We start from the raw sequence: 43,990 nt of genomic DNA, 5'->3' as shown, positions 1-43,990 counted from the left end.
TCGTTAACGTCGTAGGGAAAGAGAGGTTTAACACCGCGCTAGTGTGTCTGACAGACCAGCCCTTTGTCCACAATAATTGCAACGCTTCCAGCTTAGCTTCCGCACTAAGAGAATGGCCATCAATTAAAAATGAATTTGAACCATGCATAGTGAAAACATGAGCCCAATAACGAACATGTTTTGTTGGGACAGAATATTTTTCAGCGAGCTCTCGAGGAGTGGAGCCATCAAGATACTTTTTAGCTACTTTGTACTTTATCTCGCGACTGTATTTGGACATAAATAATATACACCCAATAATTTGTTTTCCAACTATTGTAGTTCACTTCAGAGCATGGGAACGAGAGATAGAGAAGCTTAAACTGCGATGTTTTTAATTGTGTCAACTATCGCCTTCAAACCATTCCCTCTTGAAGGACTCAAATGCGTAATCAGCCCAAGCTGTTCAAAATAACCGTCGATATCGAAATCCTGTATCTGCTGTGAAGTTTTGCCGTCAAAAACCGCCATCACTAAAGCAATTAAACCACGCACAATACGGGCATCGGAATCGGCGCAAAAATGCCAGATACCATTTTCTTGCTGGCTAACCAACCAGACTAAGCTTTCACATCCCGAAACCGTCACTTGTTCACTTTTCAGTTCTTCCGGCATCACAGGTAGCTTCTTACCCCACTGAATGACCTGACGGTAGCGATCTTCCCAACCGCCAAACTGCTGCATGGCCTGCACAATATCATCGCTGGTAATGTCAGTGCCGAAAGGTGAAAGCGGAAAAGCAGTCATGATCAATACCCCAGTGGTTACTTGCTGTGTTTCTGGATGATTTTTTCTACGATACGCGCAACGGCTACAAAGCCGAAAGTTGCGGTAACGACGGTAGCAGCACCAAAACCGGAAGCGCAATCCATCCGTTTAGGTCCCTCTGCCGTTGATTTGGTTGCGCATACCGAACCATCGGCTTGCGGATATTTTAACTGCTCGGTTGAGAATACACAGTCGATCGCAAACTTGCGCGCCGGATTAGTCGGGAAATTATGATGTTGACGTAGGCGATCTTTAATTTTCTTCGCCAGTGGATCTTGAATGGTTTTGGTCAGATCGGCCACTTTGATTTGCGTAGGGTCAGTCTGACCACCCGCGCCGCCAATGGTAATCACTTTGATCTTGTTGCTGCGACAATAAGCAAGCAAAGAGGCTTTAGCTTTTACACTGTCAATCGCATCCAGCACGTAGTCATACTCTTTAGTCAGATACTGATGCTGGTTGTCAGGCGTGATGAAATCATCAATCAAATTAACTTTGCACTCAGGGTTAATTAACTTAACGCGCTCTGCCATCACTTCAATTTTGCTTTGGCCAACGGTTCCGGACATGGCGTGGATTTGGCGGTTAATGTTGGTGACACAAACATCATCCATATCAATTAGCGTCAATTCACCAATCCCTGTTCTTGCCAATGCTTCAACAGCCCATGAACCGACACCGCCGATACCAATCACACAGACGTGAGCTGCACGTAGAATATCAACTTCGCTATTGCCATACAGTCGACGAGTACCACCGAAACGTTGGTTATAGCTATCTGAGGCTGGAGTATCGAGTTCACGCATGACAACAATCCAAATAAAGAGGGTTCAAAAACAAAGAGTGCGATTTATACGCACTCTTATTATAAATGTCCAGATGTTCACTTAACCGCTAGCAAATTGGATTTAGTCGTTATTCCAACTTTTCTGGCGGCAGTGCCCAAGGCGCTTGCAGTGGAGAATCTGCCAGCCCGAGTTTCCAGACTCGTCCGAAATGCTTGTAATGTCCAGCTTCAGTGCCTGCTCGAGGTCCCATGCCGTGGTAGAGGTCAAGATGATTCTGTTTAACCGCGCCACCCGTGTCTAATACGATTAGCAAGCGTAGCTGGTGAGCGCCAGACCAAGTTCCGTCAGCATTCAGTAGGGGAACTTCAGCCAAAATTGGTGTGCCCATTGGCAATAAAGTGCGGTCTCCCGCCACCGAAGCCATTGGCAATAAAGGAATACCTGCCGTCCCCGTTACCGGAGCTGCTGCTCTTGGCTGAAAGAAAACATACGACGGGTTCTGCTCTAACAGCTCTTTCACTGTCGCTTCATCGTTCGAGTGTGCCCACTCATTGATGGCTTTGAGTGACATCTTTTCCCGTTCAACTAAGCCACGCTCGATAAGCACCTTACCAATACTCACGTAAGCTTTATTATTCTTCCCCGCATAAGCAAAGTATTCTAGCGTGTCGTCATCACCGAAATGTACAAAGCCACTGCCCTGTACTTCCATAATGAATGGATCAATTCGGTTTTCCGCGTAGCCCAACTCTAAGTCTTGACCATCTAATGCACCATCATAAATTTGAGCGCGTGTTGGGCATTCAACTTCGCAAACAGGCATTTTGTGAACAGGGTATTTAAAGGTTTCATCAGGTGTGTGGCGCAATTCAATCACAGGTGAAAAATACCCGGTGAATAATACGTTACCCTTTCCATCGCCACCGCCTAATTGAGCAGACTGAATACCAAACTTAGCTAACTCAGTAGTATCACCGCTCTCGATCACCCACTCATTGAGTTTCTGATATAAAGGCGCAAAAGTTTTCGCCATTGAAGGCGAGTTCACCACCACTTGCTCACTTTGTTTAGCAAATTCGGTAAAGTCACGCGGTTTATTTGAGTGGACCACATCAACCCTATTGAGGGTTTTGGCGAAAGGTTCATCCAGGTATTGTTGTGCTCTATCGGTCGGTTGAGCACAACCAAAAAGCAACGCCAAACTGGCGAAAGAAAGAAGGCGTTTTTTCACAGAATGCATCCCCTATAAAATTCGACCGAAAGGATGACAAACTAACTCATGAAGCGCAATTGCGAAATTGTTAAATTATTTTTTTTCTGACATTCGGAAAATCGCTTTATAGTGCCCATCCGTCACCTGCTTCATTTCCCTGTTGTCTGAATCTGTCATTTGGAATTTATAATTCTGCCCGGCAACTTTGAACGTTAAGTAGCGACCATCAAAGTCATAACGCGTTGTATATACACGCCCTTCCATGGCAATACCATCAGGTCCGATATCGAATTCTCTGGCCGAGTAATAAGCAACATCTTGCTCTATCCAAACACCATACACTTCTTGCTTATGCGAAAAGGTATTTTTTATTTGTTCAAACACATTACTGTAAAGAATGGCAGCAACAATGCTTCCTAAAATAACCACCACAATGAGGAACAATTCCAATCGTTTTCTACTTTTTACACGACTGCCATTTGTTGCAGGCGTTGATTGTGAATTATTAAACGTTTTATCTCGATTTAAGTTTTCGGCTTTAGGCATCGTATCTCTTACTTTGAACTCATTTAAACGAATACTGCCAATACGGCATGGTAAAAATAGTAGCGCTCAACTACTAAAAACCACTTGCTCACACATGAATAAAAAGTCATTATTCAAACATATTTAACCAACCATAAATATAAAGAGTGCCATCAGTGAAAATTCGTAGTACCGCTCTTGTTAAAGGCTTTAGACAGTCAGCTCCCTATGTTAACGCTCACCGTGGAAAAACCATGGTTGTTATGGTGGGCGGCGAAGCGATTGCCGATAAAAATTTCGCCAATATTATTAGTGATCTCGCCCTACTTCATAGTCTTGGCGTCAAAGTAGTGCTCGTTCACGGCGCACGCCCACAGATAAATCAGATTTTAGAGACAAACAATCGCACAACCCCTTACCACAAAGGCATTCGTATCACGGACGAAGAAGCTTTAGGTTTGGTGATGCAAGCGGCCGGTCAGTTGCAACATGCCATTACCGCTCGTCTATCCATGAGCTTGAACAACACCCCAATGGCTGGCACTCAGCTTAACGTAGTCAGCGGAAATTTTGTTATCTCTCAACCACTAGGTATAGATGATGGTGTGGATTATTGCCACAGCGGAAAAATCCGCCGTATTGATATTGATGGCATCAACCGCATGCTCGATCAGGGCTCGATTGTACTGCTAGGTCCAATTGCAAGTTCAGTCACCGGCGAATGTTTTAACTTGCTCTCAGAAGAAGTGGCGACACAAGTTGCGATAAGATTAAAAGCTGAAAAGCTGATCGGCTTCTGTTCTGAACAAGGCATCATGGACAGCGAAGGCAATTCTATTGCAGAACTGTACCCTGCTGAAGTGAATAACCTGATTGAGAAAATGGAAGCTGAAGATAATTCCAATGGTGAGGAACGGTCGGGAACATTGCGTTTCTTAAAAGCAGCCGTAGCCGCTTGCCGTGCGGGTGTTCCTCGTAGCCATTTAGTCAGTTACAAAGAAGATGGTGCTTTAATCCAAGAACTGTTCTCTTTTGATGGTATCGGTACGCAAATCGTAAAAGCGAGCACAGAACAACTTCGCCAGGCGCAGATTGATGATATCGGTGGCATCTTTGATCTGATTCGTCCGCTTGAAGAACAAGGGATATTAGTACGTCGTTCTCGCGAACAGTTAGAACAAGAGATACACAAATTCACCATCATTGAAAAAGATGGTTTGATCATTGGTTGTGCGGCGCTTTACCCATATCCGGAAGATGATATGGCCGAAATGGCCTGTGTCGCTATTCATACCGAATACCGCGACAGTGATCGTGGCGCGCTTTTGCTTCGCCATATGAAGCAGCAAAGTAAGATGATGAATATAAACAAGTTATTTGTATTAACCACACACAGCTTGCACTGGTTTAGAGAGCAGGGATTCATTGAATATGGCGTCGAGTCATTGCCGATGTCAAAGCGCCAGCTTTATAACTATCAACGCCGCTCAAAGATCCTAATTCTTAAGCTTAAGTAACATAAAAACAATCAATCAATAGCAGATGCAATATTTATAACTGCTATTGATTGAATATTTAGTGTATCAGTTCGTATTTTAGTAGTTCATTAATTAATCACTTTTCATACAGTACAGGGCTGTGTAAAATCTCGCCACTCGTGATATAGATCACTTTATTGCATTGAGTTGGAATTCGACCTAAGGGCTTAACTTAGGGAGAGCACGGATTGCTTCAACGATAAATAACTTATTGAAGAGCAAACTAATTTATATGAAAACCGTAATTTGTAATTCGCTACAAAGCTTCTGGGATATGGCAGATCATGACTTCCTGGAAGGTCTAGATGTACATTGCGTGTTTCCCGTCAGTGACTACCTAAAAAGCTTTATCTTAGGCTCACAAACGCGCTATAAGATTCGCAATATCACTTTTTCAAAAGCCGTTTACTAACATCTTTTGTTAATTTGCCAGGCAACCAAGGAAGGTTGCTAAGATCTCTCCCCTAGCTTTTTAAGCGCTCCACTAAACCACTGGCTCGTTCGGTCTTAAACTGAATTCCTCGTTTAAGCACACCAATATCACAATACAAAGCCAAACGCTCTTTCGCTCGAGTAATAGCGGTGTAGATCAGTTCACGTGTAATGATTGGGCTGTACTCGGGAGGCAAAATCATAACGGTGAATTCAAATTCACTGCCCTGCGATTTATGAATCGTCATCGCATACGCCGTTTCATGCTGAGGTACCCGGCTGGGTAATACCGCTTTCACGCTACCATCGGGTAGCTCGAAATACACTTTGAGTCTCTGCTCTGTATCCTCTTCATCTCGCATACAGATACCGATATCACCATTGTACAAACCAAGGGCATGATCGTTCAGTGTGACCATAACCGGACGACCGTGATACCAAAGTTCCTGCTGCGTCTTAATTAAATTACGCGCCTGCAACGCACGCTCAATTCTCTGATTAAGACCAACCACACCAAAGTCACCTTCTCGTACAGCGCATAACAAACGGCTTTGACTGAACGCTTTTAATACCGCTTTTGCCTTGGTTGCCATAGATTCCAGTTCACAGCTTTCAGCTTCTTGCTGTTCGATAGCAGGTTTACTCGCTCGTTGCAGATAAACCGAATACGCATCCACCAATGATTTGAGCATTTGATTGTAAGTGTCACTGCTTAATGGATAATGGTGAATATCTTTGAACTCTTGTTTCCACACTTCATCTACTCGCGCCGTTTTTCCGCTGTTGATCGCTTTGGCTAATTGCCCAATACCAGAACGAGCATCAAAACGGTAGCTTTTTTGCAGCATACATAAGCTGTCTGCGACATTGCTACTGAGAACACTACTGTTGGAAAGACTGCTGTTGAAAAGACCGCCATTGGCAGGCTTAGCGCTAGCAGAAGTCAGAGATTCAAAACCTGTGAGCTCGGCAAGCAGCTTAGCTTGTGCCGCGCTATAACCATTTTCAATAAATGAGCAAATATCGCCAAGCACAGCGCCCGCTTCTACAGAAGCTAACTGATCTTTATCACCAAGTAGAATCAAACGAGCGTGGCCAGGCAGAGCATCAACCAATTTCACCATCATAGACAAATCAACCATGGAAGCTTCATCCACCACCAGCACATCTAAATGCAACTGATTTTTACTGTGATGGCGAAACTCCGCACTGCCCGGAATAGCGCCAAGCAGACGATGAATGGTGCTGGATGTGGTTGGAATAGCGGACTTTAACTCCGGCTCTACAGCTAAACTTTCTACCGCTTTACCAATAGATTCGGTCAAACGTGCTGCCGCCTTACCTGTTGGTGCGACCAACTTAATATTCGGTGTATGACCTTGCTGCTGCGATTGACGAATCAAAGCGGCGAGCAATTTGGTGACCGTCGTAGTTTTACCGGTTCCCGGCCCTCCGGAAATGACCGCAAAGCGACGAGTCAAAGCCACGGCGGCGGCTACTTTCTGCCAATTCAAACAGCAGCTCTCTGGAACGAGCAAATCCAGCGGTTGCAGATCTTCCATTCGCTGAACGCGGGTAAGCACGGCATCGATCGCACTCCAGTTAAGTTGGCTATCGTCTACCACATCAAGGAAATCACACACCATTCGCTGACGACTGACCTGAGAAGTCTCATTGCTTTTCAAACCGTTAAAAAGAAAGCGGTAGTCGCGTTCAAATAGCACATCGAGCAGCTCTCTCAGCTTTTGAATATCAGTAGGCTTTTGGACATGAACAGGCTTTTGGACATCAGTAGGCTTTAAGATCATCGGTGACCCAAAGCTCTGTAATCTGTGTGCCAGTGTCACTTCATAATGCCAATAACGATGCAAATAGAGTCTCTGCCCATCAAACATCAATGGAACAACTCCCTCTTGCAAGCCAACCAGCTTTGAGTTTGGCAGAATTCGATTCCAATCCGCATTGACCCATAGCGGATTAACCGCTAAAGCCGCATCAGCGTAAAGTCCCAACTTGGCAGACAGATCAACACTACTGCCATGGCTATCCCACAACGCTAAGCAAATATTGCCCCTACCGAGCTCCGCACTGACCGCGGCCACCAGTAGCAGAAAAGCATTTTTATCTGCTGCACTTAATTCGTTGCCAGACATTAACTCGTTGTCAGACAACAGAGAGGCAATGAAACGAGCAAACTGGTAGTCAAGCTGGCGAATACTGCCCTGCTTAGCCAAACGCGCTAATACATCCAAAGCTTGCGTGCTCATAATCCTAGCTCCATTTGCCCAGCAGAGTTTGTGCGTTCATCCGGCTCTTTACCTTGTATCAATAAATCCAATTCTTCTAACATGGTTTGGCTTGGTTTCGCACTGAAAATACCGTGCTGTGCTTTACCATCAATACCGCGCAGGAATAGGTAATAAACACCACCAAAGTGTTTGTTATAGTCATAATGGGCTAAACGACTTTGCAAAAAGCGGTGCAATGCCAAAGCATAAAGTTGATATTGCAGATCGTATCTGTGCTCGGCCATTGCCAAAGCCAAGCGTTCACCATGATAAGCCTCGACTTCATCGCCAAGATGGTTCGACTTCCAGTCCAGTACATAGTATTTACCTTGATGCTCAAACACTAAGTCGATAAAACCTTTCAACATACCCTGCACTGTGTAGAAACCTAAATCTCCAGCTTTAGCTGATAAAGGATCATGACGTTGCACGACACGATTTAACGCCGGAGCAGTCAGCACTTCAATCGGCAATAAAAATTCCATCTCAACCAATCTCTGATGAGGCTGTTTTTGGTTAAGCAGTAACTTTTTACCATCTAACGGAGTCGCCAACACATCGTTCACCAGCTTTTGCATCACAGGTAACCATTCCATCTCTAACTGCTCTAATTCCAACAGATGAGTAATGATTTTCGTGTTGTGCTCACTCGTTGCTGGCTCCGTAAACTCAACCTTTTCAAACACAGTGTGCAAGAAAGTACCGGGGCGAGCACCACGCGGAAAGTTAAAAATGGTGCGATCTTTTTCTATGGGCGCAAGCTCATCATGTTCCTCGGCTGAATCGACATCAAAGCCACCAATTTCGACCGTTGCATCATGCTCTTTTTGATGGCTAACTTGTTTTACCAAGCCTGAATAACTGGTAATACGCCAATAGCGGTCAATCTCACAGCTTAACTGTTTGGCTTTAAGCTCTGGTAACGGCTCAACAACTGGCGTGAAGATTGTGTCATGGGGTTCTGGAGGAGAAGTAACCAAGACACAAGCTAGCTTACTCGCATGCGCTGCAACGGATTGAGACAGAAGGTCGATTCCGCCTTCTTGTCCGTTTTGCAACAAATGACCAATCGCACTGTGGTGCACACCCGTTGGCTCTTTAGTTGCACGACCATTGCGCAAAGGCGCAACACCGATAAAACAGCCATAAACAGAGCGGGTTAATGCCACATAAATCAAACGTAAATCTTCCGCTAAACGTTCTTTGTCCGCCTGCTGTAATGCTTGTTTATCACCGGTGATATCAAGCAGAGTCTGACCACTATTGCTGTCGTAATATTTACCTTCGCTCGCTTCTCGGTAACTGACCACAAACGGCAGAAATACTAAGTCGTATTCCAAACCTTTGGATTTATGGATAGTGACGATCTGTACCAAGTTTCTTTCGGACTCAAGGCGTTGGATGGCTTCATCGTTGCCTCCCATTCCTTGTTCAGCATCGCTAATTGTCTGAGCGAGCCAACGCAGCAAACCGTGGTCACTGTCGATATCTTGGGTCGCTTGTTGCAACAATTCGCTGATGTGCATGAAATCAGTAAGATTTCGTTCACCATCCACCTCTTCCAACCAACGTTCGGCAATATGACGCAGGCTTAAAACCGAACGTAGCATTGGCAGCACACCCCGTTCTAGCCAAAGTTGGCGATACTGTTTAAATTGGTTAACGGTGTTTTCCCACTCGTTTTCATCGTTATTAAGCGCATCAAGTTGTTTAGAGTTCAGAGCAAACAATGGCGAGGCTAAAGCGGCGCGCAGCGCTCTGTCATTTTCAGGCGTCAGCACCGCCTGTAGCAAACGTTGAATATCTTGAGCAATTGCACTGGTAAATACACTGTCTCGGTTAGACAGATACACACTGGCAATACCTTGTTTCGCCAGTGATTCTTTAATCATTCGCCCTTCATTACCCGTGCGAACCAATACGGCAATGTCACCCGCTTGAATCGCTTTGTTTTTACCACTACTAAAGTGCGCCTGACCTTGTTGCGCCGCCGTTAAAATGGTTTGGATCTGACTCGCTGTAGCCTGCGCCATAACATCCAAATAACTGCCCTTGGTTACTGGCGAACCTTCCGTTTCTTGCAGCCAATAAGTCAATGCAGGTTGCTTCTCGCCGTTCAGCAGCCACTCTTTTTTCGCTGCATATGGATTTGGACTAACCGATGTAAAAGGTATATCTGCATCGTAAATAAATGGACTATCAGCCAGCTTAAAGACTTGGTTAACCGCCGCTACCATATCAGCGCTTGACCGCCAGTTGGTTCCCAAGCTGTAATGGGCTGCAACCTGATTACGCGCTTTAATGTAGGTAAAAATGTCGGCGCCACGGAAGGCGTAAATCGCCTGCTTAGGGTCACCGATCATAAACAAGCCACATTGAGGATTGTTCAGATAAATACGGCTAAAAATACTGTATTGCAGCGGATCGGTATCTTGGAATTCGTCGATCATTGCCACCGGATAAAGATGGCGAATGCGCTCTGCTAACAAGCCCTGCTCATCAGCATCAATAGACGCAGAAAGCTGACTTAGCAGATCATCAAACGACAACCACTGTTTGCTGGCTTTAGCTTTTGCCAGCATGACTCGACAATGATGGATAGCATGTACAGTTAAGGGCGCTTCAATCGTGATGGGCTGTGCTAAGAACAGCTCAATAACGTTAAAAATCTCAAGTTGAGGCGGATTACCTTGCTTCGATTTCTCCGCCAAGTTGCTTTGAGCAAACTCAGATAGTGCTTCCGGTACCAATAGATCATGCGTGGCAGAATTCGCCCACAAAGTCAGGCTTTCAATCCTTCTTAGCAAAGCATTTTGCGAGTTCTTATGCAGATCTGAGCCGGTAATACTCGGTTCTATTTCTTCTAATGCACTTAGCCATTGTTGCTTAATCGCTTCAATTTTAGTTAAGTTTTGCTGATGTAAACTGGCAAGGTCACCGGCCATCATCGGCGTAGTCAGAGACAAAGGGATACCGGTTAAATAGCCACCAATTGTTTTTAGCAGTGCCGCTGGCGATGACCATAAACGACGGACTTCAGCAGCTAAATTGAGTGGCAGAGGGTAAAACTGACGACGCCAGTAATCTGCGACGACCTGCGCTTTCAGATGACTTTCATCGGTGACAAACTCATTGCTAAAACGACTGCCAGATTCAAAAGCGTTCTGCGTCAGCATGCGTTGGCAAAAGCCGTGAATGGTATACACCGCCGCTTCATCCATCTGGCGTTCAGCATCTAGCAGCACCTTAGCTGCATACGCGTGATCGGCATAATCATTGAGTAAAGGTTCAATCACGGGGTCATCGCTGTGACCACGAGAAAAGGCTAGGCGGGCATCATGGATACGCGCTCGGATACGGTCACGTAGTTCAGCGGTCGCCGCTTCAGTAAAGGTGACCACCAAAATTTGATCGACGGTCAAAGGCACTTGATGGCGACTTTGCTCATTTCCATGACCTAGCAACAGGCGCAAATAAAGACCCGCAATAGTAAATGTTTTACCTGTACCGGCAGAAGCCTCTATCAAACGCGCACCATGCAAAGGAAACGTCATGGTTTCGAGTGGCGTGGCTACGATATTGGATGGAACATTCATTGATTGTTAAGCCTTTTCAGTTATAAACGAATCGCTATAAACGCATCGTTGTATCGCGAAATTTATGTGATCTTGTTTGCGTATTTATATGTTGGCACATGCAAATAAGAACAATCCATTGGTTATGCGAGACCTCTCACAGAACGCACCAATATGGAACATTACACTGCACCCACTTAATGCAAACATAGTTTAGAAAATAACCACATTATGGGTTAATTAAACAGTTAAATTAAACTGATTTCTAAACAAACGCTGCCTGCATTAACACCGAATAATGGTCCCTCTGACCTGTGGCCGTACAGCGAACGCCCTGCACCAATAATGATTTTCTGGCGGCCACTTATTTCTCTACATCTGCTACTCATCTGCACTACCCATTCTGTTGGTTTCGAAAACCGCATCAGCACTATCAATTACATCAGCACTATCCATTAACTGTAATCTTGCTGTTTGTAACACTAAGCAAGAAAGTAATTTTGCCTGTTGAGCAAGTTCATCATTCCAAGCAGGCCAAATACGTGCGATGTACGCATTGTTCCCTTCACCAGAAGTGGCATATCCGTCGTTAAAACAGTCAGCCATTTTTTTCAAAGATTTTTCTTCATCTTCAACCCACTTTCCGCGGTTGAAGCCTGCTTCAATACAAGCTAGTGCTGTTTTCGGGAAATAAGCGATCGGTGATGTCATTCCTTGATAAAAAAGGCGAATCAACTCATCCAATAACTTTTTAGCCAGTTGCTGGTTTGCTACGGGTGGCAAGATTTGGTGAAGCACACCCTCTTTGCGGTCATAACCCACCAGATGAGTTTTGCTGACAAAGCCCATCGCCGCGTGACACAGATGATCTATCCATGCTGCTAGCAAATCTTGCGCGCGAATGGAACCACTGCGATAACGCACTAGCCCCGATTGGAAACGTTTGGTCACCCAACCATTCAACTGAACAGGTTTAGACTCTCCAAGCACATGGCTAGTGATGTTGACTTCACCATCGTCTAGCGGTGATTGGCAGAGAAAGTGAATTTTCTCTAATACCTCTTCGGTTTGCACTCGGTTGACTGCAAACTCCAATTCGCCAAAAGCGCCAACAGGCAATTTACCCTGAGCACGTTGCTGCTGGATGAAGTGATGTAATGTGGCGTCTCTATCGCTTGTCGCATCGACGCTCAGCAACACATCAAGTAAATTATCACGCAGTTGATAGCTATGCAGACCGTCCAGAGCGAACGGTTCATCATCTTCCATCACCGCTAAAGGTGGTTCGAAAACCACTTTTAAACGACGATTGAAAAAGTACTGAACAGGCAGACGCCAAAAACGCTGTAGCTCAACCAAATCCAGCTCTAGCGAATAAGTCGCATCCAGTAAGTAATCATCCAATGGCAGATTAAACTCGCCAGCCGGAGTACCTTGACGCTGCGCCGCAGGTAACCACTCTTTGGCGTAACTTCCCGCTTCACTTAAGAAAGTTTGTGGACTAAATGGCACCATAGTGTGAACAGTGGATATCTTATCCACCAGCTTTTTGCCGGAATCATCACTTGGCAGCGCTTCATCCCCCGCTAAACAATAGTTTTGCTGACAGTATTCTAATAACTCGCTCACCAATACTGACGGCACACGCTCGGTATTGTCTTGGATTGAACGTCCGACATAACTAATATAAAGGCTTTGCTGTGCAGAGAGCAGCGCTTCCAAGAATAAGTATCTATCATCATCACGGCGTGAACGATCACCTCTTCGAGTTCGACCATTCATTAAATCAAAACCTTCGGAAGGCACGGAACGAGGGTAAACACCTTCGTTCATTCCCAATAAACAGACCGCTTTGAATGGAATCGAACGCATTGGCATCAGAGTACAGAAGTTCACTTGCCCGGCTAAAAAGCGCTGACTCACTCGAGTACCAGAAAGTTTATTGTTGAGGTATTCACTGATGATCGCAGACGCGATATCTTGGATGTAACCGGCATCAACAAGCTGCTCTTTTAATGAAACTAGCGTATCGCGAATCGATTTCAGCGCCATTTCACCGTCCAGATCGACAGCGAAGAAGTCATCAAGCAAATTGTGCAACACTTCCCGCCAGTCATCTATCGACTGAGTTTGCGTCAGCAAGGTTCGGTAACGACTCACATTTTCAATAAAGTGCGCCAGCTTGCCAGCGAGTTCTGCACTCATTCCCTGCACTTCGTTATAAGGCGCATACACATTGTCGCCGTGTTCAAACAAAGTGGTTGATGTTGGCATCGCGTAGCCAAGCAACATACGAGAAAGTCCAAACTGCCAGGTATTTTGCTCTGTATTTGGAAGCTCAAATTCTTGAGCGGTAGTGCTATCCAATCCCCAACGAATACCGGATTCTTCAACCCAGCGTTTTGCCAATTCAAATTCGCTTTCATCTAACGCAAAACGACTCATCATGGCTGGCGTTTCTAACAGTTCTAACAGCTCAGACGCCAAACAACGAGAATGCGGCAAATTCACCAACTGGATGAAAGCATTTAAGATTGGGCTCTCTTGATTGGCGGTTCGATCTGAAATCGAATACGGAATAAAACGTTCACCGGGCGCATTACCAAACACCGCCTGAATATAGGGGCTATAGGCATTGATATCCGCCACCATCACAATCACATCGCGCGGCTTCAATGCCGGATCACGGTCAAACATGGCTAACAGTTCATCATGCAGAATCTCCACTTCACGCATTGGGCTGTGGCAAGCATGAATGGTTAGCGAGCGATCTTGAGTGTTGATGGTGGGTTTGTGAGTACTGCTATCAAGCCGATGATCATCTTGATGCTCCTCAAGATGCAAAATATCCGCTTGCAACTGCTGCAGTAAGCTTTCTCTTGCAATATCGATAAACAGCTCATGCTCTTCGTTATCATCTTGTGCCAGCAAATAGAGGTTATCACGCCCCAATTTGCCCATTGATGCTAATAAGCTGTTACCTATCGCATTGCTAATATGTAGCTCATCTTCGGCAATATTGCGGTCAATGTCGCCTTTAAGTGGCGATATTTCCCCTATCACTGACAATGTTTGCCCGCTTAAAGCCAGTTGTTTACGGCGCTGGTTTTCGATTCGAGCCAAATATTTACGATCTCGAATATCTCCCCAGTAATGTTGGCAAGGATTGGTAAACATTAGGTGTACGTCAATGTGCTCGCCTAATGCTTTTAATGCCTCCATATAACGCGGAGGCAGAGAGGAAATACCAAAGATAAACAGCCGTTTCGGCAGTTTCTCAAGCGGCACATGTCCACTGGCTAGCGTTTCAATAAAACGTAAATATAAGTTGGCTCGGTGATAGTGCGATTGCTGCTGATGAGTCACCGTATAGTCGTAAAGCTGCTTCCACAAAATAGCTTGCCACGGGTGCTCGTCACCGATTTCTTCTACCGTTTCTCCATTCTCCCAAGCTTCAATCCAATCGGGTCGATACACCAGATAGCCATCAAAAATATCTGCGATTTTTTCCGCTAATTGGTAGAGCTTAGAGTGGTCAATATCGTCTTTAAGGTAACTTTTTAATGCAGAGAACGCTTCAGACTCCATCTGGGTCGGTAGCACTTCCATTAACTTCCACGTCATTGCCTCTTTGTTAAAGGCGCTACGCTCTGGCACGTCAGGCAGAACATGAGTGAACATTTGCCAGATAAAGGTCGCTGGTAACGGAAAATTGATGTTGGCTGCGATTCCCAGTTCTTTTGCCAACGCCATTTTCAACCACTGTGACATACCCGGGCTCTGCACCAAGATTTGCTCTTTTTCAAACGGATTTTCCAGCGGCGCGGCTTTGATTAAATGCACCAGCAAGATTTTTAAGGTATCGACTTTATTGGAATGGTAAACAGTAAACACAATTCACTCATGCAGTTTTCAGCTATGTTGCTGTTGAGATTAGCATAAGTGGTATCAAGGCTCGAACAAAGAAAATGAGAACCTATAGACAGATTGACTGAAGTATCAGCTTTATAGTCTTAACCTAGACATTTAGCGAATAAACCTGTATAAACACACAGTAATTTAAAAGCAATTTAGAGGATGGACCATGGCTGTCATCGTTAAGTACGTGGTGGAACGCAACGGAGAAGAGAAAATGACTTTTACCTCGAAAGCCGAAGCTGACGCTTATGACAAAATGCTGGATATCGCGGACGAGCTATTCGAGCTGATCGGTAAGAGTGAACTGATTGAAGATGAAGCGAAAACGGAAGAACTGGCAATGTTCTTAGCTCAGAACAAAGATGATGTTCTGGTCGCTTTAGGTGCAAAACGTAAACCTGCGCCACCAGCAAAGAAACCAAAAGCAGTAAAGACTGAAGAAGCCGTCGACGACGCTGCGTAAAAGTCGATATTCGATTTATACCTGTCATCCTGGAAAATACGCAGTATTTATCCGGGATCTCTCTCTTGCGCATGATGCGAGGTTTATATTTTTGCCTTCGCAGGAATGGCAATATTGGGTTTGTCATCACTCTGAACCGCTGCTTAGCCAGCGGTTTTTTATATTGTTGAATATCTATTCCATCCAGAGAGATGTATCGTTAAACAGACAAAAGGTATCGTTCTACGGACTTATTGCTTTTTTGCTCTTTTATCAGCGAAAAAGTCTCTTTATGATGACCATCAGATAATTAATGCAGCGACTTAGCTCAACCAGTTGCCTGCTATACCCAATTCAAATTAATACGGAGAGCAAACATGGCGCATTTTGCACTTGGTTTCGGTACGGCGACTAAAAACCGTGATGGAAAAATTATCGAAGCATACTTCCCTGCACCAGTTCTAAATCCAAGCGACGCTTTAGTTGCTGACCTAGCAGCTATTGCAGGTTACACAGATGGCAATCAAGCTGTCGAAATTTCTGTTGAGCAAAGCGCACAGCTAGCAACCGCGTTTGCTGATAACGGTCAAGTTGTTAACGCTTCATTCGCAGAAAAAGCCGCAAGCTCTGCTCAACCGCTGGTGCTTGTTGTTCTAGCCGCAGATGAGAAACCTCAATCTGTTGCAGAAGGCTTCCTGAAACTACAACTTATTTCAAACCGCCTAGTGAAGCCACACGGCACAGTGCTTGATGGTATTTTCGGTCTACTGCACAACATCGCTTGGACAAATGAAGGTCCAATCGATCTGCCTGAACTGACAGAGCGCCAAATTGAAGCGCGCCTAGCAGGTCGCCCTCTGACAGTCGATTGCGTAGACAAATTCCCTAAAATGGTGGATTACGTGGTTCCAGCAGGTATCCGTATCGCTGATACTTCTCGCGTACGTCTTGGCGCACATGTAGGCGAAGGCACAACTGTAATGCATGAAGGTTTCATCAACTTCAACGCTGGTACAACAGGCGTGAGCATGGTTGAAGGTCGCATTTCGGCAGGTGTTCTGGTCGGTAACGGTTCAGACATCGGTGGTGGTGCGTCTATCATGGGCACACTGTCTGGTGGCGGTACTGTCGTTGTTTCAATCGGTGAAAACTCACTACTAGGTGCAAACTCAGGTCTTGGTTTCCCTCTAGGCGACCGTTGTACGGTTGAATCTGGCTTATACGTAACAGCAGGTACCAAAGTACGTATGCTGGATAAAGATGGCAACGAAGTAGAAATTGTAAAAGCGCGTGATTTAGCAGGCGTATCAGATCTGCTATTCCGTCGTAACTCGCAAACCGGTCAGGTTGAATGTCTGGCAAACAAGTCAGCGGTTGAACTGAACAGCGAGCTGCACAGCAATAACTAATCAAAATCTCCGTCATCCCAGAAAATGCGTAGCATTTATCTGGGATCTGGCTTTTTCGCATGATGCTAGGATTTAGATTCCTGCCTTCGCAGGAATGACGATATTGGGTTTGTCATCAGTCTGAGGCGCTTAACGCGCCTTTTTCTATGTCCGTTTCCATGTCCGTAATTTAAACTGAAAACGGATACTGAATTGGGGCATGGAATTCGTAACCCGTGATTTCGAAATCATCCATCGTGACCCATGTTTCCAAATCTTGCAGTGACTTAATCTCTGGGTTGATATGGAATTGAGGTGCCGCCAGTGGTTCACGTTTCAGTTGCACGTCGCGCATTAACGCCAGTTGATCTTCATAGATGTGCGCATTGACAATTTTATGGAACGCCTGCCCCGGCTTCTTACCGGTAATCTGTGCCATAACCGCAAGAAAAACATAGACTTGAACCATATTAAAATTCAAACCAAGTGGGACATCGCATGAACGCTGGGTACTGTTCAGATATAGAGTGTCCCCCAGCAAAGAGAAGTGATGGCTGTACATACAAGGGCGTAAACAGCCCATATGGAACTCACCTGGGTTGTAGAAATTGATAATTTCACCGCGATCATCCACACCACGTGTTAAGTCATCTACGATTTTCTTAAGCTGGTCGATATGACCGCCATCCGGTTTTGCCCACGCACGACCTTGAACGCCGTAGACTCGCCCCATATCATCCTCACCTTTACGGTAAGGATTGTTGAGCCACGCTTCATTTAGGTTTGCATTGGCATCCCAGGTTTTGGTGCCTAACTTGCGAAAATCTTCCGCGTTATCATAGCCACGAATGTAACCCAGCAGCTCAGCAACCGCTGCCTTCCAGAAGCTCTTGCGAGTAGTGACGAGTGGGAATTGATTGTTGGCAACGTCATAAGTTAAGTCAGCATTAATAACGGTAAGACAACGTTTACCAGTGCGCTCATTTTCAATCCAAACACCTTCATCAACGATTCTCTGACAGAGATCCAAATACTGTTTCACAAAATACCCTTACTTAGTTGCAACTTACTTATTTTTAACTGATTTACTTTTAACTACGTCATCTTTGTACAGGCCACGTTTGTACGCCCACACCATCATTAACACACCTAAAACTATCATTGGCAGTGATAACAGTTGTCCCATTGACGCAATACCGCCAAGAAGGAGGCCAAGTTGTACGTCTGGCTCGCGAACATATTCAACAAGGAAACGGAATGTACCATACCCTGCAAGGAATAGCCCTGAAACCGAACCCAGTGGACGAGGCTTTTTGATAAACCAGTTAAGAATAAAAAATAGAACCACACCTTCAAGAGCCATCTCATAAAGCTGCGATGGATGACGAGGAAGCGGACCGCCATTTGGGAAAACAAACGCCCAAGGCACATCCGTTACACGCCCCCAAAGTTCGCTGTTCATAAAGTTCCCCAAACGCCCCATTCCTAAACCAAAAGGCACGAGAGGAGCAACAAAATCCGCGACACCAAAGAAGGTACGTCCATTCTTTCTCGCATACCAAATCATGGCAGAGATAACACCTAGCAAGCCACCATGGAATGACATACCGCCAGTCCAGACTTTAAATAGGTACAAAGGATCGGCTAAGAACATCTCGAAATTGTAGAACACCACGTAACCAACACGTCCACCAATCACCACTCCTAAAAAGCCAGCAAATAATAAATCCGATACTTGTTCACGATTCCACGCACCGTCTGATTTATCTGCACGACGGTTGGCAAGCCACAGAGCAAATAAGAAACCGACCAGATACATCATTCCGTACCAACGCACAGAAATCGGGCCTATAGCAACCAGAACGGGGTCAATATTCGGAAATTGGAGATAACCCTGAGACATAAATTACGTTCTCTTCTACTTAATCAAAAAGGAATTACTGGACCAACATGGTTACAGCAACAAACATAAGAAATACAGCAAAAATTCGTTTCAAAGATGCGGTAGGAAGCTGCGTCGACAACTTGGCACCAATACGTGTTGTCAACATTGAAGTCGCCGCAATGGCCACTAATGCAGGAAGATAAACATAGCCCCAACTGTATTGAGGTAAATCCACCATCTGATAGCCACTGACCACGAAACCAAGCATCCCCGAAACTGCGATACCAAAGCCACAGACGGCAGAAGATCCTACGGCTTTTCGCATTTCGACTCCATGGCAATTCAAAAATGGAACCGAAAGCGAGCCACCACCGACCCCAACAAGACTAGAGATAACACCAATACCACCGCCACATAATGCGGTAATCATTGCACTTGGCATCGGACGAAGTGAAGCCACCTTGATGGAACGAAACATCTGCCAGCTTAGCATCATGACAATAATGCTGAACACTTTGGGTAGATATTGATACGGAATCCAATCAGCCACTGTCGCGCCGAAATAGCCACCAATCACAACGCCAGGCATCAGCCATTTAACGGCGAACATGTCCACATTACCGAGTTTGAGATGGCTTAATGCAGAAGAAGATGAGGTGAGGATGATGGTCGCGAGTGACGTTGCTAACGCCATATGCATTAAAATTTCTGTTGATATACCGATCCGAGGCAACAAAAGAACCAACGCTGGCACAACAACCAGACCACCACCGATACCGAGTAAACCCGCGAGCACGCCAACAACAGACCCTAACAACAAAAATAGAGCCAGTAATTCAAAATTCACATCTCATTCCTATTTTTTGCCAGCGCGAACAAAACCTGCAAGCCCTTGTTGTTCGAAATACCCTATCATCATATTGTAAATATCTTTACCGTAAGGTTGCATCAATGCTTTGTCAGTAAGTGCTGTTAATTTTGACTTTTTTGCGTGTCGTACGAGGTATTTCACTTTAGCGACGTTAGATGTGTTCATACTTAGTGCCGTGTATCCCAAACCGATAAGCAGCAGAGAACCGATTGGGTCACCTGCTAACTCACCGCAGACACACACTGGAATATTGTGTGTGGCACAAATTTGTTGAATTTGCTTCAACGCCATGACGACAGCCGGATGCATAGATTCATAGACATCAGCCACACGGGAATTGTTCCTGTCTACCGCCAACAAATATTGCGTTAAGTCATTAGTACCTACAGAAACAAAATCGATTTTATCCGCGATTAAAGGCAATAAATACAGCATGGATGGCACTTCGACCATGATACCAATTTGTGGCATGACAATAGCTGGGTCTAGTTTTATCGCCTCTTTGTACGCTTGATGAATCAACTTGATTGCATCATCCAACTCATTGGTACCTGAAATCATAGGTAGCAGAATACTGAGATTATTGTGCGTTTTGCTGGCGCGCATCATGGCTCGAAGTTGGATAAGAAAAATATCAGGGTGATCAAGGGTAAAGCGAATACCTCGCCACCCTAAAAATGGGTTGTCCTCTTCTATCGGCAAATATGGCAGTGGTTTATCACCGCCAATATCCAACGTGCGCATCACAACGCGTTTATCTGGATAAGCATTGAGCACGCTGCTGTATTGCTGAATTTGCTCTTCTTCCGATGGGAAACGATGTTGCAGCAAAAATGAGAATTCAGTTCGATACAGCCCAACGCCATCAACCCCTTGATTAATTGCAATATTGGTGTCTGCACTGAGACCCGAGTTCAACATCAATTCGATATGACAACCATCTTGAGTGATCGCCGGTTGGGCTATCGCCTCATTCACCATATTCGACAGTTCACTCTCTTCATTCGCCAACGCTCGATACTCAGAGAGAATAGACTTCGCCGGTGAAATAAAGACTTTACCACTGTAACCATCAACGATACCGGTTTTACCATTGATATCCTTGAGATTTATCGAAACGCCCATCACCGCAGGAATGCCTAAAGCTCGGGACAAAATAGCCGCATGGGAATTTGCCGCCCCTTCAACAGAAACAACGGCTAATAACTTGTCTTTCGGTAAAGCAGCAAGAATGGTGGCGGTCAGCTCTCGGACCACCAAAATAATCGGTTCTTCTAACTGATGCTGTTCTTGCTCGGTATTGTGCAAAAAGAATAATAAACGCTGACCTAGCTCGCGGATGTCTTGTGCACGTTCACGCAGATAAACATCGGACATACGTGCGAAGCGGTTGGAATAACTTTCGACGACTTGGCGTAATGCCCAATCCGCTCTGTCACCTTTTTGGATCTGCGCTTTCAAATCTTTGCGCAACATAGGGTCATTCAAAAGGTGGGTAAACAGATCGAAGATCGCCAAAGCTTCTTTATTGATATCGCTGTCGAGTTTTTTGCGCATTTTGCGAAAATCACTCAATGCGCTTTCAATCGCAAGCGCTAACCACTCTTGTTCACGATCGATATCTAACGTCGATGCAGGGTAAACTTCCGAAAGTTGTGGTTGAGTGTCGTCCCACCAGAACTCACCGATCGCAACCCCGGATGAAGCACCGATACCTGTGATGGAATGTTGCTTCTTCTTGTTAAGTAACCATTGTCCTTGGGTTTGCGCATGCGCCACAATAACTGCTAGCTGTGCCGCCAATGTTACCAGGAAAGAAACTTCCATTTCACTGAATGAACGCGGAGTCTTCTGCTGAACAACCAGAACCCCAAGAACTTGTTTACGGTAAATAATCGGAGTACCAAGGAAAGAGTGGTAAACCTCCTCCCCCAGTTGTTTGAAGTATTTGAAATTTGGATGTTTAGATGCTTCGGCTAAGTTAATCGGCTCTGCTGAACGTTTGACTAACCCCACCAGACCTTCTTCAAAACCGATATGAATTTTATCACCTTTGAATTTCAAGCCTTGGGTTGCCATCAGTTCTAAACGCTGCATTTCCTCGTTAGCAAGATAGACAGTACAGCACTCTGTTGCCATAGCGCTGCACGTTTGCTTAACAAAAATATCTAACGCCTGATTGACGTTCTCTACCTTTGAAACCTGTTCAACTATCTCCCTTAGCTGAGAAAGCATGTCTATCCTCTTTTATTTTTGCGTTTACCTTTAACTTTCCGCTCTTTAAACGGCATCGCTAATGAAGCAAATTCCTTCATTGCCCGACGATATACATCACGCTTAAAAGACACCACTTGTCTCACTGGATACCAGTAACTCACCCAGCGCCAACCATCAAATTCAGGGGAACTGCCACGTTGCATGTTAATCTTCGATTCATCACTTTCCAAACGTAGCAAGAACCATTTCTGTTTTTGTCCAATACAGACAGGTTGAGAATCCCAACGAACCAAACGCTTTGGCAATTTATATCTTAGCCAATGGCGACTTGTCGCAATGATTTTCACATCTTTCTTTGTTAGCCCAACCTCTTCGTAAAGCTCTCTAAACAAAGCTTGTTCAGGAGTCTCACCTTCATCGATTCCCCCCTGAGGGAATTGCCATGAATGTTGTCCGTATCGTTTCGCCCAGAATACCTGACCATGGTTGTTACAAATCACAATACCTACATTGAGTCGGTAACCATCGCCATCTATCACTGGCAAACCTCTAGTAAAATCTGTAATTGTTCTGATTTTTCCACATATCCCCAATATGAGCAAACTAACTAGTGTGATTCACACGATATTTATTATCGACAACTCACTGATAGAACATTTTTTAAGCGAAATATAAGTTATCAACAAAAGATTGCGAGCTAGACCACATTTATTCACGATTTCTGTGAATAACCATGTGAAGAAGACAGTGAACTGTGTAAAAAAAAGCATAAGCCCAATAAATACCTTAAATGGGAATAATATTCAAAACATCAATTTTATGTTATTAAACATAGAGTTAAATTAAACCCACCTGTTAGGGAACCAATCCAGCTAACATTGTGTTTTTAGATCACTTGGAGAGGTTAAAGATCAACCAATCTAACTGTTATCCACACGAGTAAAAAAAAATCGCTGAAAATACCATCACCTCAGTGGTAAATGACTGTACAAAGCCCTGTTTATTCATACATGAATGTACTATTTGCTCTGTTTTAATGTATTTTTTGTGGATAACTCAAAAAAAGATCATTATTCACCCACTATGTTCATTGTTCCATCAAGATCCTTTATCACTCTATTTTTGCTACAATCAGCGTCTTCGTTCTCATGATTAAGTTATTCGAACATTAGCAATGAAAGCAGAACCACAAAGCGAACAAGAGCTATTAGAAAGAGCCTGGCAAATAGCCGGAGTGAGCTATCAACAGTTAGCAGATGAAGCCAACATGATCGTTCCTCCTGATCTTAAAAAAGATAAAGGTTGGGTTGGTCAATTGTTGGAATGGCATCTGGGTGCTAGCGCAGGAAGTAAGCCTCAACAAGATTTTGAGGATCTTGGCATTGAACTGAAAAGCATTCCTATTGGTTATAGTGGTAAGCCATTAGAAACTACCTTTGTTTGTGTCGCGCCTCTTACCGGAGTGCATGGGCTAACTTGGGAAACAAGTCATGTACGAAATAAATTGTCTCGCGTGCTTTGGATCCCGGTCGAAGGTGAGCGTGAAATTCCGTTAGCAGAACGGCGAGTTGGCTCGCCTTTGATTTGGAGCCCTTCTGAGCAAGAAGAAGCGCAACTGAAAGCCGATTGGGAAGAACTGATGGAGTTCATTGTTTTGGGGAATATTTCGCAAATCACAGCCAAACACGGTGAAGTGCTGCAATTACGTCCAAAAGCGGCTAACGGCAGAATATTAACCGAAGCTTACGGTGCCAATGGAAAACCCATTCGCACCCTTCCACGTGGCTTCTACCTAAGAACCCAGTTCACCGCCAATATTCTACACAACCACTACGCTTAATTGAGTATCTGGTAAATATACTCAAACTACTTGGAGTTGCAGGTAGGCGACAAGTGAGTGAATCCCCATGAACATAGATAAACTATGTGATTGGGGTGAACGAACGTAGACCCCATACAAAAACATAATGCGCTGCAGCTTCAAGTAGGAAGAGTATAAAATTCATTTCCGTTTACACGCATAGTTCGCTTATAGTAAAAATTATCCTATAAAAGCTGTTTTAAATTCAGTGCCATACAAGGAAGGGCTATGCAATATACCAAACTGCCACACTCAACCTTAGAAGTGAGTAAACTCTGTTTAGGTACAATGACTTTCGGCGAACAAAATACTCAAGCAGAAGCGTTTAGTCAGCTAGATTATGCGCTCGAACGTGGGATTAACTTCATTGATACCGCTGAAATGTACCCAGTGCCAGCCAAGCAGGAAACACAAGGAAAAACCGAAGAGTTCATCGGTAATTGGCTTGAAAAATCAGGTAAGCGTGAAAAAATCGTTCTGGCGAGCAAAGTGTCGGGGCCAAATAGAAATACACCGATTCGCGAACATATGGCGCTCGATCACCGTAACATTCATCAAGCAATTAACGACAGTCTTTCTCGCCTAAAAACCGATTATATCGACTTATACCAGTTGCACTGGCCTCAACGCCCAACCAATATGTTTGGTCAACTGAACTATCCTTATCCAGATAGCCAGGAAGAGGTCACGCTCATTGAGAGCCTAGAAGCATTGAATGACTTAGTGCGTATGGGGAAAGTGCGTTATATCGGTGTATCTAATGAAACACCGTGGGGATTGATGACCTATCTGCGCTTGGCAGAAAAGCACGACTTACCTCGCATGGTCACTATCCAGAACCCATACAGCCTCCTAAACCGCTCGTTTGAAGTGGGTCTTTCCGAAATCAGTCACTTTGAAGGTGTTAAGCTGCTAGCCTACTCTCCATTGGCATTCGGTGCATTGAGCGGAAAATATCTCAATGGAGCACGCCCAGATGGCGCTCGTTGCAGCCTATTTGAACGCTTCCAACGCTACTTCACACCTCAAGGTGTCAAAGCAACCGAAGCTTACGTGAACTTGGCTCGTGAGTTTGCTTTAGATCCGGCACAAATGGCACTAGCCTTTGTTAACCAACGTCCATTTGTCGCTTCGACCATTCTCGGAGCGACCAATTTACAACAATTAAAAGCCAATATTGATAGCTTGGATGTGGAATTAAGCGAAGAACTGCTGCTTAAAATTCAACAGATTGGAACTACCTATTCCAATCCGTGTCCTTAACCATTCATTGGGGGCTAGAACAGTAACTAGCCCCTTTGCCTCTTGTTTAGTCGGTGCTATTTGTTTAGTAAGTGCTATTTGTTTAATAAGTGCTATCCGTGATCAAATTATGTTTATTAAGCAAACGATACATGGTTGCGCGTGACACACCCAGTTCTTTCGCCGCAACCGAAACTTGCCCTGAGTAGGATTCCAACACAAGCAACAGTGCATCGCGCTCTGAACGTTCACGAATACTCTTCAAGCTGCGTTTTCCGTCACTGCGCTTAGGAAGCTCTAGATGCGCTTCATCAAGCACAACAGTTTCAGACATCAATACTACGCGCTTAATTTGGTTCATCAGCTCACGAACGTTGCCTGGCCAATGGTAACGAGTTAACGCACGTGTTGCATCTTCAGAGAAGCTTCTGGCTTGAGCGTTGTACTCCTTAGAATACTGTTGCAAGAAATGACGGGCTAAAATCGCAATGTCGCCAGCTCGCTCTTTGAGACTCGGTACGTTAATTCGCAACACGTTGATGTAGTGGTAGAGCTCTTCATTGAAGTCACCGTCAATCAGGGCTTTTTCAATATCGGAAGAGTTTGCAGAAAGAATACGCACATCGACCTCTTTCACACCATTTGCAGTCTCAACGGTTCCTTCCTGTAGAAAGCGCAATAAGTTCAACTGCTGGCTTTTCGGTAAAGTTAGGATGTCATTCAGCAGCACAGTACCACCGTCAGCTTGTAACAAAATGGGGAGATCACCCCTATTATCGTTACCGATACCAAACAGTTCACTCTCTATTCGGCTCTCTGACATTGCTCGGCAGTTAACCGACATAAATGGTTTCTGTGCGCGAGCAGAAGTCTTATGTACCGCTTTAGCCACCGTTTCTTTACCTGTACCGCTCTCACCGTAAATAAGAATACTGGCATCGGTTGGACCAATACGTTTAATCTGATCGCGTAAACGCTTAACTGGAATGGAATCACCAATCAGTCCCATATCACTATTTGAGCCATAGTGAGGCCATACTTTTTTCTCCAGTTTCAGCATACCAAGTTGGTGGCCAATGGTACTGAGTAGCTGAGCATCTGGGATTGGTGCGGTGAAAAAATCGATACAGAAATTCACGATGAACTGGCAAATAGTGTCAGAGCTCAGTTGTGATTCGCGAATAAAGGCTAACCAGCGAACTTGCTTATGGTTACTTACCAAGTTTGCAATGCCATTTAAGCTAAACTCATCATGACAAAGGTCAACAATACCAATACAAGGCCCTGTTTCGGCGAAAAGCGTATCCGCTTGACGAAGATCAGCACACTGAGTGCATCTCCATCCTACTTGCTCTAAAACAGAAAGCCATGGTTCGTATGTGCCACCGACAACTATCAACGACCCCGGAACAGAGTCCATACGGAACTGATTAGCCATGAACTTATCCTTATTATTTAAATTCTTTATGTGCCGCTGCTACGTAGGCTCAGGCAACTGAGGATACAGTAACGAGACTTAAGACATTAGCCTGTCTCACATATAAGACTAGAAAGGAAATGGAAATATTTCTAATAAAAAACTTTATGTCGGTCTAAAAATTCGCATAAGAATTTGATCATTAAAACGAAAATGCGACCAGATAAAACATCATGTCTAACTTTAAAATACCCAGAAATAAAAAAACCGCCTTCACTTCACGTTAGGCGGTTTTTGTTAAATGACAATAACCAGCAACAGATTACTGTTGTGGACGCATCGCAGGGAACAGAATAACGTCACGAATCGTGTGTGCGTTAGCAAACAACATCGCTAGACGGTCGATACCGATACCTTGGCCAGCCGTTGGTGGCAAGCCGTGCTCAAGAGCAGTAATGTAGTCTGCATCGTAGAACATTGCTTCGTCGTCACCAGACTCTTTCGCATCCACCTGTGCTTTAAAGCGAGCATCTTGGTCTTCTGCATCGTTAAGCTCAGAGAAACCATTCGCAACTTCACGACCACCGATGAAGAACTCAAAACGGTCGGTAAAGAATGGGTTACTATCGCTACGACGAGCCAGTGGAGAGATATCCGCAGGGTAGCCCGTGATGAACGTCGGCTGGATCAGTTTTGGTTCCGCTGTTTCACCGAAGATCTCTTCAAGTAGCTGACCACAAGTCCAGAAATCTTCAACTTCAACGTGAACAGATTTCGCGATAGAAACCATAAGCTCACGGTTTTGGATATCTTCTTCTGTTAACGCCTGAATTTGAGCGTGGTTTGGATTGTAGTGTTTAATCGCTTCAAACATGCTCATACGAGCGTATTTACCGCCAAACTCAACCATTTCATCGCCATAAGGCATTGCTGTTGCACCCAGAACATTGATTGCTACCGTGCTTAACATCTCTTCTGTTAGATCCATCAGATCTTTGTAGTCAGAGTACGCTTGGTAGAATTCCATCATAGTGAATTCAGGGTTGTGACGAGGAGAAAGACCTTCGTTACGGAAGTTACGGTTGATCTCAAACACACGATCAAAACCACCAACAACTAAGCGTTTGAGGTATAGCTCAGGTGCAATACGCAGATACATATCGATATCTAGCGCGTTGTGGTGAGTGACGAATGGACGCGCAGAAGCACCACCAGGGATCACATGCATCATCGGAGTTTCAACTTCCAGGTAACCCTTAGAGGTCATGAAAGCACGAATTGCGCTGACTAGCTTCGAACGAATGATGAATGTCTTACGTGAATCTTCGTTAACGATCAGGTCGACGTAACGCTGACGGTAACGCATCTCTTGGTCAGTCAGACCGTGAAATTTTTCTGGAAGTGGACGAAGTGCCTTAGTCAGCAACTCGTACTCATCCATGTTGACGTAAAGATCGCCTTTACCTGATTTATGTAGTGCGCCTTTAACACCGATGATGTCACCGATATCCAGACCTTGGTATTTCTCTTTCAGCTCTTTTTGTACATCTTTCGATGCGTAAGCTTGAATACGGCCTGAAGTCTCTTGAATAACAAGGAATGGACCACGTTTTGCCATGACGCGACCAGCAATAGCCACGATATGGTTCAGCTCTTCTAGCTCTTCTTTGCTCTTTTCACCGAACTCAGCTTGTAGATCACCAGCTAGGCTGTCACGACGGAAATCATTTGGATGACCATTCGCTTTACAGCTCTTACGGATGTGCTCTAACTTACTACGACGCTCTGCAATCAGCTTGTTTTCTTCTTGCGCGATTTGTTCTTGATTCATTTCGTTTTGAACAGCATCAGTCATTTTGCATGTACCCTGTATTGTCGGTAAAAAGCTTAAAGGCCAGATTTCAGGCTAGCTTCAATAAATTTGTCTAAGTCACCATCGAGAACCGCTTGCGTGTTACGATTTTCAATTCCGGTGCGTAAATCTTTAATTCTAGAATCATCTAGTACGTATGAGCGAATTTGGCTACCCCAGCCGATATCAGACTTCGCATCTTCATTCGCTTGCTTCTCAGCATTTTGCTTCTGCAGTTCAAGTTCGAACAGTTTCGCACGAAGCTGTTTCATCGCCTGATCTTTGTTTTTATGCTGAGAACGGTCATTCTGGCACTGCACAACCGTATTGGTTGGAATGTGAGTAATACGTACCGCAGATTCGGTGGTGTTAACGTGCTGACCACCAGCACCCGATGCGCGATAGACGTCGATACGTAGATCGGCTGGGTTAATATCGACCGCTATATTGTCATCCACTTCAGGGTAGATAAACGCAGAAGCAAACGAAGTATGACGACGACCGCCTGAATCGAATGGTGATTTGCGCACTAAACGGTGAACGCCAGTTTCAGTACGTAACCAACCGTAGGCGTAGTCACCAATGATACGCACCGTCGCAGACTTGAGGCCCGCAACCTCACCTTCTGACACTTCAATCACTTCGGTTTTAAAGCCTTTCGCTTCAGCCCAACGCAAGTACATGCGTAGCATCATTGAAGTCCAGTCTTGTGCTTCTGTACCACCAGAGCCCGATTGAAGATCGATATAGCAGTCAGACGCATCATGATCGCCAGAGAACATACGGCGAAACTCAAGTTGTTCTAACTTAGTTTCTAATTCAGCGAGTTCAGGACCAATTTCATCGAAAGTCTCCTGATCTTCGGCTTCTATCGCTAATTCAAGAAGTCCTTCAACATCGTCAACCCCTTGATCGAGTTGATTGATGGTCTCAACAACCAACTCTAATGCTGAACGTTCTTTACCTAACGCTTGTGCGCGCTCAGGTTCGTTCCATACATCGGGTTGTTCAAGTTCTGCGTTTACTTCTTCCAGACGCTCTTTCTTAGCGTCATAGTCAAAGGTACCCCCTCAGGATATTCGTGCGCTCTGACACATCCTGAATGCGGTTTTTAATTGGATTGATTTCAAACATTTTTGCTTAAGCTTTATGAGTAGAATTTAACCGAAGAATTCTACTTAAAAATGTGATGAAGATACAGGAAAAATTGGGGATATTTTGAGTGGAAGCTGTACAGAAAATAGAGGTATTGTCTAGGTTCTGATAGCAATAAAAAAGAGGCGCTAAGTTCAGTATAGAAACCGTCTCAAACGCCTCTCTTTAAACAAGCTGAAATTTATGCGGTTTTTTGTTCCAGCTCAGCTTTTGCAGAACCACCAACAAATGTCATTACGATCATCGCCGCAACCGTTGGTAACAACCAACCCATACCAATGTCAAACAATGGCAGGAAGTTGAAGAATGACACGTCTAAACCAGAGACTTTCGCTGCATCAATAAGCGCAAACAACAGTGATACAAGAATCACCACACGATATGCGGCTTGAGGGTTAGCAAGTTTAGTGCGGATGAAAGTCAACGCAACTAATGCAATCGCAACTGGGTATAGCGCGAATAGCACAGGCACAGAAAGAGCAATCAACTGAGCCAGACCTATATTTGCGACCACGGCACACGCAACACCGTTGATCACAACCCATGTTTTGTATGAAATAGGCGTATGTGTGCTGAAGAAATCAGAACATGCAGAGATAAGCCCAATAGCGGTAGTCAGACAGGCAAGCAGCACGATCACTGATAGCACCAACTGGCCTTTATCACCGAACAGTGCAATAACGTATTGGCTTAGCACCACACCGCCATTGTCCGCCCCCATCGCCACCGATGAACTTGTTGCACCTAAGTAGAATAATGAGATGTAAACAAACGCCAAACCTGCTGCCGCAATTAGCGCCGCGCTAATGAGGTATTTGGTTGTCGCTTTCTGTTCAGTAATTCCTTTTGCACGCAAAGCGTCGACAATCAGAATGCCGAACATCAGCGCGCCGAAGGTATCCATTGTGTTGTAACCTTCAAGGAAACCTTTGGTTAGCGGTTGGGTTGCGTACTCACCTTGCGCCGCCATCATTGGGCTTTGAGGATCGATGAAAACACCCAACGCCAAAACAATCAGACCGATGAAAAGAGCAGGCGTTAGCACCTTGCCAATCACATCAATCAACTTTCCCTGCGACCATGAAAAAAACATCGCCACACTAAAAAACAGTACAGAGAAAAGCGTTAAATTAACATCAGAAAACAACGGTTTTACCGCCATTTCATAAGCCACTAACCCAGTACGAGGCGCAGCGAATGCAGGACCGATAATTATGAAGATAAGAGCGGCCATTACCAGCGACGCTTTCGCCGGTAAATACTGAGTAAGATGCTCCCAACTACCACCCGCGATTGCGATGGCAATGATAGTGGCGAGAGGTAGACCTACCGCTGTCAAAAGGAAACCACTCATTGCTGGCAATAAATGGTCACCGGCTAATTGACCCGCCAGAGGAGGGAAAATGATGTTACCCGCGCCCAAGAAGAACGCAAAAAGCATAAAGCCTAAAGCTATAATATCTGTTAATTTTAACGACTGTTTCACAGATACCCCTTAATAATTATTCGTTAATGTAATACATCCTTGGCTTGAAAAACGGCTTTCCAATGCTCAAGAGAGGGCGAATAATGACGAAACTATCATCACTTCGCAACCCGCGAGCGAAAAACACCACATAAAACCAGACATAAAGCAAAAAACCAGTTCATAACACCAACCTTAATAAATAAATCAGAATAAATAACTATAAAATCACCATATAAAACCGACAACAAATAGAACAAAAATCTATACAATTATTCAACAACAGCGTTAGTCACTTAATTTTCGACAAAAAGCAATATTTTCATGAAAAGTAGCACGTTAAAAACTAAAGACTTCAAATTTAAACAATTTTCGATTGAAGGCGGACAAAGTGGCATGCCTGTCAGTACCGATGGTGTAATGCTAGGGGCTTGGGCTTTTCAGCATTCGTCTTCACCGTCACATATTTTGGATATCGGCACGGGAACAGGGCTTTTAGCCTTGATGTGTGCCCAAAGATTTTCCGCCGCACAAATACAAGCTATCGATATTGATCAATACGCTTGCCAAGCCGCTCAGATCAACATCAGCAACTCACCTTGGTTTGACCGTATCGCTTTGCAGCAAACCGACGTGCTAAGTATGGCCGATAGCACAACATTCGACGCCATTATCTGTAACCCGCCTTATTTTAATGACGGAGAACAGTCACAGCATACTCAGCGAGCCACCGCTCGACACACCGGCACGTTACAGCATAAGCAACTGATTAATATCAGTTATCAATTAATGGCAGACAAAGGAACCGCCAGTTTTATTCTGCCAATAACCGAGGGAGAGCAATTTATAGCGCGAGCAAAAGAGCGTGGTTTTTACTTATCTCGGCTATGCAAAGTACAGCCAACTCTGAACAAACCCATCAATCGACTTCTGTTTGAACTGAAAAAACAACCGACTGATGTTGAGCAATCAACGCTGATCATTCGCGACGATTTAGGCTACACTCAAGCCTTCATAGAGCTAACACGAGCTTTTTATTTGAAGATGTAGAATTAAAGATGTGATCTGAGTGACGATCCATCTATAATGTGCGCCCCTAATTTTTACTGATCAGCAACGGCTGATCGGCTTTGACTGCTCAGTCCGAGCGCTTGCGGAGTATTAACAGTGATCAAATCTTTTGCTGACTTAGAACTGGATCCAAACCTCATCGAGGCAATTGAAGAAATGGGCTTTGAGCGCCCTACTCAAGTTCAAGCCGAAGCAATTCCTCAAGCCCTCGACGGGAAAGATGTGTTTGCATCGGCACCTACAGGGACAGGTAAAACCGCAGCGTTTGTCATTCCTGCGCTGCAATACCTACAAGATTTCCCACGTAAGAAAGCTGGCCCAGCTCGTGTTCTGATTCTCACGCCGACTCGTGAATTGGCACTGCAAATCACTGAGCAAGCAAAAGCATTGGCAAAATACACGCATATGAACATCTTCAGTATTACGGGTGGCGTGCAATACCAAGAGCATGCAGATGTTTTGGCAACCACTCAAGATATTGTGGTTGCGACACCGGGTCGTTTATTGGAATACATCGATGCTGAGCGTTTCGACTGTCGTGCAATTGAATGGTTAATTCTTGACGAAGCAGACCGTATGTTAGACATGGGCTTTGGTCCTGTGGTTGATCGCCTGTCTGCTGAATGTCGCTGGCGTAAACAGACGCTGCTATTTTCAGCCACTTTGGAAGGCAAAGGTGTTGATGGTTTCACCGCAGATTTGCTCAACGAGCCTGCAATTGTCAACGCTGAGCCACCACGTCGCGAACGCAAGAAAATCACTCAGTGGTATCACCGTGCAGACGATATGGCACACAAACTTGATCTGTTGAAGAAGATCTTAACCGAACAGTCAGAGCGCGCGATCGTCTTCTTGAAAACCCGTGAACGTTTGGCAGATCTTCGAACTGAATTGGAACGCGCGCAGATCCCTTGCGTTTGGATCCAAGGCGAAATGCCGCAAGATCGCCGTAACAATGCGATTTCACGTTTCCGCGATGGTACGGTAAACATCCTTCTAGCCACAGACGTTGCTGCTCGTGGTATTGATATTCCAGATGTCAGCCACGTAATTAACTTTGATATGCCACGTACCGCCGATGTGTATCTACACCGTATTGGTCGCACTGCTCGTGCAGGTAAGAAAGGTAACGCGATTTCTCTTGTCGAAGCACATGACCAACCTATGATTGAACGTGTCGCACGCTATATTAAAGAAGAGATCAAAGAACGTTACGTTGAAGGTATGCGTCCGAAACACAAAAAAGCGGTGTTTAAGAAGAAAAAACCGACAGCAGCGAAAAAGAAAAAAGACGCCGCGAAGAAAAAAGACAGCGCGAAAAAGAAAACGACGGCGAAGAAAAGCAAATGATTCTCTCTAGTTCCCACGCTCCCGCGTGGGAATTCATACTTTACCCTATGAGGTATTCCGATTCTGATATGCATTCCCACGGAGGACCGTGGGAACGTATATGGACTCCCCTTGTAACGCAAGCCATTTGGATGATGAGTGTTTGTTGCAAGTGCACGTATATTCGGTTTCATGATGGGGAGCTACCCCGAACCTTTATGGCTTAATCCACTAACAAGGCTTCTTAACGAGGTTCAGGCGTTTTTCGCCGAGTTCCCACACAGAGTTTGCCTTGTGTGCTGAGCTAACACTTTATCCTAATTACTTGCTATCACGTGGGTTGTCGTTTTGCTCCTCTTTAGCTTTACAGGATTTCAATTAGCTTAATTGAAGTCGGTAAGGCTGATGAGATTTCAACATGGCGCAGGCCATCCTGACGGTCTTGTTAGCAAGAGCAATAACGACTTTATTCATATGATTTTTCTCTAGCAATCCGCGTATCCAAAGACTCAGCGGATCGGATTTACCTTCGACACGACTGACCACCGCTCTGGCACCGTGAACCAAGAGAGATCTTAAGTAACGGTCACCTCGCTTGGTTATACCAAGATTGACATTTTTTCCACCGCTACCAGTGTGGGCGGGTACCAGCCCAATGCTTGCACTCGCATCTCGACCACACTTATAAGACGATGCATTACCGAGTTTGGCGACTAAGGCACTGGCGGTAATCCAAGAGATCCCTGGTAGAGACACCAAAAGTTTGCACTGCTCATTTTGTTTCGCAAGATGGGTCAGTGTCTGAGTGACCTCATCAATAGGCGTATCAAGCGCGGCTAACTGCTCTTTAAGATTATGAAGAATAAACCGAGCAGTATCCGTGAACTCATTTTCAGCATTTTCCAATTCGAATGGCAGTTGCTTTCTGAGTGAATGGATCCCAACAGGAAACTTAACACCATATTCCATCGCCAGTCCTCGAATACGATTGGAAAGCTGGGTTCGTTGCTTTATGTAACCCTCTCGAAGCGTGAGAAGTGAGGCTAGATCTTGCTGTTCAATCGTTTTAACAGGGACAAAATGAATATTTGTCCGTTGGCTAGCTTCATAAATCGCCAACGCATCATTAGGATCATTTTTGTTTCCCGAACGGTATTTGGCGGCTATTTGTGCAGGAACAAGTAATACTTTGTGCCCGGCTTGTTGGAATTTCCGCCCCCAGTAATGAGCGGTTGAACACGTTTCCATACAGACGACCGCTTTTGGGTGCTGAGCAACAATCGAAATGAGCTTTAATTGAGAGACTTTTTGATTAGAAACGAGTTTTCCATGCTTGTTTATTAACGCAACTTGAAAAACAGTTTTGGCAAGGTCGATACAAATAGTGCTAAGGTTATTCATGGTATGGTCTCCGTTTAGTTGACACTATCACCTTAGTCGAATTTTTCGATTAAGGTGGGGAGTCCATACCATTGAGAAAAGAAAAAGCCCAACACTTGGCTGGGCTGTAGAAAATAAAGGGGTTGAAGCTTGTGGCTTATTTGAGCTTATAGATGATGCCCGGATTACAACGCACCATTTCAAACTTGTCCGTAAGTCCAGTTAAAGACTCAGAAGCACCGAGTAGTAGATAACCACCAGGGTTTAGGTTGTTTGCCATCTGATTCAACACTTTCGCTTTCATATCTGGCGAGAAGTAAATCAATACATTTCGACAAAAGATAATGTCAAACTTACCCAGTAGCGCATAGCTTTCCATTAAGTTCTGTGGACGGAAGTTAACCAGACGCTTAAGGCTATCTTTTACTTTCATGCGCCCATCACCCGTATCTTCAAAAAATGCTCGGCGACGCTCAAGAGACAAACCACGCCCTAGCGCAAGGTTGTCATAAACCCCGGCGCGGCACATATCCAACATACTTGCGGAGATATCGGTTGCAGTAATAGAAACGCTCGGCAATAAACCGGGGCGACGCTGCTGAGTCTCCAGAATAGTCATTGCCATAGAATAAGGCTCTTGACCAGAAGAACTTGCTGCAGACCAGATTTTAATCGGGCGCTTCTTTGCTGCCATTTCCGGTAACAAACGTTCGGCAAGCACAGTGAACGGATACGTATCACGAAACCATAAGGTTTCGTTGGTTGTCATCGCATCAACGGCTGCCACACGCAAATCACGATTTCTGCCCGTTATCACATCTCGTAACAGGTCAGATAAACTAGCCAACTTATATTTAGTCACAAGCGGACTAAGACGACTTCTTACCAGATACTGTTTGCTGTCACCCAATACAATTCCGCATTGAGATTCGAGAAACCGGCAAAAGTCGCGATATTCTTGATCGCTTATAGTAATAGCAGTCATTAAATTCTCTTTATTTTACTAGCGCAGCCTTAACCGCATTACCAAGCTCGTCAGGATTGAACTTAGCAATAAACGAGTTCGCACCTACTCGCTCAACCATTGCTTGGTTAAATACCCCACTCAATGATGAGTGCAATATGACATAGAGATCTTTTAACTCATTATTTCGGCGAATTTCTGCCGTTAAGGTATAGCCATCCATCTCTGGCATTTCGATATCAGAAATCACCAAAGAGATTTGTTCGTAAATACTACCTTCTTTTGCCATTTCTACCAGCTTTTGATACGCATCTTTACCATCTTTAGTCAAGATACATTCAAATCCAATAGATTCAATCGCTCTTTGAACCTGCTTACGAGCTACCGTTGAGTCATCAGCAATCAAAATGCGGCGAATAATCGCCTGTTCTTGTTCAGCTTCTGCAATATCATGAGCGATACTAGCATCCATCTCTTCATTCATTGGTGCGATTTCTGCAAGGATCTTTTCTACATCGAGAATTTCAACCAGTTCGTTATCAATGTTAGTCACCGCTGTCAGGTAGTTCGCTTTACCTGCACCTTCCGGTGGTGGGAGTATCGCTTCCCAACGCATATTAACGATACGCTCCACAGAGCTGACTAAAAAGGCTTGTGTGCTACGGTTAAATTCCGCAATGACAACAAAACTTTTTTGAACATCTTGAGTAGGACGACCACCGATAGCCAAACTTAAGTCAATAACTGAGAGAGTTTGACCTCGAATGTGTGCTACACCTTTGACCAAGTGATGCAAATTCGGCATAGCCGTCAATTTAGGACATTGTAGGACTTCTTTAACTTTAAAAACGTTAATGCCATAACGTTGGCGTCCGTTAAGACGGAAAGTTAGTATTTCTAGTCGGTTTTGACCGACAAGTTGCGTACGCTGATTCACAGAATCAAGAATACCCGTCATAAGCACATCTCCATCTCAAACTTATGTTCATGAAAAAATGGTAGTCTACTACAAGCTATGAAGAAACGAGAGACACGAACAATGAATCCGAAGACCTGTTTACATCTACATTCCATATCTAAGTGTAGAGCTTTCTATAATATTTTTTTTAACTCTATCGGTTTTTTGTTAGCTTTCTTTAGTCTTTCTTTGTCAGCTGCAACACCAGAACAAGTAAAAATGATCCAAAGTGCTGCTGAGAATCACGTTTTAAGCAGCATCGAAATCGCCGAAGGAGGCGAACTCGCAGTCAATGCAGCCAATATTGACGAACGTATTTTCGCAACAAATTGCCCAACCACTCTGGCAACCTCTTCATCATCAAACAACGCATCAGCGAGCAACATTACCGTACTTGTTGAGTGCCAAGAGGATAATTGGAAGATTTATGTTCCAGTTCGACTCACTATGCGAGTTCCGATGGTTACCGCCACTAATCATATAAGCAGAGGGCAAGTTTTAACAGAAAACGATATAACTATCAGTATGGTAGATCTGCTGCGCTTTAGACGGCAAGGATTTTCCTCACTTGAGCGAGTGGTCGGAGCAAAAACTAAGAGAAACGTGAAGTTAGGTGATGTTATTGAACAAAATGATATCTGTGTCGTATGCCGAAATGACAGTGTAGTTATCCAAGCAACCGCCAGTAGTATGAATATTACTACTAAAGGAACGGCATTATCTGACGGAAGCTTCGGCGATCAGATAAAAGTGAAAAATGATAAATCTAACCGTATAATAGATGCGCAAGTCAGTGGTATTGGCGAAGTAACGGTTCAATTTTAATAGGTTATGTTAATTTCGTTGCTAAGCTATAAAATGACTAAAGTTATTGTCCTCATTGTCGATATTGACTGTACAGATTCATATTTTTAAAAAGGCTCATTTATGGCAGGCATTGATAACATACGCTCAGGGCATTCGTTAAACACAACGAATCGAAGCCCTGCTCGTTCTTCTTCCGATGCATCTTCATCCACTTCAAGTGCTGCAACCCGCTCAGCTAAGCAAGATTCCGTCTCACTTAGCCATCAGGGTAAAGCCATTGGCGAATTGCATAACGATATGACTACGACTCCTAGCTTCGACAGCGCGAAAGTTGCGGCGATCAAAGAAGCGATCGCAAATGGATCTTATGTTGTTGATTCAGAAAAACTGGCCGACAATATGATCAAATTTGAAAAAGAACTGGGTGGCTTTAGCTAATTCAGTTTGCTTATAGGTAATTGATAAGTTATGGCAGTACTAAAAGACCTCATCGAATTCCAACTTAAAAATGCACAAGAGCTATCGGTGTTGTTGGAAAAAGAAAAAATCGCGATTACTTCTCGAGTATCTGCGGACATAGAAGAGCTTGCCAAACAAAAAATTACTTTAGTTAATCAGTTACAAACGACCGATCAACGTATATCTGCTCATCCTCACGTCTCGAGCCTGACTGAGGATAGCTATCTCAATGAGTTAACCAAGCGAATTCGTTCTATTATTCACGACTGCCAACAAGCAAACCTTGTTAATGGCGAAGCTCTTAACCGTGCACAACTTAGCTTTAACAAGCTCAATAATATGATGCAGCAGAGCTTAGGCAAAGTCGGCATGACTTACAGTGCAACTGGTAGAACGCAATCTGTCTCCACTTTAGGGACCAACCTGAAAGCCTAAGCAGAAAGAAGAATCAATAAGAAAAGCGGCAATATTTGCCGCTTTTTCATATGCCGATTTTAAGTATCTGGAGAGTGACAATTAAAACGAGAACAACTAGTCAGAGATAGTTAGAACAGTGTTTGCTGACGTTTTTCAGGAACCTGCTGCACTTCGCCGTAATCACGAAGCATGTTCATTTTATTAATATCTAGACGTAATTCCGTTACATAGCTATCACCCACTTTATAGCTACGTACCACTTCAGCACCACGAATGACACCATCAACTTCGCCACTAGTACGTTCAGTGCCAAGACGCTGATCACTGAGTTCAGCTCGTCCACTTACACGCATACCATAAACTTGTTCTGCTAGCTCTCGATAGGCATCAATTTTCGAAGCTCGCATTGCTCTCACTCGCTTTTCTTCATCGTCACGACCTTTTTGCTCACTGATACTGGCATAACCGACCGCAGTTAACCAATCGTCTGCTCTGGTTGTTTGCAAAGGCTGGCAACCCATCATAACCAAGGCTGTCACTAGGACTAATAACCATTGTTTCATCATTAACTCCTATGGACGTAGAATAACGGTATACGGCTGCTTCATCGTTGGATCTGAACGGATGAGAACACCATCTTGAGTACGCATACTATTTAAAGTATCTAAATCTCTACCGATACGATCAGCAGGCAAGAAACCTTGCGCTGTCGCAACAACAATTCGCGATTGCAAACCGACAACTCGAGCATTAACCAGAACACCACCATCCTGACGAAGCATAGTGCCAGTTAATACGTACTGAATTTCTTGCTCTTGAGCTAAGTCTTTCCAATCGCGGCTGAAGGCAAAATCACCCTGTTGGGTAACTTGAATTGTCCCTGTGGTTTTATAATCCACAACTTTGAAACCACGACGTTGGAATTGGTAAATAAAACCTTCTGATACCGAATTGCCTAGCCAGTTTGTTGTATCCATATTTTGTAGATCAACAAATGAGGTAACAGCAATGGAATTGCGAGCAGTAATGCTCGTATTCGATAGCATTAAATCTTCAGTCATACTCTCGACGAAGAAATCCAAAGTGTGTCTTGGACTCTCCATCAACATAAATTGTGAACCAGAGTACGGCTCTTTTCCGTTATAAATCGGGGCATAAGCACATGCAGTCAAAAAAACCGCAGGTACTAAAGGAAGCCATTTTTTCATTCTCTTCATCTCCAGATATACTAAGGCATCGGTTCCAGTTTCACTCTCACTGATGAAACTGGAACACTCTTTGCTTTTCTAAATTCGTCTACTATTCAGAATCGCGATACCTACATCAGCTAAGAATTAAAAAGCAAAATTCATACCTAACTGGTAACTTATAATGAAAAAAATTATTTACTCTTTTATTTCAATACTTTCAGTCGTCATGAGCATACCTAAAGCCTATGCAGAATGGTATGAAGTAACAGGTACTGCCGCTATCGTTTCAACAGAAAGTGCCGCTCGCCTACACGCATTAGAAAACGCCATTTATAAAGCGGTAAACTTTGCCGGGGCAGATATTGGCAGTATCAGTAATCTAATGCCGCTATTGGAATCAGAACGTACGGAATACCAGTTCTCCAACCACGAAGTACGCTATATCTTGATTGAGCAAACCAGTTCTCGAAACGATGTAATGAGCGTTCGTGCTCGAATTGATATCTATCCATCGGCAACAGGTTGCCAGCAAAATCAATATAAGAAGACCTTTTTAGTCGGCAACATTGATTTAGCTTCGCCGCAACAAGCTGTCATGGGACAAATCTACAGCTTAGGTGATGATTTTGCCGAAGTTGTTAACCGTCAAATTGGACAAGAATCAAGAAGTTTTGTTTCCGTTGGTACCACTAACTACGATATCAACGCTCGCAGTCCTGAACGGATCAAGATGATTGCTCAAGATACTGGCGCACAGTATATCATTGGTGGTGTGATAACCGATTTAACGGCAACAATTGAGCAGAATCTATTGCAAGATGACATCATCAACCGTCAATTTGCTTTAGAAATGAAAGTATTTGATGGTAAAACTGGCAGCGAGGTGTTTAAACATAACTACCGTGAAGTTGCCCGTTGGCCTTTTGCAAAAACCAGCCAAATTGATACCAGAAGTGCTCGTTTTTGGGCCTCAACTTATGGTGACATGCTTCTCCGTGTAAGCCGCAATATTATGTTGGATCTTGAGTCTGAAATTTCATGCAAAATTACGCTTCCAGAAGTTGTCGCTAAATTTGGTAATACTGTCACCATGGATCTTGGTCGAATCCACGGCGTGCAAGAAGGTGACAAACTACAACTTTGGCACACTGGTGCATTCATTGATCAAAAAGGTTTGCCACGTAACAAGGTAACACAGAGTGAGATTACTCTAACGGTATCCCGAGTTTACGAAAACGATGCGGAACTGGCGATTGACCAACCAGAACTGCTGTCAAGCGTGCAAATTGGCGACGTTATGCACAAACAGAATTAAATCTGTCTCATAATGGTTAACTTATTCAAATAATTGAGTAATATAAGAACCCTGCTCCCGTGGCACAGCTGGATAGCGCGGCCCCCTCCTAAGGGGCAGGTCTCAGGTTCAAATCCTGTCGGGAGCGCCAATTCTATCAAGGGCTAAGCGGTTAGTAACTGCTTAGCTCTTTTTCTTATATTCATATTTGGGTGCACTTACGGGTGTCTCTACAGCGTAAGTGAACGGTATTATTCAAATGCGATATTTTCAATTCTTTATGAAAAGTACTTTGCAATGAACTCTTCTATCGGTAGGGGTTTATCAAAAAAGAACCCTTGATACTGACCAATATTACGCGCATGTAAATAGTTGAACTGCTCTTGAGTCTCGACGCCTTCGGCCAGAACTTCAACATTAGTTGTTTTAGCAAGGTTAATGATTGCCTCCAGAACATGTGCATCTTCGCCACTGGATATCGTATTGATAAATGTGCGATCTATTTTAATGACGTCAATGCTTGTATTTATCAAGTACTTCATTGAACAGTGACCAGTACCGAAATCATCAAGGGCAATAATCACGTCTCTAGCTTTGAGTCTGCTGATATATGAAGTAAAAACTTCATTCTCAAACTCATGGCGTTCGGTAATCTCCAATACAATTTTGATTGGATTTGCTGCCAACTCTTGCTGAAGTATTACAACATCTTCATATAAATCATTGCTATCAAATTGTACCGCGCAGACATTGAATCCAAGATGAAAGTCGTTGTTCCTTAAGTAATCAGCATTGCGCAAATGTAATGAACATTTCTCCATTAACATTCTAGTGATCTCTTTAATTTTGCCATTCGCTTCAACTTCGTTGATGAAATCGTTAGGCGGTATAATCCCTTTACTTGGATGGATCCAACGCACGAGAACTTCTGCGCCGGTTAATGTTCCGTTGATGTCAAATACCGGTTGCAGATAAGGATGAAACTGAGAGCGTCTAATGGCTTTATTCACATCCCAATAGCTCGCTTTAAGCCTGTCAAAAACGGGAGAATTTCTGTTTACTACCACCAAATAGGCTAACGTCCAAAACATAATAATGAAGCCATGGTTTATAACGAAATAGGCTAGAAATGCATATAACTGTAGGCTGAAATCAACGTTATACAGCTCTCCATTTGCTAACTCATTGCGCCCACTGATCACACCTTCCTTATGTATAGATGCGTTATCAAGTTTGATAAACACATCATACTGGGAGTAATTGTCCATCAACTCACTGAAGGTCTCGGGATAGAAAGCAAAATAGGTAGCGTAAGTCGAGCTATACGAAATTTTAAGTAAGATGGCACCGGCATCTTTGGGGATTGAATAGCCAAGATAAGGTGATTTGGGTAGATAAAATAATCTGGTCTTTCCTGCTTCTTCTCTCTGAGTTTTGATTTTCACGCCATTTAAGGAAGATGCAGAAGAACAGGCGATCGTATTGTTATCAGTAACTCCAATACTTCTGATATCGCGATTAAATAACAATAAGGCGGAATTTTTTTGCAAGAATGCGCCACAGTCTGTCAATGGAATATCATTACTCATTTTATCTTTATAGTAATTGATATTTTCATGGACGATACTGCTCATCTCCTCAGAGACTTCAGCAACAACTTCTTGAGAATCAATGTAATACTTCGCAAATGACAAAAATATAATGAGGAATAAGCCTGCGATATAAATGTAATTTTTTGTTGATCTCTTAAGCTTCATCTTAACTCTCTATCTACCGTCAAATTAGCAAGCCATTGATGTAACAAAAGTATAGGGCACTAATTTTGCGTGACATTTAATCATCACATCAATGTAACGCAAGCAATAATTCTCATTTTTGATAAAAACATGAATTAAGTATAATTATACTCACAGTATTACTGACAATTGAATTATTTACACATTAACTTGCACACTTTTTGTTAAAAATTTGAAAAAAGATCTGGCTAAATGTGACTAAACACAAATAGGCAATTCAAGTTAACCCTTCTTTAGCATTCACACTGTGGCAATGTTTGTTGTATTTACAATATGATGAGCTGACAAAACCGCTAACAAGCAAGCCAAAGGAAATAAGACCATGACAACGGATGAAGCAGAACAGCGCCAAGTGCTACTTGGCGGTTTGAACATTACTGTCAGAACAATCTCCGCCGAAGACAATCAACAAATTGCAGCAGTTATTCGCAATAGCTTTATTGACAATAAAATCGATCATCTTGAAGGGGTAAGTTTGCACGACCCAGCTTTAGCCAAACTCAGCACGGCCTACACAGCAGATAAATCAGGTTATTGGGTCGCGACGCTAAATGGCAAAGTCGTTGGTGGCGTGGGCATCTCGCAATTGTTGGGAGCCGGTGCAGAATACTGTGAAATGCAAAAGCTGTATTTGGACAAATCTGTACTGGGTATTGGGCTAGGACGATATCTCATCGATTTGTCGATACAAAAAGCGCGAGCATTTGGATACAGATACTGTTATTTGGAAACCCTTAAAGAATTAAGTTCAGCCGTATCGTTATACGAACAGTTTGGTTTCGAGCATATCGAAGCAAGTATTGGCAATACAGGCCACAGTAGTTGTGAGATCTGCATGCTTAAAACATTGTGATTCAGATGAACAAAAACTAAAACAACGGACTTCATCCGCCACTGCCGCAAAACCGTATGGTGTATGTAAACCTTGACGTCATCTTGTTATATCACCAACATTCAAACATCTCAAAAACCCATAAAAACACATTTAAAACAATTAGTTATTTATATAAATCATAAAGAATTCGCAAAACCCTAACGCGACTCTGATATTTCATCTCGCCATAAAATTTAGACTCGGCATTACGTTCGATTAGATTTCAACTAAAATTATTGTTAACAAAAATATCGACACTCCCAAATGAATTGACGCAAGAATTCCGCCTAAAAGCGGTATATGTCGATAGCACGGGTAAAGATAAAACCTATGACAAAAAGTAACCTAGAAACTAACACCGGCCATCGATTTATCTCAAAAGCTAAAACCGCTTATAAGATTCATATCCATACTCCCGATGACAGCGTTTTGCACAGATCGGTTGGTTACATACGTCTAGGTGAAACAAAAGGTCTAAAAAAAGCCATCAAGCTCAGAAATGAACTCGGACGAGAGATGTGGGGCAAACATTGGCGTCGTATTTTAAAAGATCCATTCTTAATGACTCGCCT

Annotated in this window: 35 protein-coding genes, 1 tRNA gene and 2 pseudogenes; 15 read left to right on the top strand and 23 right to left on the bottom strand. The window is 43.9% G+C overall.

All coding sequences use genetic code 11. From position 1 onward, the window contains the following. The 5 genes and pseudogenes from ACK5MF_RS07505 to ACK5MF_RS07485 form a co-directional block, all read right to left on the bottom strand. Positions 1–280: pseudogene (locus ACK5MF_RS07505) on the bottom strand (helix-turn-helix domain-containing protein); the annotation flags it as partial. Positions 281–357: 77 nt separating this feature from the next. Beyond that, a complete protein-coding gene (gene csdE, locus ACK5MF_RS07500; protein WP_416920866.1) occupies positions 358–786 on the bottom strand; it encodes a cysteine desulfurase sulfur acceptor subunit CsdE in 429 nt (142 codons plus the stop codon). 17 nt (positions 787–803) lie between these two features. Continuing rightward, the gene (gene tcdA, locus ACK5MF_RS07495) at positions 804–1,613 is read right to left on the bottom strand and encodes a tRNA cyclic N6-threonylcarbamoyladenosine(37) synthase TcdA (protein WP_416920864.1); all 810 of its coding nucleotides are present in this window, start codon (positions 1,611–1,613) and stop codon (positions 804–806) included. A 109-nt stretch (positions 1,614–1,722) separates the two neighbouring features. Beyond that, positions 1,723–2,826: a murein transglycosylase A gene (gene mltA / locus ACK5MF_RS07490; protein WP_416920862.1), complete on the bottom strand. Its 1,104-nt coding sequence runs from the start codon at positions 2,824–2,826 to the stop codon at positions 1,723–1,725. 75 nt (positions 2,827–2,901) lie between these two features. After that, positions 2,902–3,354 carry a DUF2850 domain-containing protein gene (locus ACK5MF_RS07485; RefSeq protein WP_416920860.1) on the bottom strand — a complete coding sequence of 151 codons (453 nt, stop codon included), beginning with the start codon at positions 3,352–3,354 and terminating at the stop codon, positions 2,902–2,904. A 155-nt stretch (positions 3,355–3,509) separates the two neighbouring features. On the opposite strand from ACK5MF_RS07485, the gene argA reads away from it, so the two are divergent. After that, positions 3,510–4,850 carry an amino-acid N-acetyltransferase gene (argA, locus tag ACK5MF_RS07480; protein WP_416920858.1) on the top strand — a complete coding sequence of 447 codons (1,341 nt, stop codon included), beginning with the start codon at positions 3,510–3,512 and terminating at the stop codon, positions 4,848–4,850. 253 nt (positions 4,851–5,103) lie between these two features. Then, entirely contained in the window at positions 5,104–5,283 is a 180-nt protein-coding gene (locus tag ACK5MF_RS07475; RefSeq protein WP_416920856.1) for a hypothetical protein, read from the top strand. A gap of 52 nt (positions 5,284–5,335) precedes the next feature. Here the strand turns inward: ACK5MF_RS07475 and recD are convergent, their stop codons facing one another. The 3 genes from recD to recC all read right to left on the bottom strand — a co-directional run bounded on the left by recD (position 5,336) and on the right by recC (position 15,060). Beyond that, positions 5,336–7,570 carry an exodeoxyribonuclease V subunit alpha gene (recD, locus tag ACK5MF_RS07470; protein WP_416920854.1) on the bottom strand — a complete coding sequence of 745 codons (2,235 nt, stop codon included), beginning with the start codon at positions 7,568–7,570 and terminating at the stop codon, positions 5,336–5,338. Beyond that, a complete protein-coding gene (gene recB / locus ACK5MF_RS07465) occupies positions 7,567–11,187 on the bottom strand; it encodes an exodeoxyribonuclease V subunit beta (RefSeq protein ID WP_416920852.1) in 3,621 nt (1,206 codons plus the stop codon). The genes recD and recB overlap by 4 nt, the downstream gene beginning before the upstream one ends. A gap of 360 nt (positions 11,188–11,547) precedes the next feature. Then, positions 11,548–15,060 (bottom strand): exodeoxyribonuclease V subunit gamma, encoded by a 3,513-nt coding sequence (recC, locus tag ACK5MF_RS07460; protein WP_416920850.1) that lies wholly within the window; start codon positions 15,058–15,060, stop codon positions 11,548–11,550. 190 nt (positions 15,061–15,250) lie between these two features. Here recC and ACK5MF_RS07455 point away from each other — a divergent pair, with 190 nt between their 5' ends. Beyond that, on the top strand, positions 15,251–15,547 hold the full coding sequence (locus ACK5MF_RS07455; RefSeq protein WP_416920848.1) for a YebG family protein: 297 nt from the start codon (positions 15,251–15,253) through the stop codon (positions 15,545–15,547). Positions 15,548–15,903: 356 nt separating this feature from the next. Further along, positions 15,904–16,935 carry a 2,3,4,5-tetrahydropyridine-2,6-dicarboxylate N-succinyltransferase gene (gene dapD, locus ACK5MF_RS07450; protein WP_416920846.1) on the top strand — a complete coding sequence of 344 codons (1,032 nt, stop codon included), beginning with the start codon at positions 15,904–15,906 and terminating at the stop codon, positions 16,933–16,935. A gap of 169 nt (positions 16,936–17,104) precedes the next feature. Here the strand turns inward: dapD and ACK5MF_RS07445 are convergent, their stop codons facing one another. The 5 genes from ACK5MF_RS07445 to rppH are packed head-to-tail and all read right to left on the bottom strand — an operon-like array spanning position 17,105 to position 22,426. After that, positions 17,105–17,956: a thymidylate synthase gene (locus ACK5MF_RS07445; protein ID WP_416920844.1), complete on the bottom strand. Its 852-nt coding sequence runs from the start codon at positions 17,954–17,956 to the stop codon at positions 17,105–17,107. A 24-nt stretch (positions 17,957–17,980) separates the two neighbouring features. Continuing rightward, positions 17,981–18,817, bottom strand: a complete 837-nt coding sequence (gene lgt, locus ACK5MF_RS07440) for a prolipoprotein diacylglyceryl transferase (RefSeq protein WP_416920842.1) — start codon at positions 18,815–18,817, stop codon at positions 17,981–17,983. Positions 18,818–18,851: 34 nt separating this feature from the next. Further along, a complete protein-coding gene (locus ACK5MF_RS07435) occupies positions 18,852–19,646 on the bottom strand; it encodes a sulfite exporter TauE/SafE family protein (RefSeq protein WP_416920840.1) in 795 nt (264 codons plus the stop codon). 9 nt (positions 19,647–19,655) lie between these two features. Then, positions 19,656–21,905: a phosphoenolpyruvate--protein phosphotransferase gene (gene ptsP / locus ACK5MF_RS07430; RefSeq protein WP_416920839.1), complete on the bottom strand. Its 2,250-nt coding sequence runs from the start codon at positions 21,903–21,905 to the stop codon at positions 19,656–19,658. A gap of 2 nt (positions 21,906–21,907) precedes the next feature. Beyond that, entirely contained in the window at positions 21,908–22,426 is a 519-nt protein-coding gene (gene rppH / locus ACK5MF_RS07425; RefSeq protein WP_165312156.1) for an RNA pyrophosphohydrolase, read from the bottom strand. Positions 22,427–23,061: 635 nt separating this feature from the next. Between rppH and mutH the strand changes: the two genes are divergently transcribed. Beyond that, the gene (gene mutH, locus ACK5MF_RS07420; protein WP_416920837.1) at positions 23,062–23,727 is read left to right on the top strand and encodes a DNA mismatch repair endonuclease MutH; all 666 of its coding nucleotides are present in this window, start codon (positions 23,062–23,064) and stop codon (positions 23,725–23,727) included. A gap of 249 nt (positions 23,728–23,976) precedes the next feature. After that, positions 23,977–25,011, top strand: a complete 1,035-nt coding sequence (locus tag ACK5MF_RS07415; protein ID WP_416920835.1) for an NADP(H)-dependent aldo-keto reductase — start codon at positions 23,977–23,979, stop codon at positions 25,009–25,011. Between the two features lie 82 nt (positions 25,012–25,093). Here the strand turns inward: ACK5MF_RS07415 and vpsR are convergent, their stop codons facing one another. The 4 genes from vpsR to brnQ form a co-directional block, all read right to left on the bottom strand. Beyond that, positions 25,094–26,428: a cyclic-di-GMP-binding transcriptional regulator VpsR gene (gene vpsR / locus ACK5MF_RS07410; RefSeq protein ID WP_416920833.1), complete on the bottom strand. Its 1,335-nt coding sequence runs from the start codon at positions 26,426–26,428 to the stop codon at positions 25,094–25,096. Between the two features lie 301 nt (positions 26,429–26,729). Next, on the bottom strand, positions 26,730–28,262 hold the full coding sequence (gene lysS, locus ACK5MF_RS07405) for a lysine--tRNA ligase (protein ID WP_416920831.1): 1,533 nt from the start codon (positions 28,260–28,262) through the stop codon (positions 26,730–26,732). Positions 28,263–28,294: 32 nt separating this feature from the next. Then, positions 28,295–29,393 (bottom strand): peptide chain release factor 2 gene (gene prfB / locus ACK5MF_RS07400; RefSeq protein ID WP_416920829.1). Its coding sequence is split into 2 segments (ribosomal slippage): positions 28,295–29,317 and positions 29,319–29,393, totalling 1,098 coding nucleotides; the frame shifts between segments, so codons are not numbered across the junction. Between the two features lie 202 nt (positions 29,394–29,595). After that, entirely contained in the window at positions 29,596–30,900 is a 1,305-nt protein-coding gene (gene brnQ, locus ACK5MF_RS07395) for a branched-chain amino acid transport system II carrier protein (protein ID WP_416920827.1), read from the bottom strand. A 303-nt stretch (positions 30,901–31,203) separates the two neighbouring features. Between brnQ and ACK5MF_RS07390 the strand changes: the two genes are divergently transcribed. Next, positions 31,204–31,929: a tRNA1(Val) (adenine(37)-N6)-methyltransferase gene (locus ACK5MF_RS07390; RefSeq protein ID WP_416920825.1), complete on the top strand. Its 726-nt coding sequence runs from the start codon at positions 31,204–31,206 to the stop codon at positions 31,927–31,929. A 117-nt stretch (positions 31,930–32,046) separates the two neighbouring features. Continuing rightward, on the top strand, positions 32,047–33,300 hold the full coding sequence (gene srmB, locus ACK5MF_RS07385) for an ATP-dependent RNA helicase SrmB (protein ID WP_416920822.1): 1,254 nt from the start codon (positions 32,047–32,049) through the stop codon (positions 33,298–33,300). A gap of 357 nt (positions 33,301–33,657) precedes the next feature. Here the strand turns inward: srmB and ACK5MF_RS07380 are convergent, their stop codons facing one another. From ACK5MF_RS07380 to ACK5MF_RS07370, 3 genes are all read right to left on the bottom strand, one after another. Then, complete coding sequence (locus ACK5MF_RS07380) at positions 33,658–34,680, bottom strand: IS110 family transposase (RefSeq protein WP_416920820.1); 1,023 nt, start codon at positions 34,678–34,680, stop codon at positions 33,658–33,660. 136 nt (positions 34,681–34,816) lie between these two features. Continuing rightward, a complete protein-coding gene (locus ACK5MF_RS07375) occupies positions 34,817–35,644 on the bottom strand; it encodes a protein-glutamate O-methyltransferase (protein WP_416920819.1) in 828 nt (275 codons plus the stop codon). Between the two features lie 10 nt (positions 35,645–35,654). Continuing rightward, positions 35,655–36,581, bottom strand: a complete 927-nt coding sequence (locus ACK5MF_RS07370) for a chemotaxis protein CheV (RefSeq protein ID WP_416920817.1) — start codon at positions 36,579–36,581, stop codon at positions 35,655–35,657. A 57-nt stretch (positions 36,582–36,638) separates the two neighbouring features. Between ACK5MF_RS07370 and flgA the strand changes: the two genes are divergently transcribed. From flgA to ACK5MF_RS07355, 3 genes are all read left to right on the top strand, one after another. After that, positions 36,639–37,406, top strand: coding sequence for a flagellar basal body P-ring formation chaperone FlgA (flgA, locus tag ACK5MF_RS07365; RefSeq protein WP_416920815.1), 768 nt, complete (start codon positions 36,639–36,641; stop codon positions 37,404–37,406). A 102-nt stretch (positions 37,407–37,508) separates the two neighbouring features. After that, a complete protein-coding gene (gene flgM, locus ACK5MF_RS07360) occupies positions 37,509–37,826 on the top strand; it encodes a flagellar biosynthesis anti-sigma factor FlgM (RefSeq protein ID WP_416920813.1) in 318 nt (105 codons plus the stop codon). 30 nt (positions 37,827–37,856) lie between these two features. Beyond that, a complete protein-coding gene (locus ACK5MF_RS07355) occupies positions 37,857–38,282 on the top strand; it encodes a flagella synthesis protein FlgN (protein WP_416920811.1) in 426 nt (141 codons plus the stop codon). Between the two features lie 110 nt (positions 38,283–38,392). Here ACK5MF_RS07355 and flgP read toward each other — a convergent pair whose 3' ends face one another. Then, a complete protein-coding gene (gene flgP, locus ACK5MF_RS07350; protein WP_416920809.1) occupies positions 38,393–38,827 on the bottom strand; it encodes a flagellar assembly lipoprotein FlgP in 435 nt (144 codons plus the stop codon). Between the two features lie 9 nt (positions 38,828–38,836). Further along, complete coding sequence (locus ACK5MF_RS07345) at positions 38,837–39,472, bottom strand: FlgO family outer membrane protein (RefSeq protein WP_416920807.1); 636 nt, start codon at positions 39,470–39,472, stop codon at positions 38,837–38,839. Positions 39,473–39,635: 163 nt separating this feature from the next. On the opposite strand from ACK5MF_RS07345, the gene ACK5MF_RS07340 reads away from it, so the two are divergent. Both ACK5MF_RS07340 and ACK5MF_RS07335 read left to right on the top strand, forming a co-directional pair. Continuing rightward, complete coding sequence (locus ACK5MF_RS07340; protein ID WP_416920805.1) at positions 39,636–40,769, top strand: flagellar assembly protein FlgT; 1,134 nt, start codon at positions 39,636–39,638, stop codon at positions 40,767–40,769. A gap of 53 nt (positions 40,770–40,822) precedes the next feature. Next, a tRNA-Arg gene (locus ACK5MF_RS07335) sits at positions 40,823–40,899 on the top strand. Positions 40,900–41,026: 127 nt separating this feature from the next. Here ACK5MF_RS07335 and ACK5MF_RS07330 read toward each other — a convergent pair. Next, entirely contained in the window at positions 41,027–42,505 is a 1,479-nt protein-coding gene (locus ACK5MF_RS07330) for an EAL domain-containing protein (RefSeq protein WP_416920803.1), read from the bottom strand. Between the two features lie 361 nt (positions 42,506–42,866). Here ACK5MF_RS07330 and ACK5MF_RS07325 point away from each other — a divergent pair, with 361 nt between their 5' ends. Both ACK5MF_RS07325 and ACK5MF_RS07320 read left to right on the top strand, forming a co-directional pair. Then, positions 42,867–43,397 (top strand): GNAT family N-acetyltransferase, encoded by a 531-nt coding sequence (locus ACK5MF_RS07325; protein ID WP_416920801.1) that lies wholly within the window; start codon positions 42,867–42,869, stop codon positions 43,395–43,397. Between the two features lie 351 nt (positions 43,398–43,748). Next, positions 43,749–43,990 (top strand): annotated as a pseudogene (locus tag ACK5MF_RS07320) (Fe3+-citrate ABC transporter substrate-binding protein); the annotation flags it as partial.

Origin of the sequence: Vibrio sp. (assembly GCF_047973365.1) — a bacterium.
GTDB lineage: Bacteria > Pseudomonadota > Gammaproteobacteria > Enterobacterales > Vibrionaceae > Vibrio.
This window is presented reverse-complemented; position numbering and strand designations above follow the sequence as displayed.

Coding starts and splice junctions, on each gene's coding strand:
- csdE (WP_416920866.1), bottom strand. CDS start 786: ATGACTGCTTTTCCGCTTTCACCTTTCGGCACTGACATTACCAGCGAT.
- tcdA (WP_416920864.1), bottom strand. CDS start 1,613: ATGCGTGAACTCGATACTCCAGCCTCAGATAGCTATAACCAACGTTTC.
- ACK5MF_RS07485 (WP_416920860.1), bottom strand. CDS start 3,354: ATGCCTAAAGCCGAAAACTTAAATCGAGATAAAACGTTTAATAATTCA.
- ACK5MF_RS07475 (WP_416920856.1), top strand. CDS start 5,104: ATGAAAACCGTAATTTGTAATTCGCTACAAAGCTTCTGGGATATGGCA.
- recD (WP_416920854.1), bottom strand. CDS start 7,570: ATGAGCACGCAAGCTTTGGATGTATTAGCGCGTTTGGCTAAGCAGGGC.
- recB (WP_416920852.1), bottom strand. CDS start 11,187: ATGAATGTTCCATCCAATATCGTAGCCACGCCACTCGAAACCATGACG.
- ACK5MF_RS07455 (WP_416920848.1), top strand. CDS start 15,251: ATGGCTGTCATCGTTAAGTACGTGGTGGAACGCAACGGAGAAGAGAAA.
- dapD (WP_416920846.1), top strand. CDS start 15,904: ATGGCGCATTTTGCACTTGGTTTCGGTACGGCGACTAAAAACCGTGAT.
- lgt (WP_416920842.1), bottom strand. CDS start 18,817: ATGTCTCAGGGTTATCTCCAATTTCCGAATATTGACCCCGTTCTGGTT.
- ptsP (WP_416920839.1), bottom strand. CDS start 21,905: ATGCTTTCTCAGCTAAGGGAGATAGTTGAACAGGTTTCAAAGGTAGAG.
- mutH (WP_416920837.1), top strand. CDS start 23,062: ATGAAAGCAGAACCACAAAGCGAACAAGAGCTATTAGAAAGAGCCTGG.
- ACK5MF_RS07415 (WP_416920835.1), top strand. CDS start 23,977: ATGCAATATACCAAACTGCCACACTCAACCTTAGAAGTGAGTAAACTC.
- vpsR (WP_416920833.1), bottom strand. CDS start 26,428: ATGGCTAATCAGTTCCGTATGGACTCTGTTCCGGGGTCGTTGATAGTT.
- lysS (WP_416920831.1), bottom strand. CDS start 28,262: ATGACTGATGCTGTTCAAAACGAAATGAATCAAGAACAAATCGCGCAA.
- ACK5MF_RS07390 (WP_416920825.1), top strand. CDS start 31,204: ATGAAAAGTAGCACGTTAAAAACTAAAGACTTCAAATTTAAACAATTT.
- ACK5MF_RS07380 (WP_416920820.1), bottom strand. CDS start 34,680: ATGAATAACCTTAGCACTATTTGTATCGACCTTGCCAAAACTGTTTTT.
- ACK5MF_RS07375 (WP_416920819.1), bottom strand. CDS start 35,644: ATGACTGCTATTACTATAAGCGATCAAGAATATCGCGACTTTTGCCGG.
- ACK5MF_RS07370 (WP_416920817.1), bottom strand. CDS start 36,581: ATGACGGGTATTCTTGATTCTGTGAATCAGCGTACGCAACTTGTCGGT.
- flgA (WP_416920815.1), top strand. CDS start 36,639: ATGAAGAAACGAGAGACACGAACAATGAATCCGAAGACCTGTTTACAT.
- flgM (WP_416920813.1), top strand. CDS start 37,509: ATGGCAGGCATTGATAACATACGCTCAGGGCATTCGTTAAACACAACG.
- ACK5MF_RS07355 (WP_416920811.1), top strand. CDS start 37,857: ATGGCAGTACTAAAAGACCTCATCGAATTCCAACTTAAAAATGCACAA.
- flgP (WP_416920809.1), bottom strand. CDS start 38,827: ATGAAACAATGGTTATTAGTCCTAGTGACAGCCTTGGTTATGATGGGT.
- ACK5MF_RS07345 (WP_416920807.1), bottom strand. CDS start 39,472: ATGAAAAAATGGCTTCCTTTAGTACCTGCGGTTTTTTTGACTGCATGT.
- ACK5MF_RS07340 (WP_416920805.1), top strand. CDS start 39,636: ATGAAAAAAATTATTTACTCTTTTATTTCAATACTTTCAGTCGTCATG.
- ACK5MF_RS07330 (WP_416920803.1), bottom strand. CDS start 42,505: ATGAAGCTTAAGAGATCAACAAAAAATTACATTTATATCGCAGGCTTA.
- ACK5MF_RS07325 (WP_416920801.1), top strand. CDS start 42,867: ATGACAACGGATGAAGCAGAACAGCGCCAAGTGCTACTTGGCGGTTTG.